The sequence below is a fragment of the Ectothiorhodospira mobilis genome (assembly GCF_016584115.1).
Lineage (GTDB): Bacteria > Pseudomonadota > Gammaproteobacteria > Ectothiorhodospirales > Ectothiorhodospiraceae > Ectothiorhodospira > Ectothiorhodospira mobilis.
This window is the reverse complement of record NZ_NRSK01000016.1, coordinates 1-56,200: the sequence shown is the minus strand read 5'-3', so window position 1 is coordinate 56,200 and position 56,200 is coordinate 1. Positions and strand designations below refer to the sequence as shown.

Here is a 56,200-nt window from a genome sequence, read left to right as displayed (position 1 = left end):
CACCATGCCACCGATGACGTTGCCGTGTTCGTCCAGGATGGGGCCGTTGAAGATCTGCATGGAGCGGCCGTTGAACCGGGCCTCCTCCTCCGGTGTGGAATAGCGCACCACCGGCTGCCCCGTCCTGAAACACTCCCGCAGCACGCACTGCTGACAGGGCTGGTCCTGTTCCCAGGCCAGGCGGTAACAGGGCTGGTTGATGGCCTGGTCCGGGTCATCGATCCCGAAGGCCGCCAGCAGTTGCTGACTGGCGCTGACAATGCGGTAGTCCCGGTCGATGAGGACGATGTAGCCGGGGATGTTGTCGAAGAAGGCCCGCAAGCGGTTGCTGGCCCGGGCCAGTTCGGCGGTGCGCTCCGCCACCCGCCGCTCCAGCTGGCGGTTGTGATCGCGGATCTCCCGGGACTGGGCCTGCAACCGCCGGAACTGCTCCCGCAGCCGCGCCGCCATGGCCTGGAAGGCCCGGTCCAGCTGATTGTATTCACGGATCAGGGTATGGCGGGGACGGCGTTCCCAGTCGCCCCGGGCCAGGCGATCCGCATCCTGCCCCAGACGTTCCATGGGGGCCGCGATACGGCCCGCCATCCACACCCCCAGCAGCACCGCCAGCAGGACCACGGCAGCGATGATCCCCAGGGTGCGCCGGGTCTGGGCCTGGATGCCCCCCATGAAGTCCCGTTCCGGCACCACCACAGCCAGAACCCAGTCCAGTCCGGGGGCCGGGGCAAAGGGTTCCAATTGCAGATACTGGGGTTCCCCGTCCAGGGAAAAACTGAGCAGTTCCTCCCCGCGCACAGCCGCCAGCCCGCCGGGCCGCCGGCGCAGCAGTTCAGCAGCAGCCTCCACCGCCGGCAGTCCGGAATCCACCGCCCGGATGGGCTGGAAACGGCCCTCCACCTCGCGGAAAAAGCCCCCCTCGGGGGCCGTGGAGGCGGCCACCAGATGGCCGTCCTGCTGCAGCACGAAGATGCGGGCATGGGGGCTGAGGTCGATGGATTCGAGAAAGTCATGCACCTGGGTGAGGACATGGTCCACCCCGAACACCCCCCGCAACCGGCCCTGCTCATCCCAATAGGGCCGGACCGCCGTCAGGGCCAGGTCATGGAGGACGAAATGGCGGTAGATGGGGGTCCATATCGGGCCGCCCTGGTCCACGCCGGCCTGGTACCAGGGGCGGGTACGGGGGTCATACCCGGGGTAGACCTGCTGCAGAGCCACGGCATCCCCCAGGGCATTGGTGGAGAAGTTGTGGGAGTCCCCGCCGGTGGTCCTGCCGGCGCGCACCACCTGGATCTTTCCCTCGGCCGTGCGCCGGGCCCCGTAGAACTCCCCCTCCACGGTGCCGAAGAAGGCATAGGCCAGGGAGGGATGGGTCTCGATCACGTTGTGGAAATAGCGCTGCACCGTCCCGGGATCGTCCAGATCCAGCACGCCGGAGCGCAGGGCCCGGGCATTGTGGGCGTTCACCCGCAGGGGAACTTCCAGGTAGTGGGTGAGTTGATCCTCCACCCGATACAAGACGTCGGAGCGCAACTGGCGGGCCATGTCGTCCACCGCCAGGCGGCCCTGGTACAGGGCCAGCCCGGCGACGATGCCCACGGACAGCAGCGTGACCAGCACCACGGGGACACCGATGAGCCAACGCAGGGAGAGGGCCGGACGGCGGCCGGCCGGTGTCTTCGGGGCCGGCGGCGGCTCCGGCCGATGGATGCCCATGATCATGCCCCCGGGACATGGATGGAACCTTTGGTGGGCCTACTCTATCGACCCAATCTGCGAGGAATCAATCTCCAGGCATGCACCGGGATGCCCGGGGATGGCCCTGGACGCGCATTGCTGGGTAACATGCACCGCTTGCCGGGGCCGCCGCGATCCGGCTCCGCTGTCCCAAGTCCCTTCTCTCTTTCCGGAGTCCGTCCATGTCCGTCATCCGCCAGGAAGACCTGATCCAGAGCATCGCCGACGCCTTCCAGTTCATCAGCTATTACCACCCCAGGGATTTTGTGCAGGCCCTGGTGCGCGCCCACGAGCAGGAGGCCTCGCCGGCGGCCCGGGACGCCCTGGCCCAGATCCTGGTCAATTCCCGCATGTGCGCCCAGGGCCACCGCCCCCTCTGTCAGGACACCGGCATCGCCGTGGTCTTTCTCAAGATCGGCATGGACCTGCGCTGGGAGGCGGACATGAGCCTGCAGGCCATGGTGGACGAGGGGGTGCGCCGCGCCTACACCCATCCCGACAACCCCCTGCGGGCCTCGGTGCTGGCCGATCCCGCCGGGGCACGGCGCAACACCCGGGACAACACCCCGGCGGTGGTGCACACCGAGATGGTGCCCGGCGACCGCCTGGAGGTGATCTGCGCCGCCAAGGGGGGCGGCTCCGAGAACAAGGCCAAGCTGGCCATGCTCAACCCCTCCGACTCCATCGTGGACTGGGTGCTCCAGACCCTGCCCGGCCTGGGCGCCGGCTGGTGCCCGCCGGGCATCCTGGGTCTGGGCATCGGCGGCACCCCGGAGAAGGCCATGCTCATGGCCAAGGAATCCCTCATGGCCCCGGTGGACATCCACGAACTGCGGGAGCGGGGCCCGGCCAACCGGGTGGAGGAGCTGCGCCTGGAGCTGTACGACAAGGTCAACGCCCTGGGCATCGGCGCCCAGGGGGTGGGCGGGCTCACCACCGTGGTGGACGTGAAGATCCTGGACTACCCCACCCACGCCGCCTCCCTGCCCGTGGCCCTGATCCCCAACTGCGCCGCCACCCGCCACGTGCACTTTGAGCTGGACGGCAGCGGCCCGGCGGACCTGGTGCCCCCCGCCCTGGAGGACTGGCCGGCCCTGGACTATGATCCTGCAGAGGGGCGCCGCGTGGATCTGGACCGGGTCACCCCCGAGGAGGTGGCCACCTGGAAGCCCGGCGAGGTGCTGCTGCTCAACGGCCGCCTGCTCACCGGGCGGGACGCCGCCCACAAGCGCCTGGTACAGATGCTGGACCGGGGCGAACCCCTGCCCGTGGATTTCCACAACCGCTTCATCTACTACGTGGGCCCGGTGGACCCGGTGGGCGACGAGGTGATGGGCCCCGCCGGTCCCACCACCTCCACGCGCATGGACAAGTTCACCCGCCGCATGCTGCAGGACACCGGCCTGCTGGGCATGGTGGGCAAGGCCGAGCGCGGACCGGAGGCGGTGGCGGCCATCCGCGACCACGGAGCCGTCTACCTCACGGCCGTGGGCGGCGCCGCCTATCTGGTGTCCAGGGCCATCCGCTCCGCCCGGGTACTGGCCTTCGAGGACCTGGGCATGGAAGCCATCTATGAATTCGAGGTGAAGGACATGCCCGTGACCGTGGCGGTGGACAGCCAGGGTACCTCGGTGCACGAAACCGGCCCCCGGGAGTGGCGTCTGCGCATCCAGCAGGGCAGGTCCTGATCCGCAACGGCCCCGCCGGGGGCCGGCCATGCAGCCCCCTCATGGAGAGACCATGCGACTGCGCATCCTGGACCTGGACCACCAGCCCCCTCACCGCTCCCAGGCGGTGTATCACGGCATCGCCGGGGCCCTGGCCGCCGGCGATGATCCGGTACTCACCCTACTCAACCCCTCGGATCCCTATGTCTGCGTGGGGCTGCACCAGGACATTGCCCAGGAGGTGAACGAGGCCTTCTGCCGGGAACAGGGCCTGCCGGTGATCCGCCGCCGCGTGGGGGGCGGCGCCGTCTATCTGGACCGGCATCAGCTCTTCTTCCACTTCATCTACCCGGCGCACCTCGCCCCCCGGCGCATCGCCGAGATCTACGGCCACTTCACCGATCCGGTGGTGGAGACCTACCGGCGTCTGGGGGTGGACGCCCACTTCCGTCCCGTGAACGACATCCAGGTGAACGGGCGCAAAATCGGCGGCACCGGCGCGGCCACCCTGGGACAGGCCACCATCATGGTGGGCAGCTTCCTGTTCGACTTCGACGTGGACACCATGGCCCGTTGCCTCAGGGTCCCCTCGGAGAAGTTCCGCGACAAGCTGCGCCAGGGCATGAACGACTACATCACCACCCTCTCCCGGGAGCTGGAGCACCCACCCTCCCGGGGGCAGGTCATCGCCACTTTCCTGCAGGCCCTGCGGGAGCGTCTGGGGGTGGAGCCGGTGCCGGACGCCCCCACCCCCGCCGAGGAGGCCGCCATCGCCGAACAGGAGCGGACCCTGGCGGACCCGGAATGGACCCACCAGAAGGGCCGCCGCTTCGTGGAGGACGGGGTCAAGATCGCCGAGGGGACCCACCTGGCCGATGGCGCGGAGAAGGCCCCCGGAGGCCTGGTCCGCGCCCGGCTGCTGTCCCGGGACGGCCGTGTGGCGCAGCTGTCCCTGAGCGGCGACTTCACCATATTCCCGGAGACGGGCATGGACCGCATCGCGCAGGCACTGCAGGGGCTGCCCCTGGATCCGGAGGGGCTGGAGGTGGCCATCTCCCGGACCATACAGCGGGAGGCGCTGGACCTGCCGGGGGTCAGACCCCGGCACATCGCCACCGCCATCCTCAACGCCAGCCGGACTTAAGGGCCCGCCACCGGGGCCGGCACATGCGGGTGAACGCGCCCACCCGGGGCGGGACCTGCCCGTTCTAGGCCCCCGGCCCCGGGGCCAGGCCGTAGAACCGGGCCACGCGCACGGCGAAATCGTGGATGGGCTCGGGGGAGACGGCATCCGGCAGGCCGTCGATGATGCGCCGCCCGTCCCTCAGGTGCAGGCAGACCACGTAGCGATGGCCCCGGCCGAAGGGATAGCGCTCGATGCTGATGCGCTGTACCTGGGACAGGTCATGCTCCAGCACGGGACGCAGGCCGGTGATCCCCAGTTGCTGGATGTGCACCCGGGCCGGCGAATGGTGGAAGCGGTACACCGTCAGTGGGGAGAGCTTCCACAGGGCATAGCCCAGCATGACCGCCAGCAGCACCAGGATGGCCAGGTTGGCCGGAGGCGGCGGATACCCCACCAGGGTCTGGCGCAGGAAAAAGGTGCCGTACCCCACCAGCCCCACCGCCGGCAGGGCCTGCAGCAGGATGGCCAGGGGATCGGGATGCCGGATCACCATCGCCGTCCCCTCCTCAGCCATCGGCGACCTCGGCCAGGGCATGCTCGATGCGCGGATAGAGGAAGTCGTAGCCGGCCTCCTGGATCCGCTGCCCCGAGACCTCCTGGGAATCCAGCACGATGGTGGCCATCTCCCCCATGGCCGCGCGCAGCACGAAGGCGGGCACCGGCAGCAGCGCGGGCCGCCCCAGGGCGCGTCCGAAGGCGCGGGAGAAGTCCCGGTTCGTCACCGGATGGGGGGCCACGGCGTTATAGACCCCCTGCATGGCCTCGTCCTTCAGGGCCCGGTCCAGGATCCCGGCCAGATCATCCACGTGGATCCAGCTCATCACCTGCCGGCCGTTGCCCACGGGGCCTCCGAGCCCCATCCTGAAGATGGGCAGGAGGCGGTCGATGACCCCGCCGCCACGCCCCAGGACCACACCGATGCGCGGGATCACCAGGCGCACCCCGTCTTTCACGTTCCGGGCCTCCGCCTCCCAGTCCCGGCAGATGCGGGCCATGAAGCCCTCCGCCGGGGGGGTGTCCTCGTCCATGGCCCCGGGGCGGTTCACCGGGTAATAACCGATGGCGGAGGCGGAGACCAGCACGCGGCAACGGGGGGCGTGCCGGTTGATGCCCTCCACCAGGGCGCGGGTGGGTTCGATGCGGGACTGCAGGATGCGTTTCTTCTGCTGCGGCGTCCAGCGGCGGGCGGCGATGCTCTCCCCCACCAGGTTCACCGCCGCGTCCACCTCCGCCAGCACCTCCGGCGGGAGCGGGGAACGGGCGTCCCAGGGGACGAACTCCAGGTGATTGCCGTTGCCCAGACGGCGCCGGGCACTGGCCACACTGCGTGTGAGGACGACGAAGGTGTGCCCCTGGGGCTGCAGACGCTGGATGAGACGGGCACCGACAAAGCCGGTACCGCCGGTGATGAGGATTCTCATGCTGGCTCCTTGAACGCTTCCTGTCTGGGTGGGGCCGCCCCCGGAGGGGACTGCCCCGGGGAACGCCGTCGCCGGGCTATCGCTGATCCTGTCCCTTCTCCCGCTCCGCCTTGCGCCGCTGCAGTTCCTCGCGGTCCCGGCGCAGGGAACGGAACTGCCACAGACCGAAGACGATCACCACGGCGATGATCATCAGCCCCTCGAGCATCTTCACATCCAATTGCGCACCCATGGCCTGCCTCCGGTGGGGATCTCCCTGGGAAGCTACGCCGCGGCCACAGGCCGGTCAAGACGACGCTTTACAGGGACTTTCCGTCGTCCCCCTCCCCCTTGAGCAGATCCCCCAGGGCGGCGAAGGGGTTATGGGTGGCGCCCCGGGCCCCCGCGGGGCCATCACCGCTCCCTCCGCGGGCCGCCTCGATGAGGCGCTGGTGCTCGTTGTCGTGGCAGTAGACGCACAACAGCTCCCAGTTGGACCCGTCCAGCGGATTGTTGTCGTGATTGTGGTCCCGGTGATGCACGGTGAGCTCGTGCACGTTGCGGTGGTCGAAGGTACGGCCGCAGCGGCCGCACACCCAGGGATACATCTTCAGGGCCCGGGCCCGATAGCCCTGTTCCCGTTCCTGGCGCTGGCGCTGACTCTCAGCCACCACCCGGTCCAGGCGGGAACCTCTGTTGGAATCTTTGCTCATGGTGGGCTCCTCTCTCATTCTGCCGTGTTGGACGCGCCGCCGCGCCCGTGCCGGGCGAGCCGATGCCAGAGCAGCCCTTCAGGCCGGCTCTCCCCGGTCACCAGATAGCGCAGGGCCCGGGTATCCTGCAACAGCTGCCGGAAGCGGTCCGCCACCCGGGGGCGGCTGCACAACAACAGGCGATCCTCCGTGGCCAGGGGGCACTCCGCTTCCGGGGTGAGCACCACCTCCTCGCCGCGCATCCACATCAGGGCCACACAGTCCGAACCCGAGTGGCGGCGCTGACCGGCCTCCAGAAGCGCCCCCAGGGTGACGCTGCGTTCCTCCAGCAAGGTGACCAGGGCCGGGGCCCCGTCGGGATCGATGCGGATCATCCACACCTCCGGCACCACCTCGCCGGTGATGCCGCCGATGCGGGCGATGAGGGCGTCGGCCCAGTCCTGGTCGCGATGGCGGGCGAGGGCCAGGAACCGCGCCAGCAGCGGCGTGCTCAGGTGGGCCAGGATGGCCTCGGCGATCATCTCCCCGGGACGCATGAGCAGGTCCGGGGAGGCGGCACGGAACAGGGCCTGGTTGTCCCGCTGGTTCTGCCGCGCCACCACAAACAGGTCCGGGTTCAGGTCGCGGGCCGTCATCAGGCAGGAGAGGTTGTGGCTGTCCCGGTCCGTGCCCGCCACCAGCCCGGCGGCGTGCTCGATGCCGGCCTCCCGCAGCACGTCCGCCTCGGTGCCCCGCCCCTGGATGCAGGGCCCGTCGCAACGGGCGCGCCCGGCATCGTGCTCCACCACCACGGTGGTCAGCCCCTGGGCCAGCAGACCCCGGCGCACCGACTGCCCCAGGCGGCCGAAGCCCACGATCACCCAGTGCCCCCGGGGCGGATCCACCGGCAATGGCAGGGGCGTGCCCGGCACGCTGGTGAGCCATTCATGCAGCAGATACAGCCCCGGGGAGCGCAGGGCCAGCGCCAGGCGTTCGCCGAAGGCATCGAAGGGATTGACCACATGATCCGCACCGAAGGAGAGCATGTTCTCCCGCGTGGCGGCGTTGTGGGCGCGGCAGATCACCGGCAGGCGCTCGTTGAGCAGCTTGCCGGTGATGGCGATCTTGAGGTTGGTCTCGTCGTTGTCGGTCACCGCCACCACCCCCCGGCAGCAGGGGTGGTACAGGCCGCAGGCCACCAGGTTGGAGGACAGGGCCGCGTCCCCCCGCAGCCCCGGCACATGCACCTGCAGGTCCGCCAGTTCCAGGTCGTTGATGCGCTCGCCGTTCCAGTCCAGCACCACGGCGCCGTGACCGCGGTGCACCAGGGCCTTCACCAGCATCGAGCCCGTATCCCCGTAGCCGCAGACGATGTAGAAGGGATCGCAGATGCGCCCCACCGCGCGCTCGAAGGACTGGGTCCGCAGGGCCTGGTTGAAGGCCGGGTCCTGGATCAGGGAGAGGATCTTGCCGATGGCGTAGAGCCAGGCCACCACGGTGAGATAGATGGAACCCATCACCCACATGCGCTGGGCGGCATTGAAGGGATGGGGCAGTTCCCCGAAGCCGATGGTGGTGGCGGTGTAGCTGAGGAAATACAGGGCGTGGAAGATGTCCATGCGCCAGGGATTGCCCTGGGGGTCCTCCCCGGGGATGAGGATCATCCCCAGGCCCGCCACGGTGTAGGCGCCGATGAGGATCAGCAGCGGCTTGCGCATGCGCCGCAGGAAGAGGAAGACGACCTTGTCCATGGGGCGGGCCCGCCGCGGCCCTCAGCGCCGCAGGTTGACGGTGTCGATGATCACCAGCACGGCCGAGACCACATTGGCCAGCAGGGCGCCGGCGGCCAGGGAGACGATGGTGGCCATCATGGTCATGTCCACCCCCTGGGCATGCACCTGGGCGGCGTAGCCCCAGACCACCGCCGCCGTCAGCAACTGCAGGTCCGCCACCAGGGAACTGGCCAGAAGCAGGGCCCCGGTCTGGGTGCGGTCCCCGAACTTGAGCACGGTGGCCACCAGGTTCACCAGGATCACCGCCAGCAGCTCGTAGGTGTTGTGGTGTTCCGGGTAGTAGAACTGACCCAGCACGAAGCCGAAGTTCAGGGTCAGGGCCAGAATGATGAAGAAACCGAAGACCACCTTCTCAAGACTCATACCCCTGCCCTCCCGCAGTCCTTCGGCCGCCGTCAGGCCGCCTGGTAGGCCGCCTTCCAGCCATCGTACTGTTGCACCAGCGCATCCATCACCTCCTGCTCGAAGGGCCGCAGGCCGGAGAGCACCAGCTTCTTGCAGCCGCGGCCCACCACCCGGTCATCCAGGACCAGATCGAAGTTCAGGTCCACGTCCCCGCGCTTGCCGTTGACGCGAAGATCGGCCCCGGAGAAGACCAGCTGCGGCGCCCCGGCCACGGGCCATTGGCCGAACTCGAAGGCCATGCTGTTGTAGAACACCAGGGGCCGCTGCGGGTTCACCATCACCCCCTGGGACTTCATCAGCGGCACCAGCACATGGGGGAAGTTCTGCCCGGAGAAGGCGGCGTAGTCCCGGGTCAGCTGTCCCACCAGGGCGGCATCCCGGGAGGTCTCCCCTTCCCGCTCCACCTCCAGGTACACCTTGCCGGCGGCATCGGCGATGGCCAGATGCGGCGCCTCCGTCTCCGGGAAGCAAAGCGCCACGTCCTCCCCCACCATGTTCTGGAAGGTGAAGGCCATGCGGCGGCTGACACCGTAGTGGGCCAGCACCAGGCAGAACAGCAGGTCCCCCGGCACACAGAAGCGCTTGGCGTCCTCGTCGTGGATGGGGTTGAAATCCCCCGCCACCTCCTTGGCGAAGCGGCTGGCCTGACGGCGCGACACGCGCACGCCGCCGTGATCCTGACTGTGGAATTCATCGAGATAGGAAGGCACGGGCTCGGTCTCCTTGAGGATGTGCTGCGGATGATGCATTCGGGCTGCAAAGGGCCCGACAGTGTACCCGCCCGCACCCGCCCAGGCCACGACGACGGAGCTATTGCCATTGCTGCAACCGCTGCAGGGCAAACCGGCCCTGGGGCGTCGCCGTGCCCACCTGCTCCAGATAGCGCTGGTAGTGCACCGCCGCCCTGCGCCGGTCCTGCATGCCCTCATAAGCCACCCCCTGCAGGAAGACGGTGTTGGGATTGCCGGGCAGCAGTTGCTCGTAGCGCCGGAACTGCGCCAGGGCCGCCTCCGGACGGTCCAGGGCCAGCTGGTTCACCCCGCTCAGGTGGATGGCCTGGCCCTCCCCGGGATAGGCCTCGCGGGCGGCCTCCAGATAGCGCTGCGCCTCCCGGTGCCGCCCCTGGGCCGACTGGGCCTTGGCCATGAGCACCAGGCCGGGGTAGTCCTGGGGCTCGCGCTTGAGGGCCCCGCCGAAGCGTTCCGCCGCTTCGGCGGGGCGTTCCTTGGCCATCAGGGCCTCCCCTTCCCGCTCCGTCTCGATCACCGGCTTGAGGCGGCGCAGGCTGGCGGTATGGTCCATGTAGCGCTCGCGGCGCGTGGCCCGGTCCCGGGCGGCGCCATAGCGTTGCCGGGCCTCCCGCCGCGCCGTGTCATAGCGCTCCTGGCTCATGGGGTGGGTGGAGAACATGGTCTCGATGGCGTTGGGCTCATGGTCGGACATGGCCCGCAAATGGTCCATCAGCCCCACCATCCCCTCGGGGTTGTGCCCCGCCTTCACCATGTACTCCAGCCCCAGGGCGTCCGCCTCGCGCTCGTTCTCGCGGCTGTAGTGGGCCAGCAGGGCCGTGGCCCCCACGGCGCTCACCGCATAGATGAGATTGCTGTACCCCGAGAGCTGCTCCGACTGTGCCGCCGCGATGCCCAGCCCCCCCAGGGCCAGGGAGGCCAGCACCCCCTTGGTATAGCGGCGCCCCGCATGGCGCGCGTTCACATGCCCCGTCTCGTGCCCCAGCAGGGCCGCCAGCTCCGCCTCGTCCTCCAGCTCCACCATGATCCCCCGGGTGCAGGCCATGCTGCCGGCGGGGAAGGTATAGGCATTGATGTAGTTCGCGTTCACCACATGATGGTCATAGGGCATGTCCGGCCGGTGCGACACCCGCGCCACGCCCATGCCCACCTCCTTCACGTAGGCGGTGACGCTGGCATCCCGCAGCACCCCGTAGTCGCTGGAGAACTGGTGCGGCGCCTGCTGCCGGTCGATGGCGATCTCCTGGGCCTCGGACATGAGCATGAGCCGCTGCTCCCCGGTGACCGGGTCGGTGGCGCAGCCGTGGAGCGCCGGCACCACCACCCCGGCGGAGGCGGCGGACATCAGCCAGAGGAAGTCACGCCGCGTCATGCGGCGCTCCAAGATACGGTTACCGGGATGCTCGGGCATGGGGGGTCTCCTGGTCCTGGGGCTTTCAACGGAATCCATCCCAGGCTGTACCCGAAAAGCGGTATCGAAGGCAAGATGCCGCATCACCGCTGGATACCTGGCGCCGGCCTCTGCAAAGATAGGGTTTGATCCGCGTACCTGTACGAATCCCAACCCCTTCCCCCACGGAGGCCCCTTGCCCCCCACCCCATCCTGGCGACGCCTGCTGGACGCCGTGACCGGTGCGGCCCCCGCGCCGGAGCTGGATGAGCGCATCCGGGAACAGGCCCGGGCCGAGGCCCCGGTGCTGTGGCTGCTGGGCAAGGTGCAGTCGGGCAAGAGTTCCATCGTGCGCGCCGTCACGGGGGATGCGGACATCGCCATCGGCAATGCCTTCACCCCCTGCACGCGGGCATCGCGCCTCCACGAGTTCCCGCCGGAGGCGCCGGTGGTGCGTTTTCTCGACACCCGCGGGCTGGAGGAGACGGACTACGATCCCGCCGGGGACCTGGCGCTGCTGGAGGGCCGGGCCCATGCGGTGGTGGCCGTGGCCCAGGCCATGGATCCGCACCAGGAGGCCGTGCTGGAGGTGCTGCGGGCGGTGCGCCGGCGCCATCCCCACTGGCCCGTGGTGCTGGTGCAGACCCGGCTGCACGACGGCTACCCGGACGGCCGTGACCACCCCGATACCGCCGCCCTGGCCGGGGACCCGGACCTGGCGGACCTGCGCCGGGCCCTGGAGGTGCAGGCCCGGGCCTTCCGTGCACTGCCGGGGGACGGCCCGGTGCATGTGGCGGCGGTGGATCTCACCCCGCCGGAGGAGGGGTTCAGCGATCCGGGATACGGCCTGGAGGGCCTGCTGGACGCCCTGGACGCCGGCTGTGCCGACGGTCGGGCGGGGTGGATCCGGGACCTGGCCGGGGAGGCACGGGCGGGACGGGCGGCCCGGCTGCGGCCGCATATCCTGGGCTATGCCCTCGCCGCCGGGGCCGCCGACGTGTTCCCCATGGTGGGCACGGTGGCCGTGCCCACGGTGCAGGGGCGCATGCTGCACACCATCGCCACCTTTCACGCCGTCCCCTGGGACCGGTCCGCCCTGCGGACCTTCGCCGCCTCCCTGGGGACGGGCACCCTGCTGGGCATCGGTGCCGGCTTCGCGGCGCGGCAGGTGGGCAAGCTGGTGCCCGGCTATGGCCAGGTGGTGGGGGCCACCGCCGCCGGGGTGGCCAGTGCCTCGGTGACCTACGCCCTGGGCCGGGCCGCCTCGTACTACCTGGAGACCCGCCGCCGGGGCATGGAGGACCCCCAGGGGGTGCGGGCGGCCTACCGCGGGGCGCTGCGGGAGGCCCATGACCTGTTCCGGCGGCGGGGAGCCGGCCCCGGTGCAGCGAGGCCGGGGGATCGGAGCGCATGAGGGACGGAACCCGCCTGTGGACGCTGCTGGCCACCGCGGCCGTGCTGCTGCTGCCCCTGCTGGTGCTCATGCCCCTGGGGGCCCTCTGGCTCTGGCAGCAGGGCTGGCTGCTGTACTGGCTGGGGGCCGGCGCGGTCCTGGGCCTGGTGGGCTACGGCCTGTCCCGATGGCTGCAGGGGCCGCCCTCCCCCGCGGAGCCGGACGATGTCCCGGAAGGGGCGGTCTCGCCGCCGGATGCGGACTGGTCGCAGCGGGACCTGGCCGCCTGGGCCGCGGTGCAGGCCCTGGCCGCGGAGGTGGACCCGGCCATCGTCACCCGCTACCGGGATCTGCTGGCGGTGGCCCGGCGCACCATCGCCACGGTGGCCGCCCACTACCATCCGGAGGAACGCCATCCGGTGTGGCGCTTCACCCTGCCCGAGGCCCTGCTGGTCACCGAGCGGGTGAGCGTGCGCCTGCGCCGGGTGCTGCTGGACCGGGTGCCCGGCGCCCACCTGATCCGGGTGAGCCGTCTGGTGCGGCTATGGGAGTTCCAGCCGGCGGCCCGCACGGGGCTGAAGTGGTTCCGCGGGGCGGCCTGGGTGTACCGCGCCGCCCGCCTGGTGAACCCCATGGGGGCGGTGCTGGCGGAGACCCGGGAGCGCCTGTTCTCCAACCTGCTGGACGAGGCCGGGGACGAGCTGCGCCGCCGCGGGGGCCGCATCTGGGTGGAGGAAGTGGGCCGGGCCGCCATCGAGCTCTACTCCGGACGGCTGCAGGCCCAGGCCGGGGCCCTGGACGAGGCCGCCCTGGAGCGGGCCGCGGGGCCGGGGGTGCCGGTGGACGTGCCCCCGGGGCCGGTGCGCATCCTGGTGGCGGGAGCGGGCCAGGCGGGCAAGTCCAGCCTCATCAACGCCCTCACCGGACGCACGGTGGCCGGGGTGGACGTGCTGCCGGCCACCCGCCTGCCCGCGGGGCACACCCTGGAGACGGCGGATCTGCCCGGGGCCGTGCTCATCGACACCCCCGCCCTGGAAGGCAGTGAAGGGATCGCCACCCTGGTGGACCAGGCCGACCAGGCCGACGGCATCCTCTGGGTGAGCGCCGCCCACCGCGCCGACCGGGCCTTGGACCGCCGCGCCCTGCAGGCCCTGCGCCAGCACTGGCACCAGGAGACCACCCGCCCCGCCCCGCCGCTGCTGGGGGTGGTGAGCCATGTGGACCGCCTGTCGCCGGTGCGGGAATGGGACCCGCCCTATGATACCGACGCCCCCCGGCGGCCCAAGGAACGGGCCATGCGCCAGGCCATGGAGGCCGTGGCCGCGGACCTGGAGATCCCCCTGGAGCGCCTGGTGGCGGCGCGCCTGGATCATGCGCATACGGTCTTCCATGTGGAACGCATCCTCGCCCTGCTGGCGGCCCATGGGGACCAGGCCCGGCGCTGCCGCGCCCTGCGGGTGATGCAGCAGGGGGCCCGGGGCCCCTGGCGGCAGGTGCTGGACCAGACCGCCCGTGCCGGGGCCGGGGCCGCCCGGCGCTGGATCGGGCGCCATCGCGGCGGACACCGGGAAGGCTGAAGGCGAAGGCGGCCCTCAGCCCCGGGCAAAGAGATGCCAGAGCAGGAAGCCGCCGTAGCCCCCCAAAAGGGCCAGGCTCAGGAGGGTGATGGGCCGCACCCCGGCCTCGGGCGGCGGCGGCTCGCCCCGGGCCCGGGCCAGGCGCAGCCGCCACCAGCGCCGGAAACGCCACCAGGCGAAGAGCAGGATCAGCAGCAGCGTCAGGAACTTGAACATGGCAGGCGGTCTCAAGGCGACGGTGTGGCCCCGATTCTCCCAGACTCCTGCGGTGCATCCAAACCGGTCCGGCCAACGGGATCGTGCCGGTACGGACCACAAGACATACATCAGCACTTGGTGATATGGTGATGTTTCTTTCCACGATCAGGAGACACCGAACCATGCAACGCTTCAAGAACGGTCTCATCGCCATCACCGCCCTCGTGGCCCTGGGCCTGATGCCCCTGGCCCAGGCGAAGGACGACAACAAGGTGCTGGTGACGGTGACCACGGGCGACGCCCAGACCCAGGCCATGGCCATGATCCTCACCGGCCAGCTGGTGCAGCGCGGCGCCGACGTGCGCATCCTGCTCTGCGACCAGGCCGGAGAGATGGGCACCACCGCGTTTGAAGGCCCCACCTTCAAGGGCCCCGACGCCAACGCCCAGCAGATCCTGCAGAAGGTGATGAAGGGCGGCGCCCAGGTGGATGTCTGCGCCCTGTTCCTGCCCAACAGCGACTTCACCCGGGACGATCTCATCGACGGCGTGGGTGCCGCCACGCCCCAGGAGATGGGCGAGTACATGATCAATGACGACGTGCGCTTTTTGAGCTTCTGACAGCGCCCGACGCGTTCGATCTCCAAAAAGGGCCGCCCCGGTCTCCCGGGACGGCCCTTTTGCCTATCCGGTCGTGGAAACCGCGGGGACGGCCTCAGTCCCGGCGATAGAGCCCCGTGAGGCGGTTCATGCCCAGGATGGCGGGCTCCACCTGCGCCAGCAGTTCCCACAGTCCCAGACCCTCGGGCAGGTCCGGCTCCCGCTCCAGGGCCAGCACCCAGAAGTAGTAACGGTGGGTGCCATGGCCCTGGGGGGGCATGGGGCCGCCGTAGCCGGTGCGGCCAAAATCGGTGCCCCCGGCGGTGTAGTCCTGCACCCCTTCCGGGAGTTCCTGCACCGTGGCAGGGATGTTGTAGAGCACCCAGTGCACGAACCCGTAGGTCCCCCGGGGGGAGACCAGCGGGGCATCGGGATCATGGCAGATCACGGCGAAGCTGCGGGTGCCCGCCGGGGCCCCGGACCAGGCCAGGGCCGGGGAGACATCCTCCCCCTCGCCGCTGTGGCGCGCGGGGATGGCCCCGCCGTCGGCGAAGGCCGTGCTCTTCACCTGCATGTCGGACAGTGCAAACCCCATGGATGGCCTCCTTACTATGCGCAATGGATCGGATGATGCGCCGGTGCGCCCGGGTTGCCCGTTACGGCGCGCTCCGGCGGTGACTGGCCCCGGAGTCTAACGGGGAAGCGGGGCGGCGGGAAACCGGACCGTTATCAGGCACATTCGATGCGGTTGCGGCCGTTCTCCTTGGCCCGGTAGAGGGCGTCGTCCGCCCGCCGCAGCAGGCGCTTGCGGGAATCCCCCCCCCGGTAACCGGCCACCCCCAGACTCAGTGTAATCCGCCCCACCGGGTCATGGGTCTCGCCGGCCACCCCCGCGCGGATGCGTTCGGCCAGCCCGCAGGCGGCCTTGGCGTCGGCCTTGGGCACCAGGATAAGGAACTCCTCGCCGCCCCAGCGGATGGCGAAATCCGAATCCCGGGTGAGTTTGCGCAGCTGCTGACCCACCCGGGTGAGGATCTGATCCCCCACTCCATGGCCATAATGATCGTTGATGGCCTTGAAGTGATCGATATCCGCCATGATGACGCTGAAGATCTCACCATAGCGGCAGGCCCGGTTCCATTCCCGCTCCAGGATCTGCTCGCCGAAGCTGCGGTTGGGCAGGCCGGTGAGCAGGTCCATGGTGGCCATGCGGCGCAGGGCCTGCTCCATGTGCACCCGCTCGCTGATGTCCTTGCCGATGCTCAGAAAGTGGGTGATCTCCTTCAGGCGGTTGCGCACCGGTGTGATGGTCTGCTCCAGGTGGAACAGGGTGCCGTCCCTGGCGCGGTTGACGAAGGTGGCACGAAAGGGGGCTCCCCCCTTCACGGTGGACCAGAGCTCGCGGTAGAACTCTTGGTCGTGGTGGCCGGACTGGAGCAGGCGGGGGTTCTCCCCCAGCACCTCCTCACGGCGATACCCCGTGCGCTCCTCGAAGGCGGCATTGACATAGACGATCCGCCCCTCCCGGTCGGTCATCACCACCTGATCGGAGTTCACCTCCAGGGCCGAGGCCATGAGATCGTAGCGGTCCTCGGCCGCCACCTGCTCGGAGATGTCCCGCTGCACCGAGACAAAATAGGCCACCTGCCCGTTCTCATCGCGCACCGGGGAGATGTTCCACTCCACGTAGTAGGAGGTGCCATCCTTGCGGTAATTCACGGTGCTGCCCTGGAAATAGCGCCCCTCCCGCAGGCATTCGCGCAACCGCTGGATGGTCTCGGGCTGGGTACGGGGCCCCTGCAGGAGGCGCGGATTGCGGCCGTACAGCTCCTCGGCGGGATAGCCCGTCATGCGCACGAAGGCGGGGTTGACATAGACGATGCGCGGCCCCGGCGGCTCCAGGTCCGCCGTGGTGATCACCACGGCGTTGAAGGACTGCTCCACGGCGGCCTCCAGCAACCTGGGCAGGGGCAATCCCGGGGGCGAAGGGGGCGATGACGTGGGATGATCCGGACTCATTCTGGAATGATAGTGGATCTATCCCCTGGCCAGAAGGGATGGATTCGGTACACTCCCCTTCATGTTCGCATTTCTCCAAGGCTTCGCCTACGGTCTCTTCCTCTCCTGCCTGCCCTGGCTGATCCTGGGGCTGATGGAGCCGCGCCTGGCGCTGCCCATCGATCCGCCGCGCCGCTGGCAGGTGCTGCTGCGCTACTGGCTGCTGTTCCCCTTCCTCGCCCTGGTGCTCTGGCTCACCTCCCTGTGGGGCGGTTTCGGGGCCTCCCTGGGGGGCTGGGTGGCCGGTCTGCTGGCCATCGCCGTGGAGATCCCGGTGGAGCGGGCCTGGCGTCGCGGGCGGGCGCGCCGGGCGCGACGCCAGCGGGAGGCCCGGGCCCGGGCCGCCGCCGAGCGGGAACGGGCAGAACAGGAACAGAAGGCCCGGGAGGCGGGCCTGGCGGTGCTGGACCCGCAACGACCACCGGTGGACGCCGATGACGTTGTCCTCGCCCTGTGCGAGGCCAAGGGGCGGCTGCTGCAGGCCCGCCGCCCGGACCTGGCCCCCCAGGCGGACCGGCTCTATACCCGCTACGGCCATGTGAACCAGCTCCTGGACGGCAAGTTCGACCCCCGGGAGCTGACCCATGAGCGCTCCCGCAAACTGGTGGGGGAGGTGGCCTGGTCCGGCGTGGATCAACTCCACACCATGGCCTCGGTGGCCCGGGGCATCCTGGGGGTGGACACCGAAGAGGTGCGCCGCCGCCTGGCGCAACCGGCCCTGGCCGACGGGGAGCGCCGGGCCCTGGAGCGGCGCATGGAACTGGTGGAGACCACGGAGGCCCGCCTGCGGGAGCTGAAGGCCCGCAACGAGGCCGCCCTCACCGCCCTGGATGACGCCGCGGTGGCGGTATCGGCGCTGAACACCCAGCGCCCCCGGGCCGGCGTGGCGGCGGAACAGGCCCTGGAGGACCTGCGCCGCTTCGTGGACCAGGCCCACCGCTACGACCATTCTTCCTGAATGCCGCCGGAAGGCCTTCCGACGCCTGCGGACGGCGGCCCGCCCTTCCCTTTCCAGCCGGCCCCGGGCCGGCCCTGTCAACGAGGTGGTCCATGAGTACAGCGCAGGACGATGCCGGGGGCGATGCCCTCAATCTCTCCCTGCCCCCGGCGCAGGAGATCGAATCCCGGGTGAAGGAGGAGAGCGATCCCGGGGGCATCGAGGACGACCCGGAACTGGTGCAGCGGGCGGAAGGGTTCCTGGAGCAGGTGCTGGCGGGGAACGGGGATCCGCGTCAGCGCCAGGCGGTGGACGAGATGGGGCTGGAGGTGCAGCGCCAGGCGGCCCACCGCAGCGAGATGCTCAAGACCCCCCTGCGCAAGCTGGCCCACCAGGGGGACGAAGGCGGTCCGGTGGCCCAAACCCTGCTGTCCCTGCGGGAACGCATGGAGGCCCTGGACCCGAAACGGCATAACCTCCAGGGCCGCGGCCTGGCCGGCCTGTTGTCCCGGCTGCCGGGGATGGCCTCCCCCATCAAGCGCTACTTCCACAAGTTTGAGACCGCCCAGGAGGCCCTGGACCATATCCTCAAGGACCTGGAGGCGGGGCGGGACATGCTGCACCGGGACAACCTCACCCTGGCGGATGACCAGCAGTCCCTGCGGGAGAGTCTGGAGCAGCTCCGCCGCCAGGTGGCCCTGGGGCGGCTCATCGACCGGCGGCTGACGGAGAAGATCGCGGAATGGGAGGACGGGGATGGGCAGAAGCGCTTCCTGCAGGAGGAACTGCTCTTCCCCCTGCGCCAGCGCATTGTGGACCTGCAGCAGCAGCTCACCGTGAGCCAGCAGGGGATCCTGGCCCTGGAGGTGGTGATCCGCAACAACCGCGAGCTCATGCGCGGCGTGGACCGGGCCATCAACGTCACCGTCTCCGCCCTCAACGTGGCGGTGACCGTGGCCCTGGCCCTGGCCAACCAGCGCCTGGTGCTGGACCGGGTGGAGGCCCTGAACACCACCACCTCCGACCTCATCGCCGGTACCGCCCAGGCCCTGCGCGGTCAGGGGGTGGAGATCCAGAACCGGGCGGCCTCCACGGTGCTGGACATGGAAAAGCTGGAGCAGGCCTTCGCGGACGTGGTGGGGGCCATCGACGAGGTGTCCCGCTACCGCCGCGAGGCCCTGCCCCGGCTGGATGCCCAGATCGACCGGCTCGAGCACCTGGCCTCGGAGGGCACCCAGGCCATCCGGCGCATGGACCGGGGCAACGCCGCGCAGGCGGACCGGCCGGTCTGACCTGCTCAGGGCGGGGACGGGTCGCACCCTGGGTGGGAGGGGCCCCGGAAACGCCCCTCACCCGCCCCGGGGGATCAGTCCCGGTGCCGGTCCCCGTCCTGCTCCACCGGCGGGTCGATGGGGGGCGGACCGGCCCGTTTCTGGGACACGATCTGGGCCACCAGATGGCCGATGCCCAGGATAAAGGCCAGGGGGAACAGCAGGGCCAGCACCGGCACCGGACCCCAGACGAAGAGGAACCCCAGGGGGGAGATCTGCACCAGCCACAGGCCGAAGGCGACGAGGATCCAGCGCCCGGCGAAGGTGGCGCAGTGGTCCCGGCACCAGACGGCCCGGGCCAGGCGCTGCTCCGGGGTGGTCCGGGGCATGGCGCGCAGGCACCAGGGGGCCAGGAGATGGGAGAGGACGGTATCCGCCAGGGAGGCGCGTGTTACGGGTGCCATGGGTCCGGATGACCTCGGGGACGGGATGGAGGGGGCGTGCGGGGGGCTTCCCGCCCGGAGGAGAAGCCCTCCCCCGGGACGGGCGGCGGGACTACTGCGCGTTATCCTCCTGCCAGCGCGGTCCCTGTCCCGGACCACGGTCCTGGGGCGGCCCCCCGCGGTCCGCGTTACCGCCGCCGGGGCCGCGTCCCTGACCGGAGGGACCGGTGTTGCTGCCCTCCATGCGCTCCCAGGGGGTGGGGGCCTCGTCCAGGATCCGGCGCTGATCCGGGGTGAGGGACTCATAGAGGCGCTCCGCCGCGTTCCGGGCCTCCCGCGCCTCCTCCGCCCGGGCCTCGGCCATGGCGGCCCGGTTGCGCATGCGGGTCAGGAAACCGGTGTCCCCCATGGCCTGACGGCGCATGTCCCGCTGCTCCGGGGCCATGCGCGGTCCCAGGTGCCCCATGAATGCTTCCCACAGGGGGCGCTGCTCACGGGTGAGATCCAGGTCCTCCTCCAGCTGCGCCATGCCCTGCCCCATGTTGCCCTGGCCGCGGCCGCCGGAGGGGCCCATGCCCTGCTGGCCGGGGCCTCCGCCCTGCCCCATCTGGCCCTGCCCCATCTGGCCCTGACCCTGATACTGGGCCGTGGCCAGGGCGGGGGCCGCCAGCAGCGCCGCGAGGGCACAGACGGTGATCAGGGGACGGAACGGGATCGGCTGTACTGGCTTCATGAGAAGACCTCCCGGCACATTCGCGCCTTAACGAACAATCATCCCATTGTAGGAGAAAGGCCGGGGGCGGGGCGAAGTCGCTGCGCGCCTCAGGCCTGGGGGTCCAGCACCTCCACCCCGCCCATATAGGGCCGTAGGGCGGCGGGGACATGGATGCGCCCCTGTTCGTCCTGATAATTCTCCACCACCGCCACCAGGGCGCGGCCCACCGCCAGACCCGAGCCGTTGAGGGTGTGCAGCAGTTCGGGCTTGCCCGTCTCCGGATTGCGGTAGCGGGCCATCATGCGCCGGGCCTGGAAGGCCTCGAAGTTGGAACAGGAGGAGATCTCCCGATAGCAGCCCTGACCGGGGAGCCACACCTCCAGGTCGTAGGTCTTGGCGGCGGAGAAGCCCAGATCCCCGGTGCACAGGGTCATCACCCGGTAGGGCAGTTCCAGACGCTGCAGGATGGCCTCGGCATGGCCCGTGAGGGTCTCCAGGGCCGCCCAGGAGTCCCGGGGCGGCACCATCTGCACCAGCTCCACCTTCTCGAACTGATGCTGGCGGATCAGGCCGCGGGTGTCCTTGCCGTAGGAGCCCGCCTCGGAGCGGAAGCAGGGGGTATGGCAGACGAACCGGGCGGGGACCTCGCCGGCCTCCAGGATGCGTTCCCGGGCCAGGTTGGTGACCGGCACCTCGGCGGTGGGGATGAGGTAGTAGCCGGGATCGTCCCCCATGCGGAACAGGTCCGCCGCGAACTTGGGCAGCTGCCCCGTGCCCCGCAGGCTGTCGGCGTTCACCAGGTAGGGCACATACACCTCCTGATAGCCGTGCTCGCCGGTGTGCACGTCCAGCATGAACTGGATCAGGGCCCGGTGCAGGCGGGCCATGGGCCCACGCAGGACGGCGAAGCGGCTGCCGCTGATGCGGGCGGCGCTGTCAAAGTCCATCCAGCCGTTGGGGGCCCCCAGATCCACGTGGTCCCGGGGCTGGAAATCGAAGCGGCGCGGCTCGCCCCAGCGGCGCACCTCAGCGTTCTGCTCCTCATCCTGCCCCACCGGCACGCTCTCGTGGGGCAGGTTGGGCACCCCCATGAGGAACTCCGAGAGCTCCTCCTGCAGGGCCGACAGGCGCGCCTCGCAGTCCCTGAGCTCATCCCCCAGCCGGCCCACCTCCGCCTTCAGGGGCTCGATGTCCTCCCCCCGGGCCTTGGCCTGGCCAATGGCCTTGGAGCGGCTGTTGCGCTCGCTCTGCAGTTCCTGGGTGCGCATCTGCAGGGTTCGGCGCTCGGACTCCATGCGGCCAAAGGCCTCGATGTCCAGGGTGAAGCCGCGGCCGGCCAGTTGTGACGCGACCCCTTCCGGGTCGTTTCTCAGGGTCTTGGGATCAAGCATATCGTCGGGTTCGATGGATGGGTCGGTTTTTCCGGCGATGGTAGCACACCCCCCAGCCGGGCCCCGACCGGCGGCCCCACGGCCGGATCCGCCCCTTCCCGGCAGCGGATGATGCACTGCAATGACATGGATCAAACGTCAACAGATAACCCCCTACAGGGACGGAATATTGACCCCCTGCCTGGTAATGGGGTCTCGATTGTTGACACATTGAAAAAATCCTCTAAGGTCATGCCTGAAACGCAGCCCGGCCGGGCCCACTCACACCAGGCCGCGCCCCGGGCGTGGCCACCCCTTGCGGGGACAACCAACAGCAGGAGCGAGTCATGGGTTATGCAGAGGTATACGACCGCGCGGTGAGAGATCCGGAGGGGTTCTGGGCCGAGGCGGCCCAGGCCATCCACTGGGACCGGCCCTGGGACCGGGTTCTGGATGATGACCATGCCCCCTTCTACCGCTGGTTCGCCGGCGGCCAGCTCAACACCTGCTACAACGCCGTGGACCGGCATGTGGACCAGGGCCGCGGCGACCAGCCCGCCATCATCTACGACAGCCCCGTGGCCCAGACCAAGCGGGTCATCACCTACCGGGAACTGCAGCGGCAGGTGGCCCTGTTCGCCGGCGGCCTCGCCCGCCTGGGGGTGGAGAAGGGCGACCGCGTGATCATCTACATGCCCATGGTGTCCGAGGCCCTGGTGGCCATGCTGGCCTGCGCCCGCCTGGGGGCCATCCACTCGGTGGTGTTCGGGGGCTTTTCCGCCAATGAGCTGTGCACCCGCATCAACGACGCCAAGCCCCGGGTGATGGTGGGTGGCTCCTGCGGCATCGAACCCAGCCGGGTGGTGCCCTACAAGCCGCTGCTGGACAAGGCCATCGAGATGGCCGAGCACAAGCCCGAACACTGCGTCATCCTGCAGCGTCCCCAGTGCCCCGGGGAGCTGGTGCCGGGGCGGGACCTGGACTGGAACGAAGCGGTGCAGGATGTGGAGCCCCACCCCTGCGTGCCGGTGGAGGCCACCGACCCCCTCTACATCCTCTACACCTCCGGCACCACCGGCAAACCCAAGGGCGTGGTGCGGGACAACGGCGGCCATGCCGTGGCCCTGCACTGGAGCATGAAGCACATCTACGGCATGGAGCCGGGGGAGGTCTTCTGGGCGGCCTCCGACGTGGGCTGGGTGGTGGGCCACTCCTACATCGTCTATGCGCCCCTGCTCTACGGCTGCACCACCGTGGTCTATGAGGGCAAGCCGGTGGGCACCCCGGACCCCGGGGCCTTCTGGCGGGTGATCCAGGAGCATGGGGTGGCCACCATGTTCACCGCCCCCACCGCCTTCCGCGCCATCAAGAAGGAGGACCCGAAGGCGGAGCACCTCAAGCGCTACGACCTCTCCGGCTTCCGCGCCCTGTTCCTGGCCGGGGAGCGCTGTGATCCCGACACCCTCAACTGGGCCGGGGAGATCCTGCAGCGGCCGGTCATCGACCATTGGTGGCAGACGGAGACGGGCTGGGCCATCGCCGGCAACTTCCTGGGCATCGAGCAGCTGCCCATCCACCCCGGCAGCGCCGGCAAGCCCGTGCCGGGCTACAACGTGCAGATCCTGGATGACCACGGCCAACAGGTCCCCGCCGGGCAGATGGGCCGCATCATGATCCAGCTGCCCCTGCCCCCGGCCTGCCTGCCCACCCTGTGGCAGAACGACGAGCGCTTCCACCAGGCCTATCTCAGCGCCCAGCCCGGCTACTACCTCACCGGCGACTCCGGTTACCTGGACGAGGAGGGTTTCCTCTATGTCATGGGCCGCATCGACGACACCATCAACGTGGCCGGCCACCGCCTCTCCACCGGGGCCATGGAGGAGGTCCTGGCCAGCCATCCGGCGGTGGCCGAGTGCGCCGTCATCGGTGTGCAGGACCCGCTCAAGGGCTCCCTGCCCATGGGGCTGGTGGTGATGAAAAGCGGTGTGGACCTGGCCGAAGACGACCTGCGCCGGGAACTGGTGGAGCGGGTGCGGGATCAGATCGGCCCCGTGGCCGCCTTCAAGCTGGTGGCGGTGGTGAACCGGCTGCCCAAGACCCGCTCCGGGAAGATCCTGCGGGCGGTCATGCGCAAGATCGCGGACAACGAGCCCTACCAGGCCCCGGCCACCATCGACGATCCGGCCATCCTGGACGAGATCCAGCAGCAGCTGGGCCGCATCGGCTACGCCGAGGCCAAGCAGACCGCCGGCTGAGGCCGGCCCTTCCCCTCGCGGCGGCGGCCCCCTCGGGGGGCCGCCCAAGGCCCGCCCGCTCGCCCAGCCCCATACGGACCGGACGGGAATAACCATAGTCCTGAGATTGTCATCAAACCCCGGGGTTTACCCGGATTTTCAGGCCTGTTAACCTGATATTGTTAACAATCGGATCCGACATGGCACCCTACACCGATCAGCAAGCAGGCGAGCAGGGCGTGACCCTGGCGGACCGGGTCTTCACCCGGCTGCGCAATGCCATCGTGGAAGGCGAGATCCCCGCCGGCAGCAAGATCAGCGAACCGGAGCTGGCGACGGAATACGGCATCAGCCGCGGGCCCCTGCGGGACGCCATGGGCCGCCTGGAGGCCTGCCACCTGGTGGAGCGGCGTGCCAATGTGGGCGCCCGGGTGGTCTCCCTCAGCCAGGAAGACCTGCTGGAGCTGTATATCCTGCGGGAGGCCCTGGAGGGCATGGCGGCGCGTCTGGCGGCGGAGCGCATCACCGAGAAGGAGCTGGAGCACCTGCGCCGGCTGCTCAAGCAGCACGAACAGCGGGGGGAGCTGCAGGAGGGCATCGCCTACTTTCAGAAAGAGGGCGACCTGGACTTCCACTTCCGCATCGTCCAGGCCAGCGGCAACCAGCGCCTCGTGCAACTGCTGTGCAACGACCTGTACCACCTGATGCGCATGTACCGGTACCAGTTCGGCATGGCCAGTGCCCGGGCCCTGATCGCCTTCCGTGAACACGGCCACATCGTCGAGGCCATCGCCGACCGTGACCCGGAGATGGCCGAGCTCATCATGCGCCGGCACATCCGCAGCTCGCGGGTGAACGTGGAGATGCTCTTCGACGCCCAGGACTCCCTCACCCGCCGGTCCGACCCGGACCTGAGCGAGGCGGGTTAGGCCCTTGGCGGTCCCCTGCCCTGGTGACGGGGCCCGCGGCGCATCCCGGATGCCAGGGATGCAGGAACGGCACCCAGACATCCCTTTTCTTTGCATGTTCGCATGAGTAAGGAGTATTTATGACGCAAGCATCCACGCCCGGCGCCCGATTGCGGCGCGCCGTCGAAGAGGAACAGCCGCTGCAGGTGGTGGGGGCCATCAACGCCTACCACGCCCTCATGGCCGAGCACGTGGGCTACCGCGCCCTGTACCTCTCCGGGGGCGGCGTCGCCGCCGGCTCCCTGGCCCTGCCGGACCTGGGTATCAGCACCCTGCACGACGTACTGGAAGATGTGCGCCGCATCACCTACGTCACCGACGTGCCCCTGCTGGTGGACGCGGACACGGGCTTCGGTTCCAGCGCCTTCAACATCGCCCGCACCGTGCGGGAACTGGAACGGGCCGGGGCCGCCGGCTGCCACATCGAGGACCAGGTGCAGTCCAAGCGCTGCGGCCACCGGCCCGGCAAGGCCATCGTCGGCAAGGACGAGATGGTGGACCGCATCCGCGCCGCCGCCGACGCCCGGCGCAACGACTTTGTCATCATGGCCCGCACCGACGCCCTGGCCGTGGAGGGCATGGACTCGGCCATCGAGCGGGCCGTGGCCTGCGTCGAGGCCGGGGCCGACATGATCTTCCCCGAGGCCATGACCTCCCTGGAGCAGTACCGGCAGTTCGTGGAGGCGGTGCCGGTGCCGGTGCTGGCCAACATCACGGAATTCGGCAGCACCCCCCTGTTCACCGTGGATGAACTCAAGGGCTCCGGGGTGGGCCTGGTGCTCTACCCCCTGTCGGCCTTCCGCGCCATGAACCAGGCGGCCCTCAACGTCTACGAGGCCATCCGCCGCGACGGCACCCAGCAGGGGGTGCTGGATACCATGCAGACCCGGGCCGAGCTCTACGAGCACCTGGGCTATCACGCCTACGAAGAAAAACTGGACCAGCTGTTCCGCAAAGGCGGCTAAGACGGAGAATCGAGCGATGACTGAGACCGAAAACACCAAGCCCAAGCCGAAGAAATCGGTGGCCCTGTCGGGCACGGTCGCCGGCAACACCGCCATCTGCACCGTGGGCCGCACCGGCAACGACCTGCACTACCGTGGCTACGACATCCTGGACTTCGCCGACCAGGCGGAATTCGAGGAGATCGCCTACCTGCTGGTGCACGGCACCCTGCCCAACCGCGCCGAACTGGCCCGCTACAAGGCCCAGCTGCGCTCCATGCGCGGCCTGCCGGCGGCCCTGCGCACCACCCTGGAGCAGATCCCCCCCTCCGCCCACCCCATGGACGTGCTGCGCACCAGCGTCTCCCTGCTGGGCACCCTGGAGCTGGAGAAGGAGGACATGAACGTGGCCGGGGCACGGCTCATCGCCGACCGCCTGCTGGCCTGCCTGGGTTCCGCCCTGCTCTACTGGTACCACTTCGCCCACCACGGCCGGCGCATCGACGTGGAGACCGACGACGACAGTATCGGCGGCCACTTCCTGCACCTGATGCACGGCAAGGCCCCCTCGGAAGACTGGGTGCGGGCCATGCACACCTCCCTCAACCTCTACGCCGAGCACGAGTTCAACGCCTCCACCTTCACCGCCCGCGTGGTGGCCGGCACCAACTCCGACATCTACTCCGCCCTCACCGGCGCCATCGGCGCCCTGCGCGGACCCAAGCACGGCGGCGCCAACGAGGTGGCCTGCGATATCCAGCTGCGCTACCACGATGCCGACGAGGCGGAGGCGGACATCCGCGAACGCATCGCCCGCAAGGAGATCGTCATCGGCTTCGGCCATCCGGTCTACACCCTCTCCGATCCGCGCAACCGCGTCATCAAGGACGTGGCCCGCCGCCTCTCCGAGGCCCAGGGGGACATGCGCATGTACCAGGTGGCCGAACGCCTGGAATCGGTCATGTGGGAGGTGAAGAAGATGTTCCCCAATCTGGACTGGTTCTCGGCGGTGTCCTACCACATGATGGGCATCCCCACGCCCCTGTTCACCCCCATCTTCGTCATCGCCCGCACCGCCGGCTGGGCGGCCCATGTCATCGAGCAGCGCCAGGACGGCAAGATCATCCGTCCCAGCGCCAACTACATCGGGCCGGAGAACCAGCCCTGGGTGCCCCTGGACCAGCGCGGCTGAGGCGCCCGCAGCGGGCGGGGGCCCGCCCCGCCCGCACAACACCCACCCGCCGCGGCCCCGGGCCGCGGCGGGCCCCGCATCCCAATGACCACAGGAGAACCCGCCCATGGGTGGACATACCGCTGACGCCAACGTGCGTCCCGAACCCGATCAGGAACTGGTGGCCATCGCCGACTATGTCTGCGGCCACGAGATCGACTCCGCCGAGGCCCTGGACACGGCCCGCAACTGCCTCATGGACTCCCTGGCCTGCGCCATGATGGCCCTGCAGTACCCCGAGTGCACCAAGCACCTGGGCCCCGTCGTCCCCGGCACCATGGTGCCCAACGGCACCCGCGTGCCCGGCACCCCGTTCCAGCTGGACCCGGTCCAGGGGGCCTTCAACATCGGCACCCTGGTGCGCTGGCTGGACTTCAACGACACCTGGCTGGCCGCCGAATGGGGCCACCCCTCGGACAACCTGGGGGCCATCCTGGCCGTGGCCGATCACCTCAGCCGCAAGGCCGTGGCCGAGGGCAAGGAACCCATGACCATGGGCCAGGTGCTGCACTACATGGTCAAGGCCCATGAGATCCAGGGCGTACTGGCCCTGGAGAACAGCTTCAACCGCGTGGGCCTGGATCATGTGGTGCTGGTGAAGGTGGCCTCCGCCGCCGTGGCCGCCCACATGATGGGCGCCGACCGCGACCAGGTGATCGACGCCGTCTCCCAGGCCTTCGTGGACGGCCAGTCCCTGCGCACCTACCGCCACGCCCCCAACACCGGCTCGCGCAAGTCCTGGGCCGCCGGGGACGCCTGCGGCCGCGCCGTGCGCCTGGCCATGATGGTGATGAAGGGCGAGATGGGCCTGCCCAGCGTCCTCACCGCCCCCCAGTGGGGCTTCTACGACGTGCTCTTCAAGGGCGAGAAGTTCCGCTTCCCCCAGGGCTACGGCAGCTACGTCATGGAAAACGTCCTGTTCAAGATCAGCTTCCCCGCCGAATTCCACGCCCAGACCGCCGTGGAATGCGCCCTGATCCTGCACGAGCAGGTGAAGGACCGCCTGGACGAGATCGACCACATCGAACTCACCACCCAGGACTCGGCCGTGCGCATCATCAGCAAGGACGGCCCGCTGCACAACTACGCCGACCGCGACCACTGCCTGCAGTACATGGTGGCCGTGCCCCTGATCTTCGGTGAACTCACCGCCCGCCACTACAACGACGACGTGGCCGCCGACCCCCGCATCGACGCCCTGCGCGAGAAGATGCGCGTCAACGAGGACCCCCGCTACTCCAGGGACTACCTGGACCCGGAGAAGCGCTCCATCGCCAACGCCATCCAGATCTTCTTCAAGGACGGCAGCAAGACCGAGAAGGTGGAGATCGAATACCCCATCGGCCACCGCCGCCGCCGCGCCGAGGGCATCCCCGTGCTGGAGCGCAAGTTCGACAGCGCCCTGCGCTCCCGCTTCCCCGCCCGCCAGGCCGAAGGCATCTATGCCCTGTGCAAGGACGCCGACCGCCTCACGGCCACCCCGGTGCACGAGTTCGTGGACCGTTTCATGATCTGATCCGCCCTGCGCGGAACCGATCCGGAAAGAAAAACGGCCGCCCCGAGGGGCGGCCGTCTGCGTTCCCGGGGTTGCCCCTGTTCAGAGCGGCCACCGCAAAAAGGGGACAGACCCTATTTCTCTCACTTGTGTTTCCCGCTCCGGATGGGGATGCCTTCCGGTGCGCGGCTAACGGCCCTCCAGCGGCTTGATGAAGGTGAAGGCGCCGCGCATCTCCCCCTCCCGGAAGCCGGTGGCCGCATCGGCCGGATAGCGCTCGGCGAGCGCCTGCTGGATGGGGCCCTTGACGTCACCTCCATGGCAGGTCAGGCAGACCTCCTGGGTGGGGATCGGCTTCATGTAGTGCACATAGCGCAGGCCGCCCTCCTCCACGATCCCGATGCGCTCCATACCCTGGAGCTCAACCCCCTCGGCATGCTGCTGCTGGAAGGATGTCATCACCGCCCGCTCCCGGCTGTCCGGGGCGTTGCGGGGGTTACGGACCCGCAACGCCGTGCGGCCGACGGCCCAGCCAGTCTCCTTGCCAAGCCGCGCCCCGATGGCCGGCGCGGCCGCACCGCAGACGCCGATGGCCTGGCTCGCGCCTCCCTCCTCCAGGGCCGACTCCAGCTCCCCCTTGAGCCGAGCGGCAAACTCCTGGGCGATATCACGCGCCTCCCCCACATACTGCCGCGGATCCCCCTCGTCCGCCTGGGCACCGGCGGCGAACACCGCAAGGAACAGCAGGATAGCGGATCGCGTTTGGGCGTTGCGCTTCATGTGTGTGGCTCCTTGTCTGCATGTCCGTATGCACGAGCATAGCGCAGATCGGCATGGGTCAAGGTATGCACCGGGGGGATTACGTGGGTGTCCCATACCTGCACCCTGCCCCCCATTCCCCCGCCCAGGGGTTATCATGGCGTTTCACTCAGGAATGCATTCCCCCACAACCCGAAGGAGACCCCATGAGCCCAGTGCATTACCAGGATCTCGACCATGGCATCACCGTCATCGATGCGGAAATCCAGCGTCCGGGGCTGGCCGCCTGTTACCTGATCCGGGAGGGGGATCGGGCGGCCTTCGTCGAGGCAGGCACGGCCCATTCCGTACCGGGGCTGTTGCAGGTGCTGGAGGAGAAGGGCATCGGCCGCGACCAGGTGGACTATGTCATCCCCACCCATGTGCACCTGGACCATGCCGGGGGCGTGGGGGTGCTCATGGAGCAGTTGCCCCAGGCCCGGCTGGTGATCCATCCCCGCGGGGCACGGCACATGATCGATCCCTCCAAGCTGCGCGCCGGGGCGGCGGCGGTCTATGGGGAGGAGGCCATGGACCGCATGTTCGGCCCCCTGCTGCCGGTGCCCGAGGAGCGGGTGATCCAGGCCGGTGATGGGGACAGCATCCAGCTCAATGGCCGCACCCTGGCCTTCCTGGACACCCCGGGGCATGCCAAACATCACTTCTCCATCGTGGATGAAAAGGGACGGGGCATCTTCAGCGGCGACACCTTCGGCCTCTCCTACCGGGAGTTCGATACCGAGCGCGGGGCCTTCGCCTTCCCCACCACCACCCCCGTGCAGTTCGACCCCGAGGCCCTGCATGCCTCGGTGGACCGTCTGGTGGACCGGGGGCTGGACTTCATGTATCTGACCCACTACGGGCGTGTGGGGGATCTGGAGCGCCTGCGCCGGGAGCAGCATGAGATGATCGATGCCTTCGTGGCCCTGGCCCGGGAGCACGCCAACGATGGCGAGACCCGCCACGGTGCCCTGGTGGAGGGCATGATGGCCCTGCTCATGGAACGCCTGCAGGCCCACGGCTGCACCCTGCCCGAGGCACGGGTACGGGAGCTGGTGGGGATGGATGTGGAGCTCAACGTCCAGGGATTGGAGTTCTGGTTGGATCACGCCGGCTGAACGGCGGGCCCCGGCGGCGGCTCCGTGGCCGCCGGGGCAGCGCGGCAGCCACGGAGCCAATCGAGTCCGCCCCGCCGGGAGGTGTGAATGATGGTGCCCCCATCCAGCAGGATCTGGCTCTTGAAACGGCCCTCGCAAAAGCGCCCTTTCACGCCGTTCTCGGCGTTGGCCTGACGGGCGATGGTCTCGTTGAGCACACGCATGTACCAGGACAGGTCCACCAGTCGCGCACGGTAGGTCTCGGCCCATTCCCGCACCCAATCCCGCTCGGCCACGGTCATGGCGGGGCGTTGCCGCGCATCCAGAAAGCGCCGCACCAACATCGGGCCGGTGAACAGCGCCGTCCAGCGCCGCAGCACCTCCTCCTCCTCCGTCCAGGACTCGGCGCGACCCGGATCCAGGCGCAACACGATGTGGTAGTGGTTGCTCATGACCGCGTAAGCCGCCACATCCACGTCGAACACCGCAGACAACTGCCGCATCCGGGCCTCAATCCATCCCCGCCGGTAGTCGAAATTCCGTCCCGTAAACCGGTCCTCCCCACACAGGAAGGCGCGCCGCACGCAGCGGGAGACCACATGGTACCAGGGGGTATCCGTCACGCAGACCTGCTCGGATCGGGGACGGGTCATGGTTGGGCTCCTTCCTTGGGCGTACCCTTCAAACGTAGTTCAGGGTGGAGAGGGGTGCAAGATAGGTGGGTGTCCTTTTATGTTCGCCAGTAGTGCCTCATCGGTACGCCTGAATGGGTTTAGGGTGAGAGCCACCCATTCTACGGCGGTAGCTGACCCACCCTCTATCCGTTCAGGCGTTGCTCTTATTATGTGAATTCAGGGGGCCTTAAATTTTTCGAGGATCCCTTTATATATTTCCCTGGGAAATATCTTCGAGAGCCCCCTTGTATGGGGCAAGGAGTTCAACAGAATCCGATGTGAAATTCTCCTTCCTTAGCACGTTCAAAAGGTTCCTAGCGATGATTTCTCCTTGGTGGCTGTACATGGCATAAGACTTCCCGATAAACGATCGAGTTCGGTCGATTGCCTGGGGCACAGTGCCATGCATTTCTTCGTATGTACCCTCAAAGTTCCCAGTTCCAATGAGGTTACCGAGGTAATAGTCTTCTTCATTCTTCGTCGTTCGCGCGTTATAGAGAACTTCGAAAGCTTCCAAGACAACGAGCAGCTTCTGCTTATCTACGTGTTGGGTCTCGCTTGATTGTATACCGCATGATAAGGCCCCCCTGTTTCATGCGCGGGAGTGGTTGAGTATTGTGGCCGATGATCCAACGCAGGACTGACCTCATGGCGAGTACCCTTCATTCCAACGCGCGAACGACCCCCCAGATCCGGCGTGAGCTCCAGGAAGCACCGCCCAGCGTCAGTGATCCGGAGCTGGCGCGGCGGTACAGCATCACCCGTGCAACGGTGCGCAAGTGGCGCCGCCGGCGTACGGAGGTGGAAGACCGCTCGCACTGCCCCCAGACCCTGCACACGACCCTGACGCCGGAGCAGGAGGCGATCGTCGTGCAGGTGCGTGAAGTGGCCCTGCTGTCGCTGGATAATCTGCTGATCGTCGCCCGGGAATTCCTGAACCCGGATCTCACGCGCGCCTCGGTGGACCGCTGCCTGCGTCGGCACGGGGTGGGCAACCTTCAGGCGCTCAAGCGTGAACAGGCCACAGAGCCCGTGGAGCCGGGGCACAAGCCGTTTCGGGAGTACGTCCCAGGCTTTGTCCATGTGGATGTGAAGTACCTGCCGCAGATGGCCGACCAGCCCTCGCGCGGCTACCTGTTCGTAGCCATCGACCGCACGTCGCGCTGGGTCTATCTTAAGGTACGGCGCTCGAAGACCGCCGAGGCAGCGAGGGGCTTTCTGAAGAAACTGCTCCAGCAGGCGCCCTTTTGTATCACCCACGTGGTCACCGACAACGGCAAGGAGTTCACGGATCGCTTCACGACGACCGGAGAACGGAAGCCGACCGGGCGCCATCCGTTCGACCAGGTGTGTGCCGAGCATGACATCGAGCACCGTCTGATCCGTCCCAAGCGGCCCCAGACCAACGGGATGGTCGAGCGCTTCAACGGGCGCATCGCCGACCTGCTGCGCACCCGGCACTTGGACTCCGGACAGCATCTGGACGACACGTTCAGGGACTACCAGCGCCTGTATAACCATCACATCGGCCAGAAGGCGCTGGGGCATCGCACCCCGGTGGAAACCCTCAAGGCCTGGCAACAGGACCGCCCCGATCTATTTCGAAAACGCGTATACAATCAGGCGAGACCTGAGAGCTATTTCCAAGCCAAGGCAATTCAGTACGCAGCAGCGTAGCTATTTGATTGCCGGGTTAATACTAATCCATGTCGAAATTTCCAACATCGGTCGTTCGGGGAATCACATCGAGGAAGATGCTGGTAGCCCCACTCACAACGAAGACGATTCCGTCTAACCCAACCTGATCCGTCAAGTTCGTCGTCATGACCGCCAGACCTGACATTTCACGGTCGCCGAAACAAACACCGCTGATGTCTTCAGACTCGACCTGCAGAATATTGAGATCCCGCTCAGGAATCGTCATCTGGCCTCGAAAAGCGCAACCAAGACTGTCACCTCCCTGGAAGCTACCATCAACATTAATTACCAGCTCAAACAAAACACCTTCCACAGTGTAGGAATAAACTCCGGCAATCGCCTCATTTGTCAGATTAATGCTTGATTCAGGAACCCTCTCAACGGAAAGCGATCCCGTTCCGCCATCGCCACTTATCGGTGAAAAGGTCAAGTTGATCTCATTGCCACCTGACGCGGTTCCACTTCCCTCAAATCTCGCGAACGGTCGTGTGCCCCCGATCTCCCAACCAACGACATCCGTGGTGACATCTTCGCCAGATACCCAGTAAGATCCGTCGTAAAGCAATCCTCCCTCTAAACTGAACGCTTTGAGTTCGCCGTCATAAGCGAGAACCTCGAAAGTGCGCGTTCCAAACTCATCACTCGATATGCCGGTGTAAAAGCCAGATACGTCAACGTTCGTAGACGAATCATCCGAGCTACTGCTGTTGCAGCCTGCCAGCGGGAGGAACAGAAAAAAGACAAGAAGGAAATCGCGAACGGTGAGAGTCATAGAAGCTTCCTTATGATTTTTTTTGTGCCTGAATTCAACCAATAACCGCAACGCCCCATCATGCGGCGCGCTGCCGCTGTAAAGAGCCCACCAAGACCTCGATCGGGGCCCGGTATCCGAGCCGCTTGCGAAGCCGAAGGTTGAGCCCCGGACAGCATCTGGACGACACGCTCAGGGACTACCAGCGCCTGTACAACCATCACATCGGCCAAAAGGCGTTGGGGCATCGCACCCCGGTGGAAACGCTCAAGGCGTGGCAACATAACCGCCCCGATTTATTCCGAAAACGTGTATACAATCAGGCGAGACCCAACACCTACCTGCAGGGGGTGGCCGCATGAGGAGGATGACCTATCCAGGGCCATGGTGAGGGGTGCAACCGCCTCACCATCACCTCTCCCGGGTACCCGTATAACCGCCCGGTTCAGATCCCCATGCACGTTCATGGGCTATGAATCCATGATCCCGAACGGGCATGAGCGATTTGAGGACAGGGAACTCATTGATCGAGGTTCCCTTAAATCTTTCCAATATACTCCATTTCTTCACGCATATTCATCGGCACATCTTCAATCAAAACCAGCGTAATGTCCGGATGACCGTCTCCATTCATTGCTACACCCTCCCCTAGTGATGCATTAATTTTATCTGGAGTGAGGTTGTACATCGCACCAGTCATTGGATCGACAATCAACCAACCGATCAATCCCCCAAAAACCAAATTACCGGCAAGATACCATCCATTAGGTGTGGAGTTGATCATCATGGTGCGGGTTTCATACCCTTCTTTGGAGAGCTCTACTGTGTAGGTTTTACCTCCAAAGTAACTGCCATCGGATTTGCGTAATTGCAATGTTGCAGGAGTCGTACCAGAATACACTTTCTGCATATTCTCATCTTTGATGACCACTGCTGCATTGCTTGGAGCACTATTGATGGTCACCATCTGATTTTTCTCACCAACGATGCTTGCGCATCCGGTCATCAGTGCAGTCGTTGCGATCGCAGTCATGATCTTGCTTGGTTTCATTATTTTTCCTTTTTTGATTGATTTTTTGAGATTACGATTCCCGTTACTCTATGAAATGATTTCCAGCAAAATTCATTCATTAAGAATTCGTGGATTCATTCCAGACAGGGAATCCATGACCACCCCAGGTGCCATATACGAAAATACGCCCCTCCCCACAACGGATACTTCTCCGTTGCTGAAGGATCTGCATTCAGGGTTGATCAGCCGATAGGATCGAATCGCGCCCTGGCGGGAGGGTTTATGGGCGGCGATGGGGTGCGGACTTTCCTTGTGCATGATGGTGCTCCGTGCAAGGACCGTGCATCGGTCACATTCTTTATGCCACAGCGGCTATCCGGGCATCAAGGCATGGGCAGGGATTTTGGTCCTTAGACCCCGGCGGCGTTGCCATGGCCGCCGGGGTGTCCTGGTGATCTGTAACGACCTGGGCTGTGGACCGGCCTGCGGCCTTTATCCCCCGGCCTTGGCCTTGGCCTCGATGCGCCGGCGGTGGAGTACCGGTTCGGTGTAGCCGTTGGGTTGTTCGCGGCCGCGGAAGATGAGGTCGCAGGCGGCCTGGAAGGCCACGGAGGCGTCGAAGTCGTCGGACATGGGGCGGTAGGCGGGGTCATCGGCGTTCTGGGCGTCCACCACCCGGGCCATGCGCTTGAGGGTCTCCACCACCTGGGCGTCGCTGCAGATGCCGTGGTGCAGCCAGTTGGCGATGTGCTGGCTGGAGATGCGCAGGGTGGCCCGGTCTTCCATCAGGCCCACGTTGTTGATGTCCGGCACCTTGGAGCAGCCGATGCCCTGGTCGATCCAGCGCACCACATAGCCCAGGATGCCCTGGGCGTTGTTGTCCAGCTCCTGCTGGATCTCTTCGGGGGTCCAGCGGGGATCGGGTTCCACCGGCAGGGTGAGGATGTCCTCCAGGGTGGCGCGGCGCTTGCCGGCCAGTTGGGTCTGGACCTGGGCCACGTCCACCTGGTGGTAATGCAGGGCGTGGAGCACGGCCGCCGTGGGGGACGGCACCCAGGCGGTGTTGGCCCCGGCGCGGGGATGGGCCCCCTTCTGCTCCAGCATGTCCGCCATGCGGTCGGGCATGGCCCACATGCCCTTGCCGATCTGGGCCCGGCCCTGGAGGCCGCAGGCCAGGCCCACGTCCACGTTCCAGTCCTCGTAGGCCTGCAGCCAGCGGGCGGACTTCATCTGTCCCTTGCGCAGCATGGGGCCGGCCTCCATGTCGGTATGGATCTCGTCGCCGGTGCGGTCCAGGAAGCCGGTGTTGATGAATACCAGGCGCTCGCGCACCTCGCGGATGCAGGCCTGCAGGTTGACGGTGGTGCGCCGCTCCTCGTCCATCAGGCCCACCTTGAGGGTGTTGCGCTCCAGGCCCAGGGCGTCCTCGATGCGGGCGAACAGGGTGTTGGTGAAGGCGGCCTCATGGGGGCCGTGCATCTTGGGCTTGACGATGTACACCGAGCCGGCGCGGCTGTTGCGCAGGGGGCCCTGGCCGCGCAGGTCGTGCAGGGCGATGAGGCTGGTGATCATGCCGTCCAGGATGCCCTCGGGCACCGGGTGCTCGTCCTTGTCCAGGACGGCGTTGAGGGCCATCAGGTGCCCCACGTTGCGCACGAACATGAGGGAACGCCCGTGCAGGACGAGGCGTCCGCCCTCGGGGGTGGTGTATTCCCGGTCCGGGTGCATGGACCGCTCCACGCTTTGGCCGCCCTTGTCGAAGCGGGTGGTGAGATCCCCCTTCATCAGCCCCAGCCAGTTGCGGTAGACGGTGACCTTGTCCTCGGCGTCCACCGCGGCCACGGAGTCCTCGCAGTCCATGATGGTGGTCAGGGCCGCTTCCATGAGCAGGTCCTTGATGCCGGCGGCATCGCTGCGGCCGATGGGGTGCTGCGGGTCGAACTGGATCTCGAAGTGGATGCCGTGGTGTTCCAGCAACACCGCTTCGGGGGCCTGCGGCTCCCCCCGGTAGCCCCGGAATTGGGCCGGGGTCTGCAGGGTGGTGGTGGTACCGTCCTCCAGGGTCACCTGCAGCACGCCGTCCGCCACGGCGTAGCGGCGGGCGGCGTGGTGGCTGCCGCTGACCAGGGGCACGGTCTCGTCCAGGAAGTCCCGGGCGCGGCGGATGACCCGCTCCCCGCGGCGGGGGTTGTACTGTGCGCCCCGCTGGCAGCCGTCGTCCTCGGGGAGGGCGTCGGTGCCGTAGAGGGCATCGTAGAGGCTGCCCCAGCGGGCATTGACGGCGTTCAGGGCATAGCGGGCGTTCATCACCGGCACCACCAGCTGGGGACCGGCCTGGGTGGCGATCTCCGGGTCCACGTTCTGGGTGCTGATCTGTACCGGGGGACCCTCCGGCTCCAGGTAGCCGATCTCCTCCAAAAAGGCGCGGTAGGCGGCGGTATCCACCGGGCCCGGGTGCTCCCGGTGCCAGGCGTCGATGCGGGCCTGCAGTTCCTCGCGCCGGGCCAGGAGTTCCCGGTTGCGCGGCGAGAGGTCGTGGATGAGGGCGTCCAGGCCGGCCCAGAAGGCTTCGGAGGCGATGCCTGTGCCCGGCAGGGCCTCGTTCTCGATGAAGGCGTGCAGTTCGGCGGCCACCTTGAGGCGGCCGGCCATGACGTATTCGGTCATCATCTCGCGTATCTCCGTTGCAAGGCGGGCCCGGACCCCGAAGGGGTCAGCGCGTTCTTTCGTCCTGGCCCTGGTGGATGACCACCAGGGCCCCCTCCGGCAGGGTATTGAACAGGTCCATGACGTCCGCATTGGTCATGCGCACGCAGCCCTGGGAGGCGGGGCGGCCGATGAGCCCTTCCTCGTCGGTGCCGTGGATGTAGATGTGGCGTTCCAGGGAGTCGATCCCCTCCCCCCGGTTCACCCCCTGCTCCAGCCCCTCCAGGCGCAGGATGCGGGTGGTGATGTGATCCCCCTCGGTGCGCCGGGGCTCGGTGACGATGGGGGTGGTCTCCCCCGTGGGCTCGCGCGCCACGAAGACGGCGCCCACGGGGGCATCGGCGCCGATCTTCTGCTGGATGCGGTGCACCCCGAGGGGGGTCTTGAGGCTGCCGTCGGTGTTGCCCAGGCCGTAGCGGGAGGTGGACACCGGGTAGCTGGCCTGGACCTCCCCCTGGCGGATCACGTACAGCCGCTGCTCATCGGTGCGCACCACGGCCACGGGATCGGCCACGAAGTACTGGGGGAAGCGTTCCTCCAGCCGCTGGAGGATGGGTTGATACCAGGATGCCATGGGGGCCTCCGGGGAGAAGGTGTCCAGATACCATCCGGCGCCCGCGGCGGAGGACCACACCACCACCAGCGCCAGGGCCATCTGCAGGATCGCGCGTCTTGCCATGTCAGGCGTTGTTGTACAGATCGAGGTTGGCGTATTTCCGTTCCTTCTTTTTCTTGGCCAGGTCATTGCGCCGGGCCTGCAGCTGTTCCAGGTACTCCGGGGTGACGGGGGTGACGTAGTCGCCGGTGAATACGGAGCAGTCGAAGTGCTCCAGCCTCGGGTTGCCCTTGCGCACGGCCCCCACCAGGTCGTCCAGGTCCTGGTACACGAGGCGGTCGGCGGCGATGGCCTCGCACACCTCCGCCTCGCTGCGGCCGTGGGCGATGAGTTCGCTGGCGGCGGGCATGTCGATGCCGTAGACGTTGGGATAGCGCACCGGCGGGGCCGCCGAGGCGAAATAGACCTTGCGCGCCCCGGACTCCCGGGCCATGAGGACGATCTCCCGGGAGGTGGTGCCGCGCACGATGGAATCGTCCACCAGCATGACGTTCTTGCCCTTGAACTCCAGGCCGATGGCGTTGAGCTTCTGGCGCACCGATTTCCGCCGCTGGGTCTGTCCGGGCATGATGAAGGTGCGGCCGATGTAGCGGTTCTTGATGAAGCCCTCGCGGTACTTCACGTTGAGTTCGTGGGCCATCTCGATGGCCATGGTGCGGCCGGTGTCGGGGATGGGGATGATGACGTCGATGTCATGGTCCGGCCATTCCCGCAGGATCTTGCGCCCCAGGCGCGTGCCCATGCGCATGCGGGCGCGGTGCACCACCACATCGTCGATGACCGAGTCGGGGCGGGCGAAGTAGACGAACTCGAAGATGCAGGGGGTCAGGGACGGGGACGGGGCACACTGACGCGTGTGCAGCGTGCCGTCGGATTCGATGTACACCGCCTCCCCCGGATCCAGGTCCCGCACCAGTTCAAACCCCAGGGTGTCCAGGGCGACGCTCTCCGAGGCCACCATGTATTCGGGCCCGTCGGGGGTGTCGCGGCGGCCGAACACCACCGGGCGGATGCCGTGGGGATCGCGAAAGCCCAGCACGCCCCGGCCGGCGATCATGGCCACCACGGCATAGGCCCCCTGGCAGCGGCGGTGCACACCGGCCACGGCATCGAAGACCTCCTCCTGGGTGACGGCCAGCCCGTCGTGGCGGATCAACTCCTGGGCCAGGATGTTGAGCAGGATCTCGGAGTCCGACTCGGTGTTGATGTGCCGCCGGTCCTGGACGAAGAGCTCGCTCTTGAGTTCGGGGGCGTTGGTGAGATTGCCGTTGTGGCCCAGGGTGATGCCGTAGGGGGAGTTCACGTAGAAGGGCTGGGCCTCGGCCGAGGAGGAACTGCCGGCGGTGGGGTAGCGCACGTGGCCGATGCCCATGTGGCCGGTGAGGCTGCGCATGTGCTGCTCGTTGAAGACATCCCGCACCAGGCCGTTGTCCTTGCGCAGATGCAGGTGTCCCCCGCTGTCACAGGTGACGATGCCGGCTGCGTCCTGGCCCCGGTGCTGCAATACCAGGAGGGCGTCGTACAGCGCCTGGTTGACCGGGCTGCGACCGACGATTCCGACAATTCCGCACATGATGATCTCTCTTACGGGATGAGGGGGGATTCGGGTTCTGAAGCGGGAGCGGGTTCGGGTACGGCGGGTGAGGTCTCGAAGACGAAGTTCTCCGCCAGTTCCGGCGGCAGCAGATCCCGCAGCCACAGGGCCATGCGCTCGAACTGGGGCAGGAAACGGCTGGCCTCCCACCAGGGCTCCTCCGGCATCACCGTGAGCCCCGCCAGCAGCACCACCACCGCCACGATGGCCACGCCCCGGGCCAGGCCGAAGACCACGCCGATGCTGCGGTCAGTGCCCGAGAGCCCGGTGCGCTTCACCAGCTGCCCCGCCAGGACATTGATCACGCCCCCCGCCAGCAGGACCAGGATAAAGAGGATGGCGAAGCCGATGACCGCCTGCAGAGTGGCGTCCTCCACCCCCAGGGGCAGCATCTGACCCAGGGGGGCGCCCTGACTCAGGGCCAGGACGAAGGCCAGGACCCAGGTGGTCAGGGAGATGGCCTCTTTGACAAAGCCCCGGAAGAGGCTGATGACCGCCGAGAGGGCGATGACGGCCAGGATGGCGATATCGATCCAGATCATGTCCATGGGGGTCGCGGCTGCGTGACAGGAATTTTAACAAAGATCGACCCGGCCGGCGGGCCGGGATGCGGGGATGCCGTTGCCCGGGCGGATCGGAGGGCCAGGGACATCAGGGGTGTTGGACCAGGATGCCCGAGCGCTCCATGGTCTCCTCCAGCCGGGCCTTGAGGCGCTCGGCGGCGCGGCGGTCCAGCTCCGGCCCCACCTTCACCCGATGCAGGATCCGCCCCTCCGCCTCGGTGCGTTCCAGAAAGGCGGGAAAGCCGGCGGCCCGCAGCCGGTCCCGCTCCGCCACGGCATTGTCCCGATGGCTGAAACTGCCCACCTGGACCACCCAGCCGGCGGCCACGGGTTTGGCGGCCCCCTCCCGGGTCTGCGGCGGCCCGCTCCCGCCGCCCTGCCCCGACACTGTACGGACTTCGCCCGTCCTGCTCCCGCCCCGGGGCGGGGGGGACACGGCTTGACCGTCCCCCTCCTGGGTCCGGGACGGCAGGGGGCGGTGGAAGGCCGGCTCCGGGGGCACCTCCGCCGGGGCCTCCAGACGGGCGTGGTAGCCCGATCCGTCCAGCATCACGGGCAGGAAGATCACCGCCAGGGCAATGAGCACGGCCGCCCCGACCAGACGTTGTTTCAAGGCTGCTTCCACGGCAGGATTTCGATACGGGCAGGGTCCCGGCGGCTGCCGGGACAAAACGGGCCCCTCCGGCGGGCGGAGGGGCCGTGGGGGATCACTGGTTCAGGGCGCGCAGCATCCAGGCGGTCTTCTCATGGACCCGCATGCGGTCGGAGACCAGGGCGGCGGTGGATTCGTCATCGGCCTCCTGGGCCATCTTCAGGACCTCGCGGCCCGTCTTCACCACCTGTTCGTGGCCGTGGGTGAGCAGATCCACCATCTCCTTGCCGGAGGGGACCCCTTCCACCTCCTCGATGGAACTCAGGCTGGCGAACTGCTTGTAGGTGCCGGGGGCCGGGACATCCAGGGTGCGGATGCGCTCGGCGATGTCGTCCACGGCGGTGGCCAGTTCGGTGTAGTGCTCCTCGAACATCATGTGCAGTTCGCGAAACTGCGGCCCCACCACGTTCCAATGGAAGTTATGGGTCTGCAGATAGAGGGTGTAGGAATCCGCCAGCAGGCGCTTGAGGCCCTCGGCGATCTTCACCCGATCCTGCTCGTTGATGCCGATATCGATCTTGCTCACGGGACGATCTCCTTCTGTCATGTGGGGAATGATGGGAAACGGGCGCGGAGGGGCCAGGCTAACATGGCACGAGCCGGACCGGCCCCCCTGCCGGATTCGAGGGACGTTCAGGCCGCCGGTTCCCCGCCGGCCCAGGGGAACGGTCCCTGCAGCAGGGCGGAGGCGACATGGAACGAACCGAAGGCCATGATGCGGTCCCCGGGCCCGGCCTGCAACAGCGCGGCGCGACAGGCATCACGGATGCCGGCATGGACCTGGACCGTGTCCCCGCCCGCAGCGCGCACATGCGCCGCCAGGATGCTCGGATCCAGGGCCCGCTCCCCCTCCAGCCCGCCCAGATGCCAGACCTGCACCCAGGGCATCAACTGCGCCAGGATGCCGGGCACGTCCTTGTCCGCCATCACCCCCATCACCGCCAGGGTGCGGCCGCTGCAGGGAGTCTGCGCCAGGTGCGCGGCCAGCACCGCCGCGGCCTGGGGGTTGTGGGCCACGTCCAGCCACACCGCCGGGCGCGTGTGCAGGCAGTGCAGCCGCGCCGGCAGACGGGCCCCGGCGATGCCATCGCGCACGGCGCGCTCGGTCAGGGGCAGCAGGTCCTCCAGCAGCAGGGCGGCGCTGATGGCGGTGGCGGCGTTGCCGTGCTGCACGGTCCCGGGCAGGCCGGGGGGCGGGAGATCCTCCAGGGTCATGCCCATGCCCTGGAAGGTCCAGGTCCCGCGGTCCTCCACCCGGTCCACGTCGTAGTCCTCGCCGATGCGGCTCAGGGCCGTGCCCAGGGCGCGGGCGTGTTCCAGCAGGCGCCGGGGGGGATCCGCGTCGCCGCACACCGCCGGCGCCCCGGCGCGGAAGATGCCGGCCTTCTCAAAGCCGATCTGCCCGCGATCGTCGCCCAGGTATTGCTGGTGATCCAGGCCCACGGAGGTGACCACGGCCACGTCCGCATCCAGGATGTTCACCGCGTCCAGGCGCCCCCCCAGACCCACCTCCAGCAGCATGACATCCACCGGCGCGCGGGCGAACAGCCACAGGGCCGCCAGGGTGCCGAACTCGAAGTAACTCAGGCTGGTGTCGCCGCGGGCGGCGTCGATGGCGGCGAAGGCCTGGCACAGGGCCGCGTCGTCCACCGCGGCGCCGTCGATGCGCACGCGCTCGTTGTAGCGCAGCAGGTGCGGCGAGGTATAGGTGCCCACCCGGTAGCCCGCGGCGCGGTAGATGGCCTCCAGGAAGGCCACGGTGGACCCCTTGCCGTTGGTGCCCCCCACGGTGATCACCGGGGCGCGGGCCGGGCGCAGCCCCATGGCGTCCGCCACCCGGCCCACCCGTTCCAGGCCCAGGTCGATGGGCCGCACATGCAGGCGTTCCTGCCAGTCCAGCCAGTCCTGCAGGGTGGTGTGCCGGGGTTGGAGGGCGGCCGGCCCGCTCATGGAGCGTCCTTCTCCTGCCCCTGCCGGTCCGGCTGCTCCGGGGCATCCTCGTCGCCGGCGCCGGACTCCGCCGCGGGAAGGGAGGGGGCCGTCTCGCCGGAGGGGTCGGCGGGGGCCGTCCCGGCCGCGACCTCCCCACCCTGCCCGCGCACGCTGCGATGGGTGAGGATGGCCAGCAGCGAGGACAGGCGCGAGCGCATCTCGCGGCGGTCGATGATCATGTCGATGGCGCCGTGCTCCAGCAGGAACTCCGCCCGCTGGAAACCCTCGGGCAGGGTCTCGCGCACGGTCTGCTTGATCACCCGGGGGCCGGCGAAACCGATGAGGGCCCCGGGCTCGGCGGCGTTGATGTCCCCCAGGGTGGCCAGGCTGGCGGAGACCCCGCCCATGGTGGGGTCGGTCATGACGGAGACATAGGGCAGGCCGCTCTCGCGCAGACGCGCCAGGGCGGCGCTGGTCTTGGCCATCTGCATGAGGGAGAACAGGGCCTCCTGCATGCGCGCGCCGCCGCTGGCGGAAAAGCACACCAGGGGGATGCCCGCCTCGCGGGCGGCGTTCACACCGCGCACGAAGCGTTCCCCCACCACGGAGCCCATGGATCCCCCCATGAAGTGGAAGTCGAAGGCGGCGGCCACCACGGGCACCCCCTCCACCGTGCCCTGCATCACCACCAGGGCGTCCTTCTCGCCGGTGCTCTTCTGGGCCGCCTGCAGGCGGTCGCGGTAGCGCTTGCTGTCGCGGAACTTGAGCATGTCCACGGGCTCGATCTGGGCGCCGATCTCATGCCGCTCCCCCGCGTCCAGGAAGGTCTCCAGGCGGCGCCGTGCGCTGATGCGCATGTGATGGCCGCACTTGGGACAGACATCCAGATTGCGGTCCACCTCCGGGCGGTAGAGGGTGGCGGAGCAGCCCTCGCAGCGCAGCCAGAGGCCCTCGGGCACGGCGCGCTTGTTGGTGGCGTCGGTGCGGATGCGGGTGGGTACGAGTTTCTCAAACCAGCTCATGGGCGTCGTCTTCATCTCGGCTGTGGGCGCGGGGTCAGTCTCTCGAATCCATCGCCTGGCGCATCTCCCCCAGCAGGGCCGCCACGGCAGCGCGGCCAGCGGCGGGGTCGTCCACATGGGCCGCCACCTGCTGCACCAGGGCACTGCCCACCACCACCGCATCGGCCACGCGGGAGACCCGGGCGGCGGTGGCGGCGTCGCGGATGCCAAAGCCCACCCCCACCGGCAGGCCGGTGTGGCGGCGGATGCCCTCCACCCGCCGGGCCACCCCGTCCACGTCCAGGCTGGCGGCGCCGGTGACCCCCTTGAGGGAGACGTAGTAGACGAAACCCGAGGCCGCGCGGCAGATGGCGTCGATGCGCGCCTCGTTGCTGGTGGGGGCCAGCAGGAAGATGGGATCCACCCCGTGGCCCTGGAGACAGGCCGCCAGGTCCCCGCTCTCCTCCGGCGGCAGGTCCACGGTGAGCAGGCCGTCCACCCCCGCCGCGGCGGCCTCGGCGGCCAGGGTGTCGTAACCCATGGCCTCCACTGGATTGAGATAGCCCATGAGCACCACCGGGGTGTCGGGGTCGTCCTGGCGGAAGGCGCGCACCATCTCCAGCACACGCCGCAGGCTCACGTGGTGCTTCAGGGCGCGCTCGCAGGCCTGCTGGATGACGGGGCCGTCGGCCATGGGGTCGGAGAACGGCACCCCCATCTCGATGACATCGGCCCCCGCCTGCACCATGGCATGCATCAGGGGCACGGTGTTGTCCGGCTCTGGATCACCGGCGGTGACATAGGGGATCAGCGCCTTGCGGCCCCGGGCCGCGAGGGCTTCGAAACGGGTGGCGATGCGGCTCACAGTTCGATGCCCTCCATGCGGGCCACGGTGTTGATGTCCTTGTCGCCACGGCCCGACAGGTTGACGATGATGCCCTGGTCGGGGCCCAGGGTCGGCGCCAGCTTCACCACCTGGGCGATGGCGTGGCTGGACTCCAGGGCGGGGATGATCCCCTCGGTGCGGGTGAGGCGGTGGAAGCCCTCCAGGGCCTCCCGGTCGGTCACCGGGACGTACTGCACCCGCCCCGTATCCTTGAGCCAGGCGTGCTCCGGGCCCACCCCGGGATAGTCCAGCCCCGCGGAGACGGAGTGGGTCTCGGTGATCTGGCCGTCGGCGTCCTCCATGAGATAGGTGCGGTTGCCGTGGAGCACCCCCGGGCGGCCGGCGCACAGGGGGGCGGAGTGATGGCCGCTGTCGATGCCCTCCCCCGCCGCCTCGGCGCCGTACATGGCCACGCCGGCGTCATCCAGAAACGGATGGAACAGGCCGATGGCGTTGGAGCCGCCGCCGACGCAGGCCACCAGGGCATCGGGCAGCTGCCCGGTGGCCTCCAGGTACTGGGCCCGGGCCTCGCGCCCGATCACCGCCTGGAAGTCCCGCACCATGGCGGGATAGGGATGGGGCCCCGCCACCGTGCCGATGATGTAGAAGGTATCGTCCACGTGGGTCACCCAGTCGCGCATGGCCTCGTTGAGGGCGTCCTTGAGGGTGCGGGAGCCGGAGGCCACCGGCACCACCTCGGCCCCCAGCAGGCGCATGCGGTAGACATTGGGGGACTGGCGCTGGATGTCCTCCGCCCCCATGTAGATGACGCATTCCAGCCCCAGGCGGGCCGCCACGGTGGCGGTGGCCACGCCGTGCTGGCCGGCGCCGGTCTCGGCGATGATGCGGGTCTTGCCCATGCGCTTGGCCAGCAGGGCCTGGCCGATGGTGTTGTTCACCTTGTGGGCGCCGGTGTGGTTGAGATCCTCCCGCTTGAGGTAGATCCGCGCCCCGCCCAGCTCCCGGCTCAGGCGCTCCGCCAGGTAGAGGGGGCTGGGACGGCCCACGTACTGGGCCAGGTCCCGATCCAGTTCCGCCAGGAAATCCGCGTCGCCGAGATACTTGCGGTAGGCCGCCTCCAGCTCCAGGAGCGGCTCCATCAGGGTCTCGGACACGAAGCGGCCGCCATAGGGGCCAAAGTGCCCGCGGGCGTCGGGGAAGGCGCTCCACTCAGGCGTCTGCTGACTCTCGGTCGACACGTCGTACCTCGCTCATGAATCGGGTGATGCGCCCGGGGTCCTTGATCCCGGGGGCGGCCTCCACACCGCTGCTCACGTCCACGGCCCAGGGGCGGGTGCGGGCGATGGCCGCGGCCACGTTGTCCGGATTAAGCCCGCCGGCCAGGATCAGTGGACGGTCCACGTCACCGGGCCAGGACTCCCAGTCGAAGGTGCGGCCGGTGCCCCCCGCCTGCCCCGGGGCGTGGCTGTCCAGCAAAAACCCCCGGGCCCGGGGATAGCGGGCCATGAAGGCCCGGGCCCCGCCGGGCTCGGCCATGGGCACGGCCTTGAGGTAGTCCATGCCGAAGGCATCGCAGGCCTGGGGGGACTCGCGGCCGTGGAACTGCAACAGATCCAGGGGCAGGGCCTCCAGTGCCGCCCGCACCGCGTCCGCCCCGGCGTCCATGAACAGCCCCACGCGGGTGACGAAGGGGGGCAGTTGCGCCAGGATGGCCCCGGCCTGTTCCAGGGTCACGGCCCTGGGGCTGCCCGCGTGGAACACCAGGCCCACGGCGTCGCAGCCAGCCTCCACGGCGGCCCTGGCGTCCGCCTCGCGGGTGATGCCGCAGATCTTGACACGGGTGCGCATGGCCGTCCGCTGTAATGGTCCAAACCTTGAAGCGTATCAGAAAACCGCGGACGGGATTAACCATACCGTGGTCCTCAGCCGTAGGACGGGAGGATCGCCGGCGGCTGCAGATCGAAGCGCGGGTCGTAGCCCACCTGCACCAGATACAGGCCATCGGGGGGTGCGGTCACCCCGGCCTGGTCCCGGTCCCGCACCCGCAGCAGCTCCTGCACCCATTCCACCTCCCGCTCGCCGCGGCCGATGGCCATGAGCACCCCGGCGATGTTGCGCACCATATGGTGCAGGAAGGCATTGGCGCGGATGTCCAGGTGGATGAAGTCCCCGCTGCGGTGGACGCCGATCTCCTCCACCGTGCGCACCGGCGTGCGCGCCTGGCAGCCCCGGGCGCGGAAGCTGGTGAAGTCGTGTTCCCCCAGCAGCAGACGCGCGGCCCGGTCCATGACCCCGGCATCCAGGGGGCGATGGGTCCAGGTGACCCGGCGGCGCAGGATCGCCGGGCGCGTGGTGCGGCAGAGGATGATGTAACGGTAACGGCGCCAGCGGGCGGAGAAGCGGGCGTGGAAGTCCCCGGGCACGGGCCGCACCCAGTGGAAGCTGAGTTCGGGGGAGAGGTGGCTGTTGCCCCCCAGGAGCCAGGCCCGGGGCGGACGCACGGCATGGGTGTCGAAGTGGATCACCTGCCCCGTGGCATGGACCCCGGCGTCGGTGCGTCCGGCGCAGGTCACCTCCACCGGCTCATCCGCCACCCGGGACAGGGCCTTTTGCACCTGGGCCTGCAGGGTGCGGGCCTCCCGCTGGATCTGCCAGCCCCGGAAACCGGAGCCATCGTATTCAAGGCCGATGGCCAGACGCTGCAGGGAGTCAGTCATGGATCAGGGGGAAGTCCTGGGTACCGCATGGGAGGCGGGATTGTACCCGCCGCCGGCCCCGGGGGCCATGGCGGTCTTCATCCCGCCAGGGCCAGGACGGCCAGAGGCAGGATGACCCCCGCCAGCACCAGCCAGTGCCGGGGCGCGGGCGGGACCTCGGGGGGCAGCCGGATGGGCTCCAGGGGGGCCTCCTCCGCCGCCTGCAACACGCGGGAGAACAGGGTGGCGGCCCGATCCCCCAGGCGCCGCAGGCGTTCCCGCGGACCCTGTGCGGCCCCCCCCATGCCGGCGGCCTCCGCCGCCAGCAGGCGCACCCGGGGCAGGGCCTCCAGGGTGAGCACCAGGCGCACGGCGAAGCGCTCCCGGGGAAAGGACAGGCGGGCCAGGGGCCGGGTGAGCCAGAGCAGGCCCTGCACCAGGCGCTCGCGGCAGGTGCCCTGCAGCAGCCAGACCACGGCCCCCAGCGCCAGCAGCAGCACCAGGGCCCGCTCCAGCCCCTGGAGCAGGCCGGTGACACTGGGGGACAGGGGGCCAAGGCCCGGGGCCAGGGGCAGACCCGGCGTGAACCAGCCGAAGACCAGCACGATGGAGAGGAAGAACCACTTCAGCCGCGCGGCCATGGCGGCAAAGCGGCGCAGCCCCGGGCTTCCCAGGCGGGCCAGGCCGGCGGCCACCAGGGCGCCGCCGGCCGTCAGCACGGGCCAGCCCCCCTGGGCCACGCAGGCGATGTAGAGGATCACCCCCAGGATGCGGACGGCGGGATGCATGCCTGGATGTGCGCGCATGAACCGGGGGCGGGCCCGGGGGACGGCCCGCCGGGACGGGATGGGCGGTGCAGGATCACGGGATCTGCTGCATCAGTTCCCGCGCCTCCTGCTGCTGCGCTTCGTTACCCTCGGCGATGACCTCCTCCAGGGTGGTGCGGGCCCCCTCGGCATCCCCCATGTCGATGTAGGCCCGGGCCAGATCCAGCTTGGTGCTGATCTCGTCCCCCAGGACGAAATCGTCCCCCTCCAGGGATTCCTCGTCGCCGGCGCTGCCGGCCTCGTGCTCGCTGAAGAAGTCCTCCAGGTACCGGGTGGAGGGTTCGGTGGAGGAAGCCTCCCGGACGGCCCCCTCCCTGTCCTCGTCGGCGGGGGACTCCTCCCCATCCAGTTCAAAGCCGAGCCCGGCGGAATCCAGATCCAGGTCCAGATCCAGCTCGGGGAGCTCGTTCCGGGAGGCACCACCGGCCTCGCCTTCCTTCCCCTTCCCGGGGGTAGGCTCCAGCTCCAGGGTAGGCAGACTGGATCCGGCGACCGTGTCCCCGCGGTCCGCCTCCAAATCCAGGAGCCGGGTGGGGGCCTCATCCATGTCCCCTGGGGCTTGCGTCCCGGCGCCGGGCGCGGATTCCCCGGCGGTGGACAGGTCCTCCGGCAGATCCAGATCGAAGTCCTCCAGCGCCGGCAGGCCCGGGGACAGCTCCTCGTCCCTCCTGCCGGGGGGCGGAGCGGCCGCCTCATCCTCCGCCTGGGGACGGGACTGCAACAGGGTCTCGTCCAGATCCTCCCGGAGACCGGGTTCCGCGGCGGTGGTGGCCCCGGCCGGGGCCTCGGGGGCGGATGTCTCGGGGGATGCCGCCGTGGACTGCGGCCCCCCGGCGCCACCGAACAGGGGGTTCTCGGGCACCAGTTCCTGCCCCATGGTCACCACCCGCTCCCAGAGCGCGCCGGGGCGATCCCCCAGGCGCTCGTGCATGGCCGTGGCCACGCGGGTGAAGGCATCGGCGTCGTGGGCAGAGAAATGGGTCTCGGCCAGCTTGAAATGATAGTCCAGGCGCTCCGGGTGCTGTTCCAGTGCCGTTTCCAGCAGTTCCCGGGCCTGTGTGTACAGACCATAGGCCAGGTACACGTCCGCCTCAGCGATGGTGTCGTCGTTGCTGACCTCGTCCGGGTTCTGTCCCTGTGCCGGCTCCTGGGACGCGGCGGAGGCGGTGACCTGGGATGGGGAGGCCTTCTCCCGGGCCGCCTGCGCCTCCCCGGCATCCGTCTCAGCGGGCGCGGGGGCCGGGGCGGTCTGCCCGGCAGGTGCGCCGAATCCCGTTTCCGCGGGCTGCGCCTCCTCCCCCCCGGATGGGGGTGGATGGGCCTCGGAGGGGGCCGTTTGCCCGTCCGCGGCCTGACCGGCCGTGGCGGCCCCCGCCATCAGGGCCGGGGTGGACCGGGCCTGTTCGGGCACTGCGGCCGGTTCCCGTTCCGGCTCCCCGGCCCCGGTGCCCCGCAGCCGGCGCAGCATCAGCAGGACCAGGGCCCCGAGGAGGAGCACCGCCGCGCCGATACCCCCCAGCAAGGCGGGGCTTTGCAGGATCGAGGCCACGGGGGAAGGCGGCCGCTGCGTCTCCGGGGCCCCTGCGGCCCCGGAGACGGGGGCGGCGCCGGCGGGGAGGTCCCGGCCTCCCCGGAGCCCGCATCCGGGGCGGCAGCGGCCACCCCCTCTTGCCCGGATTCACTCCCGGACGGCGGGGCGGTGTCCGCCTCCGGGATCTCCGGGGCCGGTGCACCCTCCGGTCCCATGCGGGCCTGGAGGCGGGCCAGCTGCTCGTTGGTCACCCCGAGCAGCCGGCTCTGCCGTTCCAGGAGGGCCTCCAGTTCACGGATGCGCTCGCGCAGCTCCTGCGCCTCCTGGCGGCGGGACTCGGTGGTCTCGCGCACCAGGGCCAGTTCCCGTTGCAGGCGCTCCACCTCGTCCTCGTCCCGGGCCTCCCGACCCACGATCTCCAGGCCGGCGACGGGGGTCTGCTCCTCCCCGCCTGCGGCCTCCTCGGGGGACGGACCCTCCCCTTGTGCGGTGGTCCGGGCGTCGTCCCCGCCCTCCCCTTGCGGGGGCGTCTGGGGCCGGAGGGCCCCGGCCGCCTGGCGGCGGTAGTCCTCCCACAGGGCGTTCTGCCGGGCCACCGCCTGACGGGCCTCGGCGGGGGACAGCCGGGTCACCTCGTCCCGACCGGGGATGCGCAGGACATGACCGCGGTGCAGGTTGTTGATGTTCCCCTCGCCGAAGGCCTCGGGATTGGCCCGCAGCAGGGCCATCATCATCTGTTCCACGGTGATGTCCCCGCCGGGGCGGAAGCGTTCCCCCAGGGCCCAGAGGGTGTCCCCTGTGCGCACGCGGTAGGTCTCCGGCGGCGCGCCCTCCCCGGCCAGGCCCCGGTCCTCGTCCCGGTCGCCCTCCCCCGCCCCTGCGGAGGCGGCGACCGGCTCGGGCCGGGACTGCTCAAACAGGGCGGGCGGATCCAGCAGGAGGGTGTACTCGCGCACCAGCCGGCCGTTGGGCCAGCTGGCCTCCACGAGGAAGTTCAGGAAGGGTTCGCGCACCGGACGATCGGAGGTGACGCGGATGCGATACCCGCCGCCGGGGAGGGCCACGGGTTCGAACTCGAGACGAATGAGCACGGGGGGACGCGGGATCCCCATGCGCTCGAACAGGGCCGGGGGAGCGAGGCGCACCACCAGATTCTCCACCTCCCCCGGATCCGCGGAGACCAGGCGGATCTCGGCCCGCAGGGGCTGGTTCAATGCCGAGCGGGACTCGATCTCACCGAGCCCGAGCCCGAAGGTCGATCCCGGCGCGACCAGGGCCCACACCGCCGTTCCCAAAGCCAGTCTGCGCACTGCCGAATCCCCCTTGTCGTTACCCCCGGGCATGGCCGGGGCCCTTCCTTTCCGGTGCCAGGGGCCCCGCAACCGGCCGTGCGCCGCTGGGACGGGCCGTTCAGCGCCCCGTGAGGTAGTCTTCTATCAGAACTTCCGCGATCTGGATACTGTTCAGGGCGGCGCCCTTGCGCACATTGTCGGCCACCACCCACAGATCCAGCCCCCGGGGATGGGAGATGTCCTCGCGGATACGCCCGACAAAGACGGGATCATGGGCCGAGGCCTCGGTCACCGCGGTGGGATAGCCCCCGTCGCCGCGTTCGTCCATCACCTGCACGCCCGGGGCCGCCGTGAGCAGTTCCCGTGCCCGGTCCGCCGTGATCTTCTCACGGGTCTCGATATGCACCGCCTCCGAGTGACCATAGAACACGGGGACACGGACCGCAGTGGGGTTCACCTGGATGTGCTCGTCCTCGAAGATCTTGCGGGTCTCCCACACCATCTTCATCTCTTCCTTGGTATATCCGTTTTCCTGGAAGACATCGATGTGGGGCAGGCAGTTGAAGGCGATCTGCTTGGGATAGACGCTGCATTCCACCGGACGGCCGTTGAGCAGCTGGGCCGTCTGCGTGGCCAGTTCCTCGATGGCGTCCTTGCCGGTGCCGGACACCGCCTGGTAGGTGGCCACGTTGATGCGCTCGATGCCCACGGCGTCGTGGAGGGGCTTGAGGGCCACCAGCATCTGGATGGTGGAGCAGTTGGGGTTGGCGATGATGCCCCGGTTGCGGTAGCCGGCCACGGCGTGGCGGTTCACCTCCGGTACCACCAGCGGGATGTCGGCGTCGTAGCGGAACTGGGAGGTGTTGTCGATCACCACGCAGCCGGCGGCGGCGGCCCTGGGGGCGTATTCCTTCGACACCGAGGCGCCGGGGGAGAACAGCCCGATCTGCACCCTGGAGAAATCGAACTCCGCCAGATCCTGCACCACCAGTTCACGGTTGCCGAAGGCCACGCGGGAGCCGGCGGAGCGGCTGCTGGCCACGGCATACACCTCCCCCAGGGGGAGATCGCGTTCCGCGAGGATGGAGAGCATGGCTTCGCCCACGGCACCGGTGGCGCCGACGACCGCCACATCAAAGGTCTGACTCATGATTGTTGGATCCTTGGATGATTCGTTCGTGAAATCTGCCTGCCGGGAAGGAGGCGGCGCCTCAGTCCGCCAGGGCGGCCACCACCGCCTCGCCCATCTCCCGGGTGCCCACCTTTTCCCGGCCCTCACCCCAGATATCCGGCGTGCGCAGGCCCTGGTCCAGGACGCGGCCCACGGCCGCCTCCACCCGATCCGCCTGGGCCGCCTCGCCCAGGCTGTAGCGCAGCATCATGGCCACGGACAGGAGCGTGGCCAGGGGATTGGCCACGCCCTGGCCGGCGATGTCCGGCGCAGAGCCGTGGATCGGTTCGTAGAGCCCCTTGCCCCGGACATCCAGGGAGGCGGAAGGCAGCATGCCGATGGACCCGGTGAGCATGGCGGCGGCGTCCGAGAGGATATCCCCGAACATGTTCTCCGTGACGATGACATCGAACTGCTTGGGGGCCCGCACCAGCTGCATGGCGGCATTGTCCACGTACATGTGGGACAGTGCCACGTCCGGGTAGTCCCTGGCCACCCTTTCCACCACCTCGCGCCACAACTGTGAGACCTCCAGCACATTGGCCTTGTCCACGGAGCACAGGCGCCGGCCCCGCTTCATGGCGATCTCGAAACCGCTGCGGGCGATGCGCTCGATCTCCGGCTCGGAATAGATGAGGGTGTTGAAGCCCTCCCGCACCCCGTCCTCCCGGGTGCGGATGCCCCGGGGCTGGCCGAAATAGGCCCCGCCAGTGAGCTCCCGCAGGATCATGAGATCCAGGCCGCCGACGATGTCCGGCTTCAGGGCGGAGGCGGAGGCCAGCTGGGGATAGAGGATGGCGGGACGCAGATTGGCGAACAGCTCCAGTTCGGAGCGAATGGCCAGAAGCCCCCGCTCCGGGCGCTTCTCCCAGGGCAGCTGGTCATACCGCGGCCCCCCCACAGCCCCCAGCAGCACGCCGTCCGCCTCGCGGGCCAGGTCCAGGGTGGCCTGGGGGAGCGGCTCGCCGGCGGCGTCGTAGCCGGCACCGCCGATGGCGGCCTCCTCCAGTTCCACCGCCAGACCGAAGCGGTCCTTCAGGGCATGGAGCAGACGCGTGGCCTCGGCCACGATCTCGGGGCCGATACCGTCACCGGGAAGGATGAGGATCTTGTGGGACATGGAGGACTTTCCTGGTTCAAGGGTGTGCCATTGGAAAGATCCCCCCGCACGCAGGCAGGGGGACCGTCACCGGATTCGCGGGACGATCAGGCCCGGGGGCCGGCGTCGAACAGCCAGGGGGCCTCGGCCCGCCGCCGCGACTCGTAGGCCCGGATCTCGTCGGCATGCTGCAGGGTCAGGCCGATGTCGTCCAGGCCGTTGAGCAGGCAGTGGCGGCGGAAGGGCTCCACCTCAAAGGGGAAGGACTCGCCGGAGGGGGTGGTGATCACCTGGTCCTCCAGGTCCACGGTGAGGGTGTACCCGGGATGGGCCTGCACCGCCTCGAAGAGACGGTCGATGATGGCCTCATCCAGCACCACGGGGAGCAGGCCGTTCTTGAAGCTGTTGCCGAAGAAGATGTCGGCGAAGCTGGGGGCGATCACCACCCGGAATCCGTAGTCGGTCAGGGCCCAGACGGCGTGCTCCCGGGAGGAACCGCAGCCGAAGTTTTTGCGCGCCAGCAGGATGCGGGCCCCCTGGTAGCGGGGATCGTTGAGCACGAAATCCGGATTCACCCGGCGCTGGCTGTGATCCATCCCCGGCTCCCCCGGGTCCAGGTAGCGCCAGTCATCGAACAGGGTGGGCCCGAACCCGGTGCGCTTCACCGACTTCAGGTACTGCTTGGGGATGATGGCGTCGGTGTCCACGTTGGAGCGGTCCAGCGGCATCACCACGGCGGTCAGCTTGTCGAATTTTTCCATCGTTGGGTCACCTCTTTCCGGGATGGGCGGGGATCACAGGGCACGCACGTCCACGAAATGCCCCGCCACCGCCGCCGCGGCGGCCATGGCCGGACTCACCAGGTGGGTGCGCCCCCCCAGCCCCTGCCGGCCCTCGAAGTTGCGGTTGGAGGTGGAGGCGCAGCGCTCGCCCGGCTCCAGACGATCGGCGTTCATGGCCAGACACATGGAACAGCCCGGATCGCGCCATTCGAAGCCCGCCTCCCGGAAGATGCGGTCCAGACCCTCGCGCTCCGCCTGCTGCTTCACCAGACCGGAACCGGGCACCACCATGGCCAGCTTGATGTGCTCCGCCACACGGCGGCCCTCCACCACCCGGGCCGCGGCGCGCAGGTCCTCCAGCCGGGCATTGGTGCAGGAACCGATGAAGACCTTGTCCAGACGGATATCGGTTACCGGCATGCCGGCCTGCAGCCCCATGTACTCCAGCGCCCGCTCCATACCCCGGGCCTTCACCGGATCCCCGGCGGCGGCGGGATCCGGCACCCGGTCGGTCACCGGCACCACCATCTCCGGGGAGGTGCCCCAGGTGACCTGGGGCACGATGTCGGCGGCATCGATGTGCACCTCGTGATCGAATACGGCATCGGCATCGGAGTGCAGCTCGCGCCAGGCGGCCACCGCCCGCTCCCAGTCCTCCCCCTTGGGGGCGAAGGGGCGGTCCTTCACGTAGTCGATGGTGGTGTCGTCCACCGCCACCATGCCGGCCCGGGCCCCGGCCTCGATGGCCATGTTGCACACCGTCATGCGTCCCTCCATGGACAGGTCGCGGATGGCCTCACCGGCGAACTCGATGGCGCAGCCGGTGCCCCCGGCGGTGCCGATGCGCCCGATGATGGCCAGGACGATGTCCTTGGCCGTCACCCCCGGACCCACGGGCCCGTCCACCGAGACCCGCATGTTCTTCATCTTCTTCTGCAGCAGGCACTGGGTGGCCAGCACATGCTCCACCTCCGAGGTGCCGATCCCCATGGACAGGGCGCCGAAGGCCCCGTGGGTGGAGGTGTGGGAGTCCCCGCAGACCACGGTCATACCCGGCAGGGTGGCCCCCTGCTCCGGACCGATGACATGCACGATCCCCTGGCGTACATCGCTCATGGGAAAGAAGGTGATGCCAAAGGTGTTCACGTTCTCCTGCAGCGTCTCCAGCTGGGTACGGGCCACCGGATCGGTCACCCCCTGATCCCGGTCCCTGGTGGGCACGTTGTGATCGGGCACCGCCACCACCGTATCCGTGCGCCAGGGCTTGCGCCCGGCCAGACGCAGCCCCTCGAAGGCCTGCGGCGAGGTGACCTCATGGACCAGGTGCCGGTCGATGTACAGCAACGCCGTACCGTCCTCCTCCCGGCGCACCACATGGGCATCCCAGAGCTTGTCGTAGAGTGTCTTGCCAGTCATGGATGGGATCCTCCAATCGCTTTACCGGGAGGATAAAGGCAGCCAACGGATAACACAAATTCATATTTTTCATGCAAACCATTCCATGAAAGAATGGATAGGGATTCACGGCGGCCGTGCCTGCGGGGGCTTTACCGGAGGCGGTGTGCGCCACAGGGAGGCGGCGCGCAAGCCTCCAGGGAGGGATTCACGACGACCGCCGGAGGGAAGCCCCTCCAGAAGACAGGCCGTGCCTGCGGGAGCTTTGCCGAAGGCGGTGTGCGCCCCAGGGAGGCGGCGCACAAGCCTCCAGGGAGGGATTCACGGCGGCCGCCGGAGGGAAGCCCCTCCAGAAGACAGGCCGTGCCTGCGGGGGCTTTGCCGGAGGCGGTGTGCGCCGCAGGGAGGCGGCGCGCAAGCCTCCAGGGAGGGATTCACGGCGGCCGCCGGAGGCAAAGCCCCCGCAGGCACGGCCTCCTTACGGCCTCCTTATAGAAGGGAAGACCCATGACCCCGGAACACCTCAAGGCCTTTATCACCGTGGCCGACACCGGCGCCTTCTCCGCCGCGGCCGAACAGCTCCACCTCACCCAACCGGCGGTGAGCAAGCGGGTGGCCGCCCTGGAAACCGCCCTGGACCGGCGACTCTTCGACCGCATCGGCCGGCGCGTACACCTCACCGAAGCCGGACGGGTGCTCCTGCCCCGGGCACGGCAGGTCATGGACGCCATGGACGAGGCCCGGCGCCTGCTGGACACCCTCTCCGGCCGCGTGGAGGGTCCGCTCCTCCTGGCCACCTCCCACCACATCGGCCTGTGGCGCCTGCCGCCGGTACTGCAGGCCTTCGCCGCCCGTCATCCCGCGGTGGAACTGGACCTGCGCTTCATGGACTCGGAAGAGGCCTGCCGCGCCGCCGAACAGGGCGCGGTGGACCTGGCCGTGGTCACCCTGCCCTCCCCGCCCTCCCCGACCCTCACCGTCCGGCAGATCTGGGACGACCCCCTGGTGCTGCTC

At 68.7% G+C, this 56,200-nt stretch carries 52 protein-coding genes and 2 pseudogenes (1 of these 54 cut by a window edge); 16 read left to right on the top strand and 38 right to left on the bottom strand.

Features of this window, described 5'->3' with window-relative positions:
• A protein-coding gene (locus CKO33_RS08120; RefSeq protein ID WP_200181279.1) for an ATP-binding protein crosses the window boundary here: on the bottom strand, positions 1-1,716 show its 5' portion. 1,701 nt of this gene lie to the left of the window's left edge; the window shows 1,716 of its 3,417 coding nt (coding positions 1-1,716); the start codon lies at positions 1,714-1,716; the stop codon falls past the left edge of the window.
• A 203-nt stretch (positions 1,717-1,919) separates the two neighbouring features.
• Here CKO33_RS08120 and CKO33_RS08115 point away from each other — a divergent pair, with 203 nt between their 5' ends.
• Positions 1,920-3,425, top strand: coding sequence for a fumarate hydratase (locus tag CKO33_RS08115; RefSeq protein ID WP_200181277.1), 1,506 nt, complete (start codon positions 1,920-1,922; stop codon positions 3,423-3,425).
• Between the two features lie 52 nt (positions 3,426-3,477).
• Positions 3,478-4,548: a lipoate--protein ligase gene (locus tag CKO33_RS08110; RefSeq protein WP_200181275.1), complete on the top strand. Its 1,071-nt coding sequence runs from the start codon at positions 3,478-3,480 to the stop codon at positions 4,546-4,548.
• 64 nt (positions 4,549-4,612) lie between these two features.
• Here CKO33_RS08110 and CKO33_RS08105 read toward each other — a convergent pair whose 3' ends face one another.
• The 8 genes from CKO33_RS08105 to CKO33_RS08070 all read right to left on the bottom strand — a co-directional run bounded on the left by CKO33_RS08105 (position 4,613) and on the right by CKO33_RS08070 (position 11,040).
• Positions 4,613-5,104 (bottom strand): hypothetical protein, encoded by a 492-nt coding sequence (locus tag CKO33_RS08105; protein WP_200181273.1) that lies wholly within the window; start codon positions 5,102-5,104, stop codon positions 4,613-4,615.
• Entirely contained in the window at positions 5,097-6,011 is a 915-nt protein-coding gene (locus CKO33_RS08100; protein WP_200181272.1) for a TIGR01777 family oxidoreductase, read from the bottom strand. Before CKO33_RS08100 ends, CKO33_RS08105 begins: the two co-directional genes overlap by 8 nt.
• A gap of 76 nt (positions 6,012-6,087) precedes the next feature.
• Positions 6,088-6,243 carry a hypothetical protein gene (locus tag CKO33_RS08095; protein WP_200181270.1) on the bottom strand — a complete coding sequence of 52 codons (156 nt, stop codon included), beginning with the start codon at positions 6,241-6,243 and terminating at the stop codon, positions 6,088-6,090.
• 67 nt (positions 6,244-6,310) lie between these two features.
• On the bottom strand, positions 6,311-6,703 hold the full coding sequence (locus CKO33_RS08090) for a YajD family HNH nuclease (protein ID WP_200181268.1): 393 nt from the start codon (positions 6,701-6,703) through the stop codon (positions 6,311-6,313).
• A 14-nt stretch (positions 6,704-6,717) separates the two neighbouring features.
• A complete protein-coding gene (locus CKO33_RS08085) occupies positions 6,718-8,433 on the bottom strand; it encodes a potassium channel family protein (protein WP_200181266.1) in 1,716 nt (571 codons plus the stop codon).
• Positions 8,434-8,454: 21 nt separating this feature from the next.
• Positions 8,455-8,838: a DUF6394 family protein gene (locus CKO33_RS08080; protein WP_090486025.1), complete on the bottom strand. Its 384-nt coding sequence runs from the start codon at positions 8,836-8,838 to the stop codon at positions 8,455-8,457.
• Positions 8,839-8,870: 32 nt separating this feature from the next.
• Positions 8,871-9,629, bottom strand: coding sequence for a DUF3581 domain-containing protein (locus tag CKO33_RS08075; RefSeq protein ID WP_200181264.1), 759 nt, complete (start codon positions 9,627-9,629; stop codon positions 8,871-8,873).
• 61 nt (positions 9,630-9,690) lie between these two features.
• Entirely contained in the window at positions 9,691-11,040 is a 1,350-nt protein-coding gene (locus CKO33_RS08070; RefSeq protein ID WP_200181262.1) for a M48 family metalloprotease, read from the bottom strand.
• 175 nt (positions 11,041-11,215) lie between these two features.
• On the opposite strand from CKO33_RS08070, the gene CKO33_RS08065 reads away from it, so the two are divergent.
• Positions 11,216-12,433, top strand: a complete 1,218-nt coding sequence (locus CKO33_RS08065) for a YcjF family protein (RefSeq protein ID WP_242472539.1) — start codon at positions 11,216-11,218, stop codon at positions 12,431-12,433.
• Positions 12,430-13,989 (top strand): GTPase family protein, encoded by a 1,560-nt coding sequence (locus tag CKO33_RS13865; RefSeq protein ID WP_200181253.1) that lies wholly within the window; start codon positions 12,430-12,432, stop codon positions 13,987-13,989. The genes CKO33_RS08065 and CKO33_RS13865 overlap by 4 nt, the downstream gene beginning before the upstream one ends.
• Positions 13,990-14,004: 15 nt before the next feature.
• Here the strand turns inward: CKO33_RS13865 and CKO33_RS08055 are convergent, their stop codons facing one another.
• Positions 14,005-14,205, bottom strand: a complete 201-nt coding sequence (locus tag CKO33_RS08055) for a hypothetical protein (protein WP_200181244.1) — start codon at positions 14,203-14,205, stop codon at positions 14,005-14,007.
• Between the two features lie 164 nt (positions 14,206-14,369).
• Between CKO33_RS08055 and CKO33_RS08050 the strand changes: the two genes are divergently transcribed.
• A complete protein-coding gene (locus tag CKO33_RS08050) occupies positions 14,370-14,807 on the top strand; it encodes a DsrE family protein (protein ID WP_200181242.1) in 438 nt (145 codons plus the stop codon).
• A 94-nt stretch (positions 14,808-14,901) separates the two neighbouring features.
• Here CKO33_RS08050 and CKO33_RS08045 read toward each other — a convergent pair whose 3' ends face one another.
• Positions 14,902-15,381, bottom strand: a complete 480-nt coding sequence (locus tag CKO33_RS08045; RefSeq protein WP_200181240.1) for a YbhB/YbcL family Raf kinase inhibitor-like protein — start codon at positions 15,379-15,381, stop codon at positions 14,902-14,904.
• 134 nt (positions 15,382-15,515) lie between these two features.
• The gene (locus tag CKO33_RS08040; protein ID WP_200181238.1) at positions 15,516-16,805 is read right to left on the bottom strand and encodes a sensor domain-containing diguanylate cyclase; all 1,290 of its coding nucleotides are present in this window, start codon (positions 16,803-16,805) and stop codon (positions 15,516-15,518) included.
• 61 nt (positions 16,806-16,866) lie between these two features.
• Between CKO33_RS08040 and CKO33_RS08035 the strand changes: the two genes are divergently transcribed.
• Positions 16,867-17,802: a cobyrinic acid a,c-diamide synthase gene (locus CKO33_RS08035; RefSeq protein ID WP_200181231.1), complete on the top strand. Its 936-nt coding sequence runs from the start codon at positions 16,867-16,869 to the stop codon at positions 17,800-17,802.
• A gap of 92 nt (positions 17,803-17,894) precedes the next feature.
• A complete protein-coding gene (locus tag CKO33_RS08030; protein WP_200181229.1) occupies positions 17,895-19,073 on the top strand; it encodes a toxic anion resistance protein in 1,179 nt (392 codons plus the stop codon).
• Between the two features lie 74 nt (positions 19,074-19,147).
• On the opposite strand, the gene CKO33_RS08025 is transcribed toward CKO33_RS08030, so the two are convergent.
• The 3 genes from CKO33_RS08025 to serS all read right to left on the bottom strand — a co-directional run bounded on the left by CKO33_RS08025 (position 19,148) and on the right by serS (position 21,601).
• Entirely contained in the window at positions 19,148-19,516 is a 369-nt protein-coding gene (locus CKO33_RS08025; RefSeq protein WP_200181227.1) for a hypothetical protein, read from the bottom strand.
• A 91-nt stretch (positions 19,517-19,607) separates the two neighbouring features.
• The gene (locus CKO33_RS08020) at positions 19,608-20,228 is read right to left on the bottom strand and encodes a Spy/CpxP family protein refolding chaperone (RefSeq protein ID WP_200181225.1); all 621 of its coding nucleotides are present in this window, start codon (positions 20,226-20,228) and stop codon (positions 19,608-19,610) included.
• 89 nt (positions 20,229-20,317) lie between these two features.
• Positions 20,318-21,601 (bottom strand): serine--tRNA ligase, encoded by a 1,284-nt coding sequence (gene serS, locus CKO33_RS08015; RefSeq protein ID WP_200181223.1) that lies wholly within the window; start codon positions 21,599-21,601, stop codon positions 20,318-20,320.
• A gap of 326 nt (positions 21,602-21,927) precedes the next feature.
• On the opposite strand from serS, the gene CKO33_RS08010 reads away from it, so the two are divergent.
• The 5 genes from CKO33_RS08010 to CKO33_RS07990 all read left to right on the top strand — a co-directional run bounded on the left by CKO33_RS08010 (position 21,928) and on the right by CKO33_RS07990 (position 28,473).
• On the top strand, positions 21,928-23,835 hold the full coding sequence (locus CKO33_RS08010; protein WP_200181221.1) for a propionyl-CoA synthetase: 1,908 nt from the start codon (positions 21,928-21,930) through the stop codon (positions 23,833-23,835).
• A gap of 179 nt (positions 23,836-24,014) precedes the next feature.
• On the top strand, positions 24,015-24,743 hold the full coding sequence (locus CKO33_RS08005; protein ID WP_200181219.1) for a GntR family transcriptional regulator: 729 nt from the start codon (positions 24,015-24,017) through the stop codon (positions 24,741-24,743).
• Positions 24,744-24,862: 119 nt separating this feature from the next.
• Positions 24,863-25,747, top strand: a complete 885-nt coding sequence (gene prpB / locus CKO33_RS08000) for a methylisocitrate lyase (RefSeq protein WP_090485982.1) — start codon at positions 24,863-24,865, stop codon at positions 25,745-25,747.
• 16 nt (positions 25,748-25,763) lie between these two features.
• Positions 25,764-26,918, top strand: a complete 1,155-nt coding sequence (gene prpC / locus CKO33_RS07995; RefSeq protein ID WP_200181217.1) for a bifunctional 2-methylcitrate synthase/citrate synthase — start codon at positions 25,764-25,766, stop codon at positions 26,916-26,918.
• 106 nt (positions 26,919-27,024) lie between these two features.
• Positions 27,025-28,473, top strand: a complete 1,449-nt coding sequence (locus tag CKO33_RS07990) for a bifunctional 2-methylcitrate dehydratase/aconitate hydratase (RefSeq protein WP_200181215.1) — start codon at positions 27,025-27,027, stop codon at positions 28,471-28,473.
• A 168-nt stretch (positions 28,474-28,641) separates the two neighbouring features.
• Here the strand turns inward: CKO33_RS07990 and CKO33_RS07985 are convergent, their stop codons facing one another.
• A complete protein-coding gene (locus tag CKO33_RS07985) occupies positions 28,642-29,232 on the bottom strand; it encodes a Tll0287-like domain-containing protein (RefSeq protein ID WP_200181213.1) in 591 nt (196 codons plus the stop codon).
• 185 nt (positions 29,233-29,417) lie between these two features.
• Here CKO33_RS07985 and CKO33_RS07980 point away from each other — a divergent pair, with 185 nt between their 5' ends.
• Positions 29,418-30,368 carry an MBL fold metallo-hydrolase gene (locus tag CKO33_RS07980; protein ID WP_200181211.1) on the top strand — a complete coding sequence of 317 codons (951 nt, stop codon included), beginning with the start codon at positions 29,418-29,420 and terminating at the stop codon, positions 30,366-30,368.
• A gap of 86 nt (positions 30,369-30,454) precedes the next feature.
• Here the strand turns inward: CKO33_RS07980 and CKO33_RS07975 are convergent.
• Positions 30,455-31,000, bottom strand: a pseudogene (locus CKO33_RS07975) (transposase); the annotation flags it as partial.
• 669 nt (positions 31,001-31,669) lie between these two features.
• Between CKO33_RS07975 and CKO33_RS07970 the strand changes: the two are divergent.
• On the top strand, positions 31,670-32,698 hold the full coding sequence (locus CKO33_RS07970) for an IS481 family transposase (protein ID WP_200181208.1): 1,029 nt from the start codon (positions 31,670-31,672) through the stop codon (positions 32,696-32,698).
• A 22-nt stretch (positions 32,699-32,720) separates the two neighbouring features.
• Here CKO33_RS07970 and CKO33_RS07965 read toward each other — a convergent pair whose 3' ends face one another.
• On the bottom strand, positions 32,721-33,491 hold the full coding sequence (locus tag CKO33_RS07965) for a hypothetical protein (protein WP_200181206.1): 771 nt from the start codon (positions 33,489-33,491) through the stop codon (positions 32,721-32,723).
• Between the two features lie 158 nt (positions 33,492-33,649).
• Here CKO33_RS07965 and CKO33_RS13585 point away from each other — a divergent pair.
• Positions 33,650-33,832, top strand: a pseudogene (locus tag CKO33_RS13585) (IS481 family transposase); the annotation flags it as partial.
• Between the two features lie 176 nt (positions 33,833-34,008).
• Here the strand turns inward: CKO33_RS13585 and CKO33_RS07960 are convergent.
• The 20 genes from CKO33_RS07960 to leuC form a co-directional block, all read right to left on the bottom strand.
• Positions 34,009-34,521 (bottom strand): PEGA domain-containing protein, encoded by a 513-nt coding sequence (locus tag CKO33_RS07960; protein WP_200181204.1) that lies wholly within the window; start codon positions 34,519-34,521, stop codon positions 34,009-34,011.
• Between the two features lie 453 nt (positions 34,522-34,974).
• Positions 34,975-37,149, bottom strand: a complete 2,175-nt coding sequence (locus CKO33_RS07955; RefSeq protein WP_200181311.1) for a malate synthase G — start codon at positions 37,147-37,149, stop codon at positions 34,975-34,977.
• Positions 37,150-37,195: 46 nt separating this feature from the next.
• Positions 37,196-37,762, bottom strand: coding sequence for a L,D-transpeptidase (locus CKO33_RS07950; RefSeq protein WP_200181304.1), 567 nt, complete (start codon positions 37,760-37,762; stop codon positions 37,196-37,198).
• A 106-nt stretch (positions 37,763-37,868) separates the two neighbouring features.
• Positions 37,869-39,377, bottom strand: a complete 1,509-nt coding sequence (gene purF / locus CKO33_RS07945) for an amidophosphoribosyltransferase (RefSeq protein ID WP_200181202.1) — start codon at positions 39,375-39,377, stop codon at positions 37,869-37,871.
• Between the two features lie 11 nt (positions 39,378-39,388).
• Positions 39,389-39,940, bottom strand: coding sequence for a CvpA family protein (locus tag CKO33_RS07940; RefSeq protein WP_200181303.1), 552 nt, complete (start codon positions 39,938-39,940; stop codon positions 39,389-39,391).
• A gap of 109 nt (positions 39,941-40,049) precedes the next feature.
• Positions 40,050-40,574, bottom strand: a complete 525-nt coding sequence (locus CKO33_RS07935) for an SPOR domain-containing protein (protein WP_242472536.1) — start codon at positions 40,572-40,574, stop codon at positions 40,050-40,052.
• Between the two features lie 94 nt (positions 40,575-40,668).
• Entirely contained in the window at positions 40,669-41,139 is a 471-nt protein-coding gene (locus tag CKO33_RS07930; RefSeq protein ID WP_338081753.1) for a Dps family protein, read from the bottom strand.
• 107 nt (positions 41,140-41,246) lie between these two features.
• Complete coding sequence (gene folC / locus CKO33_RS07925; protein WP_200181198.1) at positions 41,247-42,563, bottom strand: bifunctional tetrahydrofolate synthase/dihydrofolate synthase; 1,317 nt, start codon at positions 42,561-42,563, stop codon at positions 41,247-41,249.
• A complete protein-coding gene (gene accD / locus CKO33_RS07920; RefSeq protein ID WP_200181196.1) occupies positions 42,560-43,567 on the bottom strand; it encodes an acetyl-CoA carboxylase, carboxyltransferase subunit beta in 1,008 nt (335 codons plus the stop codon). Before accD ends, folC begins: the two co-directional genes overlap by 4 nt.
• A 34-nt stretch (positions 43,568-43,601) precedes the next feature.
• Entirely contained in the window at positions 43,602-44,411 is an 810-nt protein-coding gene (gene trpA / locus CKO33_RS07915; protein ID WP_200181194.1) for a tryptophan synthase subunit alpha, read from the bottom strand.
• Complete coding sequence (gene trpB / locus CKO33_RS07910) at positions 44,408-45,631, bottom strand: tryptophan synthase subunit beta (protein WP_200181192.1); 1,224 nt, start codon at positions 45,629-45,631, stop codon at positions 44,408-44,410. The genes trpA and trpB overlap by 4 nt, the downstream gene beginning before the upstream one ends.
• Positions 45,603-46,241, bottom strand: a complete 639-nt coding sequence (locus tag CKO33_RS07905) for a phosphoribosylanthranilate isomerase (protein ID WP_200181190.1) — start codon at positions 46,239-46,241, stop codon at positions 45,603-45,605. The genes trpB and CKO33_RS07905 overlap by 29 nt, the downstream gene beginning before the upstream one ends.
• Positions 46,242-46,315: 74 nt before the next feature.
• Positions 46,316-47,110, bottom strand: coding sequence for a tRNA pseudouridine(38-40) synthase TruA (truA, locus tag CKO33_RS07900; RefSeq protein WP_200181188.1), 795 nt, complete (start codon positions 47,108-47,110; stop codon positions 46,316-46,318).
• 77 nt (positions 47,111-47,187) lie between these two features.
• Complete coding sequence (locus CKO33_RS07895; RefSeq protein WP_200181186.1) at positions 47,188-47,877, bottom strand: CbiQ family ECF transporter T component; 690 nt, start codon at positions 47,875-47,877, stop codon at positions 47,188-47,190.
• A 73-nt stretch (positions 47,878-47,950) separates the two neighbouring features.
• Positions 47,951-49,465: a FimV/HubP family polar landmark protein gene (locus CKO33_RS13940; protein WP_200181184.1), complete on the bottom strand. Its 1,515-nt coding sequence runs from the start codon at positions 49,463-49,465 to the stop codon at positions 47,951-47,953.
• Positions 49,384-50,790, bottom strand: a complete 1,407-nt coding sequence (locus CKO33_RS07885; RefSeq protein ID WP_200181182.1) for a type IV pilus assembly protein FimV — start codon at positions 50,788-50,790, stop codon at positions 49,384-49,386. The genes CKO33_RS13940 and CKO33_RS07885 overlap by 82 nt, the downstream gene beginning before the upstream one ends.
• A 67-nt stretch (positions 50,791-50,857) precedes the next feature.
• Positions 50,858-51,889 (bottom strand): aspartate-semialdehyde dehydrogenase, encoded by a 1,032-nt coding sequence (locus CKO33_RS07880; RefSeq protein WP_207146496.1) that lies wholly within the window; start codon positions 51,887-51,889, stop codon positions 50,858-50,860.
• A 61-nt stretch (positions 51,890-51,950) separates the two neighbouring features.
• On the bottom strand, positions 51,951-53,030 hold the full coding sequence (leuB, locus tag CKO33_RS07875) for a 3-isopropylmalate dehydrogenase (protein ID WP_200181180.1): 1,080 nt from the start codon (positions 53,028-53,030) through the stop codon (positions 51,951-51,953).
• An 86-nt stretch (positions 53,031-53,116) separates the two neighbouring features.
• Positions 53,117-53,770: a 3-isopropylmalate dehydratase small subunit gene (gene leuD, locus CKO33_RS07870; protein ID WP_200181178.1), complete on the bottom strand. Its 654-nt coding sequence runs from the start codon at positions 53,768-53,770 to the stop codon at positions 53,117-53,119.
• A gap of 33 nt (positions 53,771-53,803) precedes the next feature.
• Positions 53,804-55,207, bottom strand: coding sequence for a 3-isopropylmalate dehydratase large subunit (leuC, locus tag CKO33_RS07865; RefSeq protein WP_200181175.1), 1,404 nt, complete (start codon positions 55,205-55,207; stop codon positions 53,804-53,806).
• Between the two features lie 486 nt (positions 55,208-55,693).
• Here leuC and CKO33_RS07860 point away from each other — a divergent pair.
• Positions 55,694-56,200, top strand: a 507-nt coding sequence (locus CKO33_RS07860) for a LysR family transcriptional regulator (protein WP_200181173.1), incomplete at its 3' end; no start/stop codon positions are given.

Bases quoted from the DNA above. Each gene is read 5' to 3' on its own strand.
- CKO33_RS08115 (WP_200181277.1), top strand. From the start codon at position 1,920: ATGTCCGTCATCCGCCAGGAAGACCTGATCCAGAGCATCGCCGACGCC.
- CKO33_RS08110 (WP_200181275.1), top strand. From the start codon at position 3,478: ATGCGACTGCGCATCCTGGACCTGGACCACCAGCCCCCTCACCGCTCC.
- CKO33_RS08105 (WP_200181273.1), bottom strand. From the start codon at position 5,104: ATGGCTGAGGAGGGGACGGCGATGGTGATCCGGCATCCCGATCCCCTG.
- CKO33_RS08100 (WP_200181272.1), bottom strand. From the start codon at position 6,011: ATGAGAATCCTCATCACCGGCGGTACCGGCTTTGTCGGTGCCCGTCTC.
- CKO33_RS08095 (WP_200181270.1), bottom strand. From the start codon at position 6,243: ATGGGTGCGCAATTGGATGTGAAGATGCTCGAGGGGCTGATGATCATC.
- CKO33_RS08090 (WP_200181268.1), bottom strand. From the start codon at position 6,703: ATGAGCAAAGATTCCAACAGAGGTTCCCGCCTGGACCGGGTGGTGGCT.
- CKO33_RS08085 (WP_200181266.1), bottom strand. From the start codon at position 8,433: ATGGACAAGGTCGTCTTCCTCTTCCTGCGGCGCATGCGCAAGCCGCTG.
- CKO33_RS08080 (WP_090486025.1), bottom strand. From the start codon at position 8,838: ATGAGTCTTGAGAAGGTGGTCTTCGGTTTCTTCATCATTCTGGCCCTG.
- CKO33_RS08075 (WP_200181264.1), bottom strand. From the start codon at position 9,629: ATGCATCATCCGCAGCACATCCTCAAGGAGACCGAGCCCGTGCCTTCC.
- CKO33_RS08070 (WP_200181262.1), bottom strand. From the start codon at position 11,040: ATGCCCGAGCATCCCGGTAACCGTATCTTGGAGCGCCGCATGACGCGG.
- CKO33_RS13865 (WP_200181253.1), top strand. From the start codon at position 12,430: ATGAGGGACGGAACCCGCCTGTGGACGCTGCTGGCCACCGCGGCCGTG.
- CKO33_RS08055 (WP_200181244.1), bottom strand. From the start codon at position 14,205: ATGTTCAAGTTCCTGACGCTGCTGCTGATCCTGCTCTTCGCCTGGTGG.
- CKO33_RS08050 (WP_200181242.1), top strand. From the start codon at position 14,370: ATGCAACGCTTCAAGAACGGTCTCATCGCCATCACCGCCCTCGTGGCC.
- CKO33_RS08045 (WP_200181240.1), bottom strand. From the start codon at position 15,381: ATGGGGTTTGCACTGTCCGACATGCAGGTGAAGAGCACGGCCTTCGCC.
- CKO33_RS08040 (WP_200181238.1), bottom strand. From the start codon at position 16,805: ATGAGTCCGGATCATCCCACGTCATCGCCCCCTTCGCCCCCGGGATTG.
- CKO33_RS08035 (WP_200181231.1), top strand. From the start codon at position 16,867: ATGTTCGCATTTCTCCAAGGCTTCGCCTACGGTCTCTTCCTCTCCTGC.
- CKO33_RS08030 (WP_200181229.1), top strand. From the start codon at position 17,895: ATGAGTACAGCGCAGGACGATGCCGGGGGCGATGCCCTCAATCTCTCC.
- CKO33_RS08025 (WP_200181227.1), bottom strand. From the start codon at position 19,516: ATGGCACCCGTAACACGCGCCTCCCTGGCGGATACCGTCCTCTCCCAT.
- CKO33_RS08020 (WP_200181225.1), bottom strand. From the start codon at position 20,228: ATGAAGCCAGTACAGCCGATCCCGTTCCGTCCCCTGATCACCGTCTGT.
- serS (WP_200181223.1), bottom strand. From the start codon at position 21,601: ATGCTTGATCCCAAGACCCTGAGAAACGACCCGGAAGGGGTCGCGTCA.
- CKO33_RS08010 (WP_200181221.1), top strand. From the start codon at position 21,928: ATGGGTTATGCAGAGGTATACGACCGCGCGGTGAGAGATCCGGAGGGG.
- CKO33_RS08005 (WP_200181219.1), top strand. From the start codon at position 24,015: ATGGCACCCTACACCGATCAGCAAGCAGGCGAGCAGGGCGTGACCCTG.
- prpB (WP_090485982.1), top strand. From the start codon at position 24,863: ATGACGCAAGCATCCACGCCCGGCGCCCGATTGCGGCGCGCCGTCGAA.
- prpC (WP_200181217.1), top strand. From the start codon at position 25,764: ATGACTGAGACCGAAAACACCAAGCCCAAGCCGAAGAAATCGGTGGCC.
- CKO33_RS07990 (WP_200181215.1), top strand. From the start codon at position 27,025: ATGGGTGGACATACCGCTGACGCCAACGTGCGTCCCGAACCCGATCAG.
- CKO33_RS07985 (WP_200181213.1), bottom strand. From the start codon at position 29,232: ATGAAGCGCAACGCCCAAACGCGATCCGCTATCCTGCTGTTCCTTGCG.
- CKO33_RS07980 (WP_200181211.1), top strand. From the start codon at position 29,418: ATGAGCCCAGTGCATTACCAGGATCTCGACCATGGCATCACCGTCATC.
- CKO33_RS07970 (WP_200181208.1), top strand. From the start codon at position 31,670: ATGGCGAGTACCCTTCATTCCAACGCGCGAACGACCCCCCAGATCCGG.
- CKO33_RS07965 (WP_200181206.1), bottom strand. From the start codon at position 33,491: ATGACTCTCACCGTTCGCGATTTCCTTCTTGTCTTTTTTCTGTTCCTC.
- CKO33_RS07960 (WP_200181204.1), bottom strand. From the start codon at position 34,521: ATGAAACCAAGCAAGATCATGACTGCGATCGCAACGACTGCACTGATG.
- CKO33_RS07955 (WP_200181311.1), bottom strand. From the start codon at position 37,149: ATGACCGAATACGTCATGGCCGGCCGCCTCAAGGTGGCCGCCGAACTG.
- CKO33_RS07950 (WP_200181304.1), bottom strand. From the start codon at position 37,762: ATGGCATCCTGGTATCAACCCATCCTCCAGCGGCTGGAGGAACGCTTC.
- purF (WP_200181202.1), bottom strand. From the start codon at position 39,377: ATGTGCGGAATTGTCGGAATCGTCGGTCGCAGCCCGGTCAACCAGGCG.
- CKO33_RS07940 (WP_200181303.1), bottom strand. From the start codon at position 39,940: ATGATCTGGATCGATATCGCCATCCTGGCCGTCATCGCCCTCTCGGCG.
- folC (WP_200181198.1), bottom strand. From the start codon at position 42,563: ATGAGCGGGCCGGCCGCCCTCCAACCCCGGCACACCACCCTGCAGGAC.
- accD (WP_200181196.1), bottom strand. From the start codon at position 43,567: ATGAGCTGGTTTGAGAAACTCGTACCCACCCGCATCCGCACCGACGCC.
- CKO33_RS07905 (WP_200181190.1), bottom strand. From the start codon at position 46,241: ATGCGCACCCGTGTCAAGATCTGCGGCATCACCCGCGAGGCGGACGCC.
- truA (WP_200181188.1), bottom strand. From the start codon at position 47,110: ATGACTGACTCCCTGCAGCGTCTGGCCATCGGCCTTGAATACGATGGC.
- CKO33_RS07895 (WP_200181186.1), bottom strand. From the start codon at position 47,877: ATGCATCCCGCCGTCCGCATCCTGGGGGTGATCCTCTACATCGCCTGC.
- CKO33_RS07885 (WP_200181182.1), bottom strand. From the start codon at position 50,790: ATGCCCGGGGGTAACGACAAGGGGGATTCGGCAGTGCGCAGACTGGCT.
- CKO33_RS07880 (WP_207146496.1), bottom strand. From the start codon at position 51,889: ATGAGTCAGACCTTTGATGTGGCGGTCGTCGGCGCCACCGGTGCCGTG.
- leuB (WP_200181180.1), bottom strand. From the start codon at position 53,030: ATGTCCCACAAGATCCTCATCCTTCCCGGTGACGGTATCGGCCCCGAG.
- leuD (WP_200181178.1), bottom strand. From the start codon at position 53,770: ATGGAAAAATTCGACAAGCTGACCGCCGTGGTGATGCCGCTGGACCGC.
- leuC (WP_200181175.1), bottom strand. From the start codon at position 55,207: ATGACTGGCAAGACACTCTACGACAAGCTCTGGGATGCCCATGTGGTG.